This is a genomic window from Mycobacterium sp. AT1 (assembly GCF_002043095.1).
Classification (GTDB): Bacteria; Actinomycetota; Actinomycetes; order Mycobacteriales; family Mycobacteriaceae; genus Mycobacterium.
The window spans coordinates 1-46097 of the sequence record NZ_MVOC01000025.1 but is presented as its reverse complement, the minus strand read 5'-3'; the positions used below and the strand labels follow the sequence as shown (position 1 = coordinate 46097).

47 protein-coding genes are annotated in these 46097 nt (G+C 67.7%); 26 read left to right on the top strand and 21 right to left on the bottom strand.

Annotated elements, in window-relative coordinates:
* Together B1790_RS34675 and B1790_RS12280 are read left to right on the top strand one after the other, a co-directional pair.
* On the top strand, window positions 1-270 hold a 270-nt coding region (locus B1790_RS34675), incomplete at its 5' end, for an HNH endonuclease signature motif containing protein (RefSeq protein ID WP_198951987.1).
* A gap of 68 nt (window positions 271-338) precedes the next feature.
* Window positions 339-1106 carry an adenylate/guanylate cyclase domain-containing protein gene (locus B1790_RS12280; RefSeq protein ID WP_079923498.1) on the top strand — a complete coding sequence of 256 codons (768 nt, stop codon included), beginning with the start codon at window positions 339-341 and terminating at the stop codon, window positions 1104-1106.
* 5 nt (window positions 1107-1111) lie between these two features.
* Here the strand turns inward: B1790_RS12280 and B1790_RS35000 are convergent, their stop codons facing one another.
* Window positions 1112-1273, bottom strand: a complete 162-nt coding sequence (locus B1790_RS35000; RefSeq protein WP_198951986.1) for a hypothetical protein — start codon at window positions 1271-1273, stop codon at window positions 1112-1114.
* Between the two features lie 61 nt (window positions 1274-1334).
* Between B1790_RS35000 and B1790_RS12270 the strand changes: the two genes are divergently transcribed.
* Together B1790_RS12270 and B1790_RS12265 are read left to right on the top strand one after the other, a co-directional pair.
* Window positions 1335-2030 (top strand): guanylate cyclase, encoded by a 696-nt coding sequence (locus B1790_RS12270; protein WP_142271264.1) that lies wholly within the window; start codon window positions 1335-1337, stop codon window positions 2028-2030.
* Between the two features lie 29 nt (window positions 2031-2059).
* Entirely contained in the window at window positions 2060-2317 is a 258-nt protein-coding gene (locus B1790_RS12265; protein WP_079923490.1) for a hypothetical protein, read from the top strand.
* On the opposite strand, the gene B1790_RS12260 is transcribed toward B1790_RS12265, so the two are convergent.
* From B1790_RS12260 to B1790_RS12240, 5 genes are all read right to left on the bottom strand, one after another.
* Window positions 2310-3296 carry a xanthine dehydrogenase family protein subunit M gene (locus tag B1790_RS12260; protein ID WP_079923489.1) on the bottom strand — a complete coding sequence of 329 codons (987 nt, stop codon included), beginning with the start codon at window positions 3294-3296 and terminating at the stop codon, window positions 2310-2312. The genes B1790_RS12265 and B1790_RS12260 overlap by 8 nt on opposite strands.
* On the bottom strand, window positions 3293-3820 hold the full coding sequence (locus B1790_RS12255) for a (2Fe-2S)-binding protein (RefSeq protein ID WP_079923488.1): 528 nt from the start codon (window positions 3818-3820) through the stop codon (window positions 3293-3295). The genes B1790_RS12260 and B1790_RS12255 overlap by 4 nt, the downstream gene beginning before the upstream one ends.
* Window positions 3817-6039 (bottom strand): xanthine dehydrogenase family protein molybdopterin-binding subunit, encoded by a 2223-nt coding sequence (locus B1790_RS12250; protein WP_233165077.1) that lies wholly within the window; start codon window positions 6037-6039, stop codon window positions 3817-3819. The genes B1790_RS12255 and B1790_RS12250 overlap by 4 nt, the downstream gene beginning before the upstream one ends.
* 64 nt (window positions 6040-6103) lie before the next feature.
* Window positions 6104-7282 (bottom strand): FAD-dependent monooxygenase, encoded by a 1179-nt coding sequence (locus tag B1790_RS12245; RefSeq protein ID WP_079923496.1) that lies wholly within the window; start codon window positions 7280-7282, stop codon window positions 6104-6106.
* Window positions 7283-7357: 75 nt separating this feature from the next.
* Window positions 7358-9133: a GAF domain-containing protein gene (locus tag B1790_RS12240; RefSeq protein WP_079923495.1), complete on the bottom strand. Its 1776-nt coding sequence runs from the start codon at window positions 9131-9133 to the stop codon at window positions 7358-7360.
* 103 nt (window positions 9134-9236) lie between these two features.
* Here B1790_RS12240 and B1790_RS12235 point away from each other — a divergent pair, with 103 nt between their 5' ends.
* The 7 genes from B1790_RS12235 (at window position 9237) to B1790_RS12205 (ending at window position 15898) form a co-directional block, all read left to right on the top strand.
* Window positions 9237-10715 (top strand): aldehyde dehydrogenase, encoded by a 1479-nt coding sequence (locus tag B1790_RS12235; RefSeq protein WP_079923487.1) that lies wholly within the window; start codon window positions 9237-9239, stop codon window positions 10713-10715.
* A gap of 38 nt (window positions 10716-10753) precedes the next feature.
* Window positions 10754-12124 (top strand): MFS transporter, encoded by a 1371-nt coding sequence (locus B1790_RS12230; RefSeq protein ID WP_079923486.1) that lies wholly within the window; start codon window positions 10754-10756, stop codon window positions 12122-12124.
* Entirely contained in the window at window positions 12121-13311 is a 1191-nt protein-coding gene (locus B1790_RS12225) for an FAD-dependent monooxygenase (protein ID WP_079923485.1), read from the top strand. The genes B1790_RS12230 and B1790_RS12225 overlap by 4 nt, the downstream gene beginning before the upstream one ends.
* A gap of 27 nt (window positions 13312-13338) precedes the next feature.
* Window positions 13339-13785 carry a hypothetical protein gene (locus tag B1790_RS12220; protein WP_079923494.1) on the top strand — a complete coding sequence of 149 codons (447 nt, stop codon included), beginning with the start codon at window positions 13339-13341 and terminating at the stop codon, window positions 13783-13785.
* An 8-nt stretch (window positions 13786-13793) separates the two neighbouring features.
* Window positions 13794-14882, top strand: coding sequence for an NADH:flavin oxidoreductase/NADH oxidase (locus tag B1790_RS12215; RefSeq protein WP_079923484.1), 1089 nt, complete (start codon window positions 13794-13796; stop codon window positions 14880-14882).
* Window positions 14883-15001: 119 nt separating this feature from the next.
* Window positions 15002-15334: a hypothetical protein gene (locus B1790_RS12210; protein ID WP_079923483.1), complete on the top strand. Its 333-nt coding sequence runs from the start codon at window positions 15002-15004 to the stop codon at window positions 15332-15334.
* A 303-nt stretch (window positions 15335-15637) separates the two neighbouring features.
* Complete coding sequence (locus B1790_RS12205) at window positions 15638-15898, top strand: hypothetical protein (RefSeq protein WP_079923482.1); 261 nt, start codon at window positions 15638-15640, stop codon at window positions 15896-15898.
* A gap of 48 nt (window positions 15899-15946) precedes the next feature.
* Here the strand turns inward: B1790_RS12205 and B1790_RS12200 are convergent, their stop codons facing one another.
* The 3 genes from B1790_RS12200 to B1790_RS12190 are packed head-to-tail and all read right to left on the bottom strand — an operon-like array spanning window position 15947 to window position 17912.
* Window positions 15947-16489, bottom strand: coding sequence for an AAA family ATPase (locus B1790_RS12200; RefSeq protein ID WP_079923481.1), 543 nt, complete (start codon window positions 16487-16489; stop codon window positions 15947-15949).
* Entirely contained in the window at window positions 16486-17508 is a 1023-nt protein-coding gene (locus B1790_RS12195; RefSeq protein ID WP_079923480.1) for a cation diffusion facilitator family transporter, read from the bottom strand. Before B1790_RS12195 ends, B1790_RS12200 begins: the two co-directional genes overlap by 4 nt.
* The gene (locus tag B1790_RS12190; protein WP_079923479.1) at window positions 17508-17912 is read right to left on the bottom strand and encodes a metalloregulator ArsR/SmtB family transcription factor; all 405 of its coding nucleotides are present in this window, start codon (window positions 17910-17912) and stop codon (window positions 17508-17510) included. Before B1790_RS12190 ends, B1790_RS12195 begins: the two co-directional genes overlap by 1 nt.
* 257 nt (window positions 17913-18169) lie before the next feature.
* On the opposite strand from B1790_RS12190, the gene B1790_RS12185 reads away from it, so the two are divergent.
* Window positions 18170-18865: a class I SAM-dependent methyltransferase gene (locus tag B1790_RS12185; protein ID WP_158083811.1), complete on the top strand. Its 696-nt coding sequence runs from the start codon at window positions 18170-18172 to the stop codon at window positions 18863-18865.
* Between the two features lie 7 nt (window positions 18866-18872).
* Here the strand turns inward: B1790_RS12185 and B1790_RS12180 are convergent, their stop codons facing one another.
* The 3 genes from B1790_RS12180 to ychF form a co-directional block, all read right to left on the bottom strand.
* The gene (locus B1790_RS12180; RefSeq protein WP_079923477.1) at window positions 18873-19274 is read right to left on the bottom strand and encodes an ester cyclase; all 402 of its coding nucleotides are present in this window, start codon (window positions 19272-19274) and stop codon (window positions 18873-18875) included.
* 18 nt (window positions 19275-19292) lie between these two features.
* Window positions 19293-20252 (bottom strand): serine/threonine dehydratase, encoded by a 960-nt coding sequence (locus B1790_RS12175; RefSeq protein WP_233165076.1) that lies wholly within the window; start codon window positions 20250-20252, stop codon window positions 19293-19295.
* Between the two features lie 163 nt (window positions 20253-20415).
* Entirely contained in the window at window positions 20416-21489 is a 1074-nt protein-coding gene (ychF, locus tag B1790_RS12170; protein ID WP_079923475.1) for a redox-regulated ATPase YchF, read from the bottom strand.
* Between the two features lie 95 nt (window positions 21490-21584).
* Here ychF and B1790_RS12165 point away from each other — a divergent pair, with 95 nt between their 5' ends.
* Window positions 21585-22769: a DUF6542 domain-containing protein gene (locus B1790_RS12165; RefSeq protein ID WP_079923474.1), complete on the top strand. Its 1185-nt coding sequence runs from the start codon at window positions 21585-21587 to the stop codon at window positions 22767-22769.
* Window positions 22770-22773: 4 nt separating this feature from the next.
* Here B1790_RS12165 and B1790_RS12160 read toward each other — a convergent pair whose 3' ends face one another.
* A complete protein-coding gene (locus B1790_RS12160; protein WP_079923473.1) occupies window positions 22774-23778 on the bottom strand; it encodes a 4-hydroxy-3-methylbut-2-enyl diphosphate reductase in 1005 nt (334 codons plus the stop codon).
* A gap of 65 nt (window positions 23779-23843) precedes the next feature.
* Here B1790_RS12160 and B1790_RS12155 point away from each other — a divergent pair, with 65 nt between their 5' ends.
* The 10 genes from B1790_RS12155 to B1790_RS12110 all read left to right on the top strand — a co-directional run bounded on the left by B1790_RS12155 (window position 23844) and on the right by B1790_RS12110 (window position 33616).
* Window positions 23844-24413 (top strand): lipid droplet-associated protein, encoded by a 570-nt coding sequence (locus B1790_RS12155; RefSeq protein WP_079923472.1) that lies wholly within the window; start codon window positions 23844-23846, stop codon window positions 24411-24413.
* A gap of 36 nt (window positions 24414-24449) precedes the next feature.
* Window positions 24450-25688 (top strand): exodeoxyribonuclease VII large subunit, encoded by a 1239-nt coding sequence (gene xseA / locus B1790_RS12150; RefSeq protein WP_079923471.1) that lies wholly within the window; start codon window positions 24450-24452, stop codon window positions 25686-25688.
* On the top strand, window positions 25675-25887 hold the full coding sequence (locus tag B1790_RS12145) for an exodeoxyribonuclease VII small subunit (protein WP_056559267.1): 213 nt from the start codon (window positions 25675-25677) through the stop codon (window positions 25885-25887). The genes xseA and B1790_RS12145 overlap by 14 nt, the downstream gene beginning before the upstream one ends.
* Window positions 25888-25949: 62 nt before the next feature.
* On the top strand, window positions 25950-27032 hold the full coding sequence (locus B1790_RS12140; RefSeq protein ID WP_079923470.1) for an NAD-dependent epimerase/dehydratase family protein: 1083 nt from the start codon (window positions 25950-25952) through the stop codon (window positions 27030-27032).
* Window positions 27033-27116: 84 nt separating this feature from the next.
* Window positions 27117-28667 carry an arylsulfatase gene (locus B1790_RS12135; protein WP_079923469.1) on the top strand — a complete coding sequence of 517 codons (1551 nt, stop codon included), beginning with the start codon at window positions 27117-27119 and terminating at the stop codon, window positions 28665-28667.
* Entirely contained in the window at window positions 28668-29546 is an 879-nt protein-coding gene (locus B1790_RS12130; RefSeq protein ID WP_079923468.1) for an HAD family phosphatase, read from the top strand.
* A gap of 84 nt (window positions 29547-29630) precedes the next feature.
* On the top strand, window positions 29631-30548 hold the full coding sequence (locus tag B1790_RS12125) for a formylglycine-generating enzyme family protein (RefSeq protein ID WP_079923467.1): 918 nt from the start codon (window positions 29631-29633) through the stop codon (window positions 30546-30548).
* 35 nt (window positions 30549-30583) lie between these two features.
* Window positions 30584-31651: an NAD(P)-dependent oxidoreductase gene (locus tag B1790_RS12120; RefSeq protein ID WP_079923466.1), complete on the top strand. Its 1068-nt coding sequence runs from the start codon at window positions 30584-30586 to the stop codon at window positions 31649-31651.
* Window positions 31648-32397: an SDR family NAD(P)-dependent oxidoreductase gene (locus B1790_RS12115; protein ID WP_233165075.1), complete on the top strand. Its 750-nt coding sequence runs from the start codon at window positions 31648-31650 to the stop codon at window positions 32395-32397. Before B1790_RS12120 ends, B1790_RS12115 begins: the two co-directional genes overlap by 4 nt.
* 16 nt (window positions 32398-32413) lie before the next feature.
* Window positions 32414-33616: an AI-2E family transporter gene (locus tag B1790_RS12110; RefSeq protein WP_079923464.1), complete on the top strand. Its 1203-nt coding sequence runs from the start codon at window positions 32414-32416 to the stop codon at window positions 33614-33616.
* On the opposite strand, the gene B1790_RS12105 is transcribed toward B1790_RS12110, so the two are convergent.
* Both B1790_RS12105 and B1790_RS12100 read right to left on the bottom strand, forming a co-directional pair.
* Window positions 33594-34424, bottom strand: a complete 831-nt coding sequence (locus B1790_RS12105; protein ID WP_079923493.1) for a dienelactone hydrolase family protein — start codon at window positions 34422-34424, stop codon at window positions 33594-33596. The genes B1790_RS12110 and B1790_RS12105 overlap by 23 nt on opposite strands.
* Window positions 34425-34432: 8 nt before the next feature.
* Window positions 34433-35065 (bottom strand): DUF4245 domain-containing protein, encoded by a 633-nt coding sequence (locus B1790_RS12100; RefSeq protein WP_233165074.1) that lies wholly within the window; start codon window positions 35063-35065, stop codon window positions 34433-34435.
* A gap of 53 nt (window positions 35066-35118) precedes the next feature.
* Here B1790_RS12100 and glpX point away from each other — a divergent pair, with 53 nt between their 5' ends.
* Complete coding sequence (glpX, locus tag B1790_RS12095; protein ID WP_079923462.1) at window positions 35119-36180, top strand: class II fructose-bisphosphatase; 1062 nt, start codon at window positions 35119-35121, stop codon at window positions 36178-36180.
* Between the two features lie 37 nt (window positions 36181-36217).
* Window positions 36218-37624 carry a class II fumarate hydratase gene (locus tag B1790_RS12090; RefSeq protein WP_079923461.1) on the top strand — a complete coding sequence of 469 codons (1407 nt, stop codon included), beginning with the start codon at window positions 36218-36220 and terminating at the stop codon, window positions 37622-37624.
* Between the two features lie 54 nt (window positions 37625-37678).
* Here the strand turns inward: B1790_RS12090 and B1790_RS12085 are convergent, their stop codons facing one another.
* The 6 genes from B1790_RS12085 to B1790_RS12060 form a co-directional block, all read right to left on the bottom strand.
* Window positions 37679-38899, bottom strand: a complete 1221-nt coding sequence (locus B1790_RS12085; protein ID WP_079923460.1) for a cation:proton antiporter — start codon at window positions 38897-38899, stop codon at window positions 37679-37681.
* 9 nt (window positions 38900-38908) lie between these two features.
* A complete protein-coding gene (locus tag B1790_RS12080; RefSeq protein WP_079923492.1) occupies window positions 38909-39784 on the bottom strand; it encodes a polysaccharide deacetylase family protein in 876 nt (291 codons plus the stop codon).
* 88 nt (window positions 39785-39872) lie between these two features.
* On the bottom strand, window positions 39873-41186 hold the full coding sequence (locus B1790_RS12075) for a PhoH family protein (RefSeq protein WP_056559230.1): 1314 nt from the start codon (window positions 41184-41186) through the stop codon (window positions 39873-39875).
* Window positions 41187-41389: 203 nt separating this feature from the next.
* Entirely contained in the window at window positions 41390-42217 is an 828-nt protein-coding gene (locus B1790_RS12070) for an acyl-ACP desaturase (RefSeq protein ID WP_079923459.1), read from the bottom strand.
* Window positions 42218-42272: 55 nt separating this feature from the next.
* Entirely contained in the window at window positions 42273-43739 is a 1467-nt protein-coding gene (locus B1790_RS12065) for a glycine hydroxymethyltransferase (protein ID WP_079923458.1), read from the bottom strand.
* Window positions 43740-43841: 102 nt separating this feature from the next.
* Window positions 43842-45041, bottom strand: a complete 1200-nt coding sequence (locus B1790_RS12060; protein WP_079923457.1) for a DUF885 domain-containing protein — start codon at window positions 45039-45041, stop codon at window positions 43842-43844.
* Window positions 45042-45071: 30 nt separating this feature from the next.
* On the opposite strand from B1790_RS12060, the gene coaA reads away from it, so the two are divergent.
* The gene (coaA, locus tag B1790_RS12055; RefSeq protein WP_079923456.1) at window positions 45072-46010 is read left to right on the top strand and encodes a type I pantothenate kinase; all 939 of its coding nucleotides are present in this window, start codon (window positions 45072-45074) and stop codon (window positions 46008-46010) included.
* Window positions 46011-46097: the final 87 nt, after the last annotated feature.

Below are 46097 nucleotides of genomic sequence, written 5' to 3'. Positions count from 1 at the left end.
GACCGCGGGTGCACCAAACCGGGCTGCACCGTCCCCGGCTACGGGACCCAGGTGCACCACACCAACGGGTGGGCCAAGAACGGGCAGACCAACATCGACGAAGTGGTCTTCGCCTGCGGCGGGGACAACCGCCTCGCCGAACAAGGCTGGACCGTCACCGTCGGCCCCGAGGGTGTCCAGTGGATACCCCCACCACCACTCGACGTCGGGCAAGCCCGACTGAACTACCTCCACCACCCCGAACGACTCCTCGCCGAACCAGGCCCGTAACCGAAACGGCAGGCAGGCGTCGACGCCGACGCGGCACCGGCATTGATAATCAACCGGTGTCGCTACCGATGATCGCGATCTACCTGCTGCTCGCCGTGGCCGCCGCCGAAGCCTGCGCCATCGCCGTCCTGTGGCAGCGGGTGAAGAAGCGCGACGAGGAACTGGGTGAACTGCAGCGCCGGCTCGACACCCGGACCAACCTGGTGTCCGGCGGACGCGAAGCCGTCAAGACCGTCTGGCAAACCGCAAACATCTTCCGCAAGGAAGGATTCGGCACAGCCGTCCGATCCAACATCGAGGACCTCGCCGACTGGGCGGCCGTCGAACGCCCCGACCTGGCCCGGCTGGCCCCGAACGGACGGGTCGCCATCGTGTTCTCCGACATCGAAGGGTCGACAGCGCTCAACGAACGCATCGGCGACCGCGCCTGGGTCCGCCTCATCGACCGGCACGACAAGACGGTGAGCCGCCTGGTCAAACGTCACTCCGGCTACGTCGTCAAGAGCCAGGGCGACGGATTCATGATCGCCTTCGCGCGACCCGAGCAGGCGGTCTGGTGCAGCATGGACCTACAGCGCGACCTTGCCAAGCGGCCCAACGGAATCCGGGTGCGCATCGGCATTCACGCCGGCAAGTCGGTGCGCCGCGGCGACGACCTGTTCGGCCGCAACGTGGCGATGGCGGCCAGAGTCGCCGCGGCAGCCGACGGCGGCGAAATCCTGATCAGCGAGTCCGTGCGCGACGCCCTTGGCGACGACGTCACCGTCGACGGGGGCAGGGACGTCGAACTGAAGGGATTCAACGGCATTCACCGGCTGTATGCGGTTGCGAGCTAGAGCTGCTACTCCCTGGCGCCGGACTCTTCCAGTCGCTGGTGCAGCTTTGCCCGGATGTCGTCGGGCGTGTAGGCATTTCGCTTGCGCTGATCCCGCGCGACCAATGCGCCGCCCGCCATGACTCCGGCGACACCGGCCAGCCCGATCCACTTCCAGATGCCTCGCATCGCCATAGTCTGGACCATGGCCCCGGGTCGCTTCGCTCCTGCCCGCCGAACCTAAGCTGCCATGGTGAATGCGAACACGGTGACGCTCGAACGCGCATTGGCCGAAACGCGAACCGGCGACATTTGGCTGTTCCGCGGCGACTCCGGCCCCGATCGCGCAATCCAGACCATGACCAACGCCCCGGTCAACCACGTCGGCATGACGGTGGCGATCGACGACCTGCCGCCGCTGATCTGGCACGCCGAACTCGGCGACAAGCTGGAATGCCTCTGGAGCGGCGGCCACCACCGCGGCGTTCAGCTCAACGATCTGCGGCAGGCCGTCGAGCGGTGGATGCTCACCTACGGTCAGCGGTGCTGGCTGCGGCAGATGACGCCTTACGCCACCCGCCAGCAGGAAGACGACCTACTGCAGGTCATCGCCCGGATGGACGGCACCGCGTTCCCGACGACCGCCAAGCTCACGGCGCGGTGGTTCCGGGGCCGGGTGCCCACGTTGCACGACTGGACCAAGGGGATTCCGATTCTGGACGACCGGGTTCTGAAGCTCACCGGCCGCAAGCGCGAGGAACGCCGCAAGGTGGGGCTGGAGACCGCCTACTGCGCCGAGACCGTCGCCGTCACGTATCAGGAGATGGGGCTGCTGGCGACGGACAAGGACACCAACTGGTTCGATCCCGGCAAGTTCTGGAGCGGTGACACTCTCCCCCTTGCCCCGGGCTATGACCTGAGTGACGAGATCTCGGTCGTCCTCTGAGCCACAGCTGGGTACCGTAGCGTCGAGGCATGTACCGAATCGTCGCGGTGTTGGCCGCCATTGGTGTCGCGCTCGCGGGTTGCGCGGGGATCGGCGACGAATCCACGACGTGTCACGACTTCACCGGCATGACTCAGGACACCCGCAGTGCCACCATCGCGAATCTCCTCAAGGCTCGCAACGGCCGCAACGCCTCCACCTCCGACGTCATGACGCGCGTCGCGGCCACGCTCGAATTTTGCGGCAAGGATGCCAATCGCGACAAGACCGTCGGCGACCTCAGGTGACGCGCAGGGCCGTCGACAGTGCGCGCACCACCGAGTGCTTGCCAAGGTCGACCTTGAACCCGTTCTGGCCCAACGGCTCAGCCCCCGCCATGATCCGCTCCGCCGCGGTCCGGAAGACGGCGTCGGTCGGCGGCTGACCGATCAGCCCGGCTTCGGCCTCGACCACGCGCCACGGCATCGGGGCGACCCCGCCCAACGCCACGGCGGCGGCGCTGATGACGCCGTTCTCGACGCGCAGCCCGGCTGCGACGGACACCAACGCGAAGGCGTAGCTGTGCCGGTCGCGGACCTTGAGATACCAGGAGTTCTTCTCGAACGGCGACGGTGGCAGCTCGATGCCGACGATGAACTCTGCGGTGCGCAGGGTGTTGTCGCGCTGCGGCTCGTCACCGGGCAGACGGAAGAACTCCGCGATGGGCACGTCTCGCCGGCCGTCGGGTCCCTGCACGTGGACGGTCGCGTCGAGGATGGCCAGTGCGACGGCCATGTCGGACGGATGGATCGCGACGCAGGACTCGCTGGCTCCGAACAGTGCGTGTTCGCGGTTGAAGCCGTCCTTGGCCGCGCATCCCGAGCCGGGATTGCGCTTGTTGCACTGCGCAAAGGCGGTTTCCATGAAGTACGGGCACCGGGTGCGCTGCATCAGGTTGCCGCCGGCGGTCGCCATGTTGCGTAGTTGGGTCGTCGCACCCGACAGGATCGCTTGCGACAGAACGGGATACCGAGAGCGGATCGACGGGTGGTTGGCCAGCGCGCTGTTGGTGACGCCCGATCCGATCAGGACGCCGCCCGATTCGGTGGCGGTGACGTCGCGCAGCCCAAGCCGCCGGACGTCGACGAGCGCCGTCGGCGCTTCGACGCCCCCCTTCATCAGGTCAAGCAGGTTGGTCCCACCGGCGTAGTACTTCCCGCCCGTCGCGACGACGCGGTCGACGGCACCGTCGACGGTGGTGGCGTGCTCGAACTCGAAGGTCTTCACTTCTGCCCCTTCGCCACGCTCGCGATGGCCTCGACGATGTTGGCGTAGGCCCCGCAGCGGCAGATGTTGCCGGCCATGCGTTCGCGAATCTCGTCTTCGAACAACACCTTCGGACCGTGGCACACGGTGGCGCGGCCCGCCTCGAACGAAGCCGTGGACAGGTCGCCTCTGGCGTGTTCGTGAAGCATGGCGTGCGCCGACGAGATCTGGCCCGAGGTGCAGAAGCCGCATTGAAAGCCGTCGCAGTCGACGAGCGCCTGCTGCAGCGGATGCAATTGGTCGCCGTCGGCGATGCCTTCGACGGTGAGAACCTCACTGCCGTCGACCGACGCCGCGAGGGTCAGGCAGCTGACGACCCGCTCTCCGTCGACGGCGACGGTGCAGGCCCCGCAGAGGCCGTGGTCGCACCCCTTCTTGGTGCCGGTGAGGTGCAACGTCTCCCGGAGCAGGTCGAGCAGCGTCGACCGGACGTCGGCGGCCACGGTGCGCGACTCCCCGTTGACGCTGAGCGTGACGTCTCTCATGGGGTGCCTCCGGGGTCGGATTCGTCGTCGAACGGCTTCATCAGGTTCTCGAGAGTGATCGGCAGGTTGCGCAGCCGCTTGCCGGTGGCGTGGAAGATCGCATTCGAAATCGCCGCGGGCACACCGCAGGTGCCGATCTCGCCGATTCCCCGCACCCCGACCGGGTCGAGTCCGTAGTCGGGGACGTCGACGAAACCGATGTCGAACGCCGGCCGGTCGGCATGGGTAGGCAGGTAGTACTCGCCGATGAGCTGCGCGGTGTGCGCGTCGTAGGGCACCTGTTCGAGCAGTGCCATGCCGAGCCCAAAGGTGATGCCGCCCATCACCTGGTTGCGCGCCAGCTTCGGGTTGAGCACCCGCCCGCAGTCCATCATCGCGACCCAGCGGGTCACCGACACCCGGCCGATCTCCTCGTCGACCGTGACCTCGCAGAAGTGCGCGCCGAAGGACTGGGACGTCGGACCACCGTCGGCCGCGCCCTCGCTGGTCGTGGTGAAGTTCAGGGTCTCGAGTTGACCGGGGGTGAGGCGGTCCAGCTGACCGCCCATGCCGTCCAACCGCTTTCGCCACTCGGTGGCGGCCTGATGCACCGCCGAGCCGACGGTGGCCGTCGTCTGCGAGGCCCCGCTGTAGGGCGCGTCGGGGAACAGCGAGTCGCCAGAGTCGAAGCCGACTCCTCCGACGTCGAGGCCCGCGGCCTCGGCGGCGATCTGGGTCATCACGGTGCGGACGCCGGTGCCGACTTCGTGGGTGGCCGACGCGAACCGCACCGTGCCGGAGGCGTCGGTGGTGACGCGGCAGCTCGCCGGCATCCGTCGCCCGGGGTAGGTGGCGGTGGCCATCCCCCAGCCCACCCGGAGACCGTCACGGTGCAGCGACCGAGGGGCCATCGGGCGATCGCCCCAGCCGAAGCGCTCTGCGCCCTGCAGGTAGCACTCGCGCAAGTGCTTGCCCGACCACGCCTTGCCGCTGGCCTGGTCGTGGTCGGTGTCGTTGCGCAGACGGAGTTCCATCGGGTCGACGTTCGAGGCGTAGGCCAGCTCGTCCATCGCAACTTCGAGGGCGAACAGGCCCGGCGCCTCCCCCGGTCCTCGCATGAAACACGGTGTGGGGTAGTTGATCCGGGCGACGGTGTGGGAGACGACCAGCCGTGGCGAGTCGTAGAGGAACCGGGCCGAAAGGCCGACGGGTTCGCAAAAGTGCGCGACGGTGGAGGTCTCGGTGAGGGTGTGTTGCTCGGTGCTCAGGATGTGCGCCGCGTCGTCGGCGACCAGGGACAGGTGCTGCTCGGTTCGGGGGCGGTGGCCGGTGGAGGAGAACATCTGGTCGCGGGTCAGCACCAGCTTGACGGGACGCCCGACTTCTCGCGAGGCGACGGCGCACAGCGCGACGTGCATCCAGAGGAAGCTCTTCGATCCGAACGCGCCGCCGACGAGTGGGGACAGGATGCGGATCTTGGCCTCGGGGATGCCGAGATAGGCGGCCAGCGCCATCCGCTCCCCAGTGATCCAGCGAGTGGTGTCGTGGACGGTGAGGAAATCGTCGTCCCACTGGGCGATCGTCGCCGACAGCTCGATCGGGTAGTGGGCGTTCAGCGGTGTGGTGTAGGTGGCCGAAACCCTTGCGGCCCCTGCCGGTTCGTCGGCGGCGCCGCGGCTGTCCTGCAGCTTCTCCTCTTCGAGTTTGACGAAGTGGTCCGGCTGGTAGACGCCGTGGCGGACGGCCCCGTCACCCTCACCGTCCCGGTCCCCGGCGCGTGCCCCGTCGTCGAGCACCTCGCGCGCGCTGAGCTGGGGTGGGGCGGCCTCGTAGGCCAGTTCGAACGACGACGCCGCGGCCGTGGCGTTCTCCAGCGTGTCGGCGACGACCAGCGCCATGTGTTGCCCGACGTGTTGCACGGTCAGATCGGACAGCGGCGGCCGTCGCTCCAGGGGCAGGTCGTCGCTCATCTGCCGTGGCGGGGCGTGCAGCCCAGGACAATTCAGCGGCGTCAGAACGTGAAGCACCCCCGACGCCGCGAGGGCGCGTTCGGTGCTGGCGCGCAGCGAGTCGGCGGTGACGGTGCCGTGCGGGATCTCCGATTGCACCAGCATGGCGTACGTAACTTCCGGGACGACGACGTCCGCGGTGTAGGTCGCGTGCCCGGTCACCTTCTCGATGCCATCGACTCGGTTCATCGGGGCGCCGATGATCCCCATCGCGTCTGCGGTCGGCGTCATGTCATCACCCTCGCCTCTCAACACAGTTCACGTCGATGCTGCTGGTTGCCATCACCAATACCCGCTAGCGGGTATCGACGCATGCCAAATGATCGGGGCCGGCAGGGCCGAGCAGTGATTGGGCGGCCAATCGGATACCCGACCGCGCCACCGATTCGAGGTGTGTCAACCGGTGCGCCTCCCACGACCCGAGCCGCTGTTGGGGCAGGCTCGCGGGCGGCATCCAGCCGTGGATGGCACGCGCCAGAGTCGCGGCGTCGCCGAGAGCCTTCGACGTGCCGGAGGCGGTGTGCGGGCGCACGGTTCCCGCCGCGTCGCCGAGGAGCATCACGCGGTCGGCGACCATCCGCGACGGCGGCAGGTCGAACACCGGCTGCATGAAGACGTGCGACTGCCCGATCAGCTCGACGAACGGGCCGGGCAGCATCCGTTCGGCCAGTGTGGTCACCTCGGTCAGATTCTCCGCGGTGAGCTCCCCCGGTGGCAGGAAGTTGTCGTAGCGCCGGCCGGACGTGCCGGTGAGCAGCCGTCCGAGGCTGCTCTCGGCGGTGTTGACGTACCAGACCCAGTTGACGCGCCGCGAGCCACGCTCCAACTCGCCGTTCGCACCGGGAACCAGGTAGCAGAGCATCTGCATGCCGGGGGCGCCGAATGAGGTGAACCGCTCGGCGAGCAGGTCGACCAAGCCTGCGGGAAGGTCTGCCTCCGGCTCGAGTCCACGCCAGGCGACGTAGCCGGCGTAGGCGATGTCTCCTGGCAGTCGAAGCAGGCCGCGCGTGGTGGACCCGACACCGTCCGCCCCGATCAGAAGGTCGGTCGTCGTCCGGTGGCCGTCGACGAATGTCGCGGTGACACGGTCACTTTCGACGCTCAGATCGTGGAGTTCACTGCCAAGGCGGTAGCAGACGTCGCCGAGCGGCGCCCGCAGCGTGGCGTACAGGGTGTCCCAGGCCGTCATCCACTGCGGCGCCTCGTAGCGGCCGATCCGGCCGTCGCGGTGCAGTTGCTGACGTTCCTGCAGCTGCACGCTGACCGACGGCACCGAGACACCGAGGCGGGACAGCAGCGACTCGACCTCGGCCTGCATGACGATGCCTGCGCCGCGCGGTTGGGTTCGGTCGACCGACCGCTCGTAGACGGTGACGTCGGCGCCGACGGACCGGAGTTCGTGGGCGGTCGCGAGTCCGCCGACGGACCCGCCGACGATCGCCGCCGTGAACGAGTGGGCGGCGGCAGTGGTCATGATGCCAGCCTCGTCGGCAGGGTCACGCTCGACAATGTCGCCGTGCACACACCTTCGGCAGAGGTATGTGCCCGACTACACGCTCGCCACGTCCAGCACCGTCAGCGCGGCACTGAACTGCAAGGCGACCGCCGGGTCCGCGAGGGCGACGCCGCAGAGCTGTTCGATGCGGCGAAGCCGCTGGGTGACGGTGTTCGGGTGGATGTGCAGGGCACCGGCCGTCCGGCTTCGGTCGAGCTTGCAGGCGAAGTGGGTGCGCAGCGTGTGGACGAGGTCGGTGCGGTGGACGGCGTCGTAGTCGAGCAGCGGACCCAGCGTGCGCCCGGCGAAGGCCACCAATTGCGTGGAGTCCTCGAGTTGCAGCAGCAGGCCGAGCACGCCCAGCTCCTCCAGTCGCACAACGGTGTTGGTGCGCCCGGCGCGCATGGCGATGTCCAGTGCTCCCTTCGCCATGCGATACGCCTCGCCGTAGCCGTGCTCCCCCGGCGCAGAGACCGCCACCGTCGCGTCGGCTGACCGCGACACCGAACCCATTGCCCTGCGGATCAATTCGGCCGCGTCATCCCCGGGTTCACCGTCGGCGGGCCACAGCGTGACGACGTTGCCGCGATGCATCGCGGTGAGTGGCCGCGGCCGCCGCGAGTGGGCGAGTTCGGCGACGAGCGTCAGCGACCGTTGGTAGAGCCGGCTCTCGGCGGGCTCGTCGGCCGAGCCCAGTGAGCCAACCACGACGACGTGGGGTCGCGTCGGGTCGTGGCCCAACCGCTGGGCGCGCTGCAAGAGCTGCTCGGAAACGATTGGCCCGCTGCTGAACAACTCGGCCAGCAGCTCGCCGCGCAATCGGTGCTCCACCTCGGCGGCGGTCCGAATGCGCAGCAGCTCCAGCGAGATCACGATCGACGCGTGCTCGACGGCGCGCACGCCGACCGGGTCGAGCGCGGATTCCCCACGGGGGAACCAAATTCGGGCCACGGCGTCGTCACCCAGCCGGGCGACGGAGACGAAGTACGCCGAACCCTCGAGACCCTCGAGCAGCACCGGCGCCGACGCCACCGACCCGTCGACGACGGCCGCGGCACGCCAGTCGTCGTCAGGCAGCTCGGCGGCGTCACCGGCGGCGGCGAGGACGACGTTACGGGCGTCGTCGATGAGCACCGCGCGCCCGATCAGCTCGGCGATCACCGCGGCGATGCCACTGAGTCCGCCCGACCTCAACGTCACCGACAGCAGTCGCTCGTGAATCTGTTCCGAGCGTGTCAGCGCGTCGCGTTGTTCGCGCAGCGACTCGTTGAGTTGGCGCAGCTGGTCGAGCCTGCTGGCCGACGTCAGCGCGATCGCGGCGTGGTTGGCCAACAGGGTCAGCCGTTCGACCTCGCTGCCGGTGAACGTGTGAACAGGGGCGTAATACCCGTTGAGGGTGCCAAGGACTTGCTCCCCGGCGACGAGCGGCACACAGATGATCGCGCGGTACCCCTGCTCACGGGCGACGCCACCCCACGGCGTGAACTCGGCTTCGGCGTCGATGTCGCGGATGGCCACGGGCTGGCCGGTTTCGAAGGCTTGGCTCGACGGTGAGCCGCTGCCGAGCCGGACCGGACGATCGGTGTTGACGCGGCTCACGTATTCGTCGGACAGTCCACTCCACCCCATGATGACGAGGGCCTCGCCGGCCGCGTCAGGCGTCAGCACGCCGCAAAAGTCATATCCGAGAAGAGATCTCGCCGTGTCGGCGACGAGGTCGAGGACCTGACGAAGGTCGCCAGCCGACGTCGACGCCGAACTCAGCTCGCGCAGCGCGCTCAACCACGTGACCAGCTCGGCCGCCGGCTGCCGCTCCGCATCCACCGCCATGCGGACCAGCATCCCACGTGAGTGTTCTGAAGCACACAGCATTGGCCGAATGATGTCTTGCTCGACATTGAGGGCCACGTGGACTGTGACGACACTCATATCCATGACCACCACCGTCCCTGGCACGACCGCCACCCACGCCGACGTTCGCGACATCCTCAACCCCGCAACCGGCGCCGTCATCGAGACGGTCGCCGAACACGGCGCTGCCGGCGTCGACGCGGCCGTCGCCAAGGCGAAGGCGGCATTCGAGAGTGGGCAGTGGCCGGCGCTGGTTCGCAGCCAACGGGCCCGCCTGCTGCTGCGCATCGCCGACGCGATCGAGGCCAACGCCGACCGGCTCTACACGCTGGAGGCCGAGAACAACGGGCGGCCGATCACCGAGACCCGCGCGCAGTTGTCCCGGGTGCCGGAGTGGTTCCGCTACAACGCGGGACTGCTGGCCGCTCAGCGCCAGGCGGTCCTGCCCGGTGACGGCCCGTACCTGACCTATCAGGAGCGTCGCCCGCTCGGCGTCTGCGGCATCATCACCCCGTTCAACCATCCCCTGCTCATCCTTGCCCGCAGCGTGTCCGCCGCCTTGGCCAACGGCAACACCGTCGTGGTCAAGCCGTCGGAGCTGACGCCGCTGACCACCCTGGTGCTGGCCGACATCATGGCCGAGGCCGGCCTGCCCGACGGCGTGGTCAACGTGGTCACCGGTGCCAGGGCGGCCGGGGCCCGGCTCACCCAGCACCCCGACGTCGCAAAGATCACGCTGACCGGCGGCACCGAGGCGGGCCGCGCGGCGGCGATCGCCACGGCCTCCCGGTTCGCCAGAGTGACAGCCGAACTCGGCGGCAAGACCCCCGTCATCGTGTTCGACGACGTCGACCCCGTGGTCGCCGCCGAGGGCGCCGCGTTCTCCGCCTTCGTCGCCGCGGGTCAATCCTGTGTCGCCGGATCACGATTCCTGGTGCAGCGCAACGTGTACGACCAGTTCGTCGCCGCCCTTTCGGAACGCGCCCGCGCCATCCGCATCGGTGACCCCACCGATGCCGACACCCAGCTGGGCCCGCTGATCAGCGCGCGTCAACGCGACAAGGTTCAGGCTCTGATCCAGACCGGAGTCGACGAAGGCGCCCAGCTGGCCGCGGGCGGCGGAGTGCCCGAACTGCCAGAAGCGTTGCGGGAGGGCTTCTTCCTCGAGCCGACCGTGATCGCCGACGCCACCATGGCCAACACCGTCGCCATGGAGGAGATCTTCGGTCCGGTCGCCGTCGTCATCCCGTTCGACGACGAGGACGAGGCCGTGCGGATGGCCAACGACAACCGCTACGGCCTCGGCGCCGGAGTGTGGACCACCGACGTCGGTCGCGCCCACCGCGTCGCATCCAACATCGTGGCGGGCATGGTCTGGGTCAACGACCACCATCGCCTCGAGCCGTCCCTGCCATGGGGCGGAGTGAAGGAATCGGGTCTCGGCAAGGACGCCGGATCCGAGTCGTTCGACGACTTCTCCTGGATCAAGACCGTCGTCGTCCGCACCGCCGCCGATCACGTCGACTGGTACGGCGGTGGGGAAACCGGCCGGTTGAACTGATCCACCATCGAATCACTCGTCGCACGAAAGGAATTCACATGACGTCCAGTACCGCACCACCTCAGGGGTGGCGCAAGGAGATCACCCGCACCCAGTGGCTCGTCCTCGCGGGCACCACCCTCGGCTGGGGTCTCGACGGCTTCGCAGGCAGCCTCTACATCCTGGTCCTCGGGCCGGCGATGAGCGAGCTGCTCCCCAACAGCGGGCTGCAGGCCGGCCCCGCCACGATCGGCTACTACGGCGGCATGACCGTCGCCCTGTTCTTGATCGGGTGGGCGACGGGCGGCATCCTGTTCGGCGTCCTGGCCGACTACTTCGGTCGCACCAGGGTGCTGTCGCTTGGCATTCTCACCTACGCCGTCTTCAGCGCGTTGGCGGCCTTTGCAGACACCTGGTGGCAGCTCGGAATCCTGCGCTTCATCGCGGGATTGGGCTCCGGAGTGGAGGCACCCGTCGGCGCCGCCCTGATCGCCGAGACCTGGCGCAACCGCTACCGCGCCCGGGCAGGCGGAATCATGATGTCGGGCTACGCCGCCGGCTTCTTCGCGGCCGCCGCCGCCTACGCCCTCTGGGGTAGCCACGGCTGGCGACTGATGCTGGCGCTGGCCGGACTGCCCGCGCTGGTGGTGTGGTTCATCCGCCGCTACGTGCCGGAACCACCCGAGATCAACGCCCACCTGACCGCCCGCCGGGAACGAAAGAACAACGGCACCAGTACCGCTGCCGACCAGTTCGTCCTTCGCAGGCTGCTGGTACCGCCGTTCCGGCGGCCGATGCTGATCTGCACGGCCCTCGCGTCCGGAGCGCTCATCACCTTCTGGAGCGTGTCCACCTGGTACCCACAGATCATCCGCCAGCTCACCGCGGCCGAGAACTTGCCGACCGGGCTGGCCGATCACCGGGTGGCCACCGCCGCCATGCTGTTCAACGCCGGTGGCATCGTCGGCTACGCCTCATGGGGCTTCCTTGCCGATGCGATCGGCCGACGCAAGGCCTTCCTCGTCAGCTTTGGCGTCTCTGCCGTGACCGTGGCGTGGACCTTCCCGTTCGACCGTGCCTACACCGAATACCTCTTCGTCATGCCACTTCTCGGCTTCGGCTTGTTCGGCGCACTGTCCGGGACGTTCATCTACGCCCCCGAACTGTTCCCGCCGAGCGTCCGCGCCACCGCACTTGCCGTGTGCAACAGCGTGGGCCGTTACGTCACCGCTCTCGGCCCGCTCGCTGCCGGCGCCATCGCCACCTCGTGGTTCGGCGGCAACCTCGGCATCGCCACCGCGGTGGTGGCGGCCTTCGGCCTCATCGCCGTCGTCGGCCTGGCGTTCTGCAAGGAGACCCGCGGGGACGCCCTTCCGGTCGACGCCATTCCCGCACAACCCCTTCAGTCCACCGAGAAGAGCGCTTCATGACCGACTACTCCAACTCACACGCCATCGTCGTCGGTGGATCGATCGGCGGTCTCACCGCCGCACTGCTGCTGCGCGACCTCGGATTCACCGTCGACGTCTACGAGCGGACCCCCACCGCGCTCGACGGCCGGGGCAGCGGCATCGTCCTCCAACCGGACACCGTGCGCTGGTTCACCGAACGCAGCACGCAGAACCTCGCCGACCTCAGCACGTCGACCTCCGCGGTCCAATACCTCACCCCGGAGGGTGACGTGGAGTACCGCGAGGAGTGCACCTGGACCTACACCTCGTGGGGCACGTTCTACCGCGCGCTGCTCGCCGACTTCGGCACCGAGCGCTACCACTACGGCGAATATGCCTGCGGATTCAGCGAACACGACGACGGGGTCACCGTCCGCTTCGTCAGCGGTCGGCGGGAATCCGCCGACCTCGTGGTCTTCGCCGACGGCGTCACCTCGGTGGCGCGTGAACGGTTCGACCCCGAATCCGGGCTGCACTACTCGGGATACGTCGGGTGGCGGGGCACCGTCGCGCTGCGCGACCTCGACGCCGCGACGCGGGAAGTCCTGCAGGACGCCATCACCTATCAGGTGATCCCCAACTCGCACATCACGATGTACCCGATCCCCGGCGAGAACAGCCTCAGCATCGAAGACCGGCTGATGAACTACGTCTGGTACCGCAACGTGCCCGCCGGGCCCGACCTGACCGAGATGCTGATCGACAAGCGCGGTTTCGCCGGCTCAGTGTCCGTGCACCCGGGCCAGGTGCAGGACCGCTACGTCGACGAGATGAAGCAGACGGCCTCCGAGCGCATGGCACCGGCGATCGCGAGCGTCATCCGGGCCACCAAAACCCCTTACCTACAGGTCGTTTCCGACAGCCGGTCGGCCCGAATGGCGATGGGTCGGGTGGCGCTCATCGGTGACGCCGCCTGCGCGGCCCGTCCACACGCCGCGGCGGGAACGGCCAAGGCTGCGGCCGACGGGTGGGCGCTGGCCTCCGCACTCGCCGACGCCGGCGGTGACGTCGCGGCAGCACTGGTGAAGTGGGAGCCCGCCCAACTCCAGATGAGCGACGCCCTGTTGCGCCGTGTCGTGGCGATGGGCGAGCGTTCGCAGTTCAGCAACACCTGGACTCCTGGCGATCCCGACCTGCGCTTCGGGCTCTACGGCCCAGGCAAGTAACCAACCCGAAACATGAAGGACGACAACATGACCGACAGCAACTTCCTGTCCGACCTGCCCCTCGCCGGCGATCTCATCTCCACGAACTTCGACAGCTGGCCCGAATGGCTCAAGACCGAATTCACCGAGCACTCCCACGACGGCGAGGTCGGATCACGACTCCTCAGCGAGAACGACCGGGTGCGCGTGTGGGAGATCCGACTGGCCCCCGGCGAGCGCTGGCACGCCCACCGTCACGTGCTGGACTACTTCTGGACCGCGATCAACGCCGGTCGCAGCAGGCAACACACTTTCGACGGGACCGTGCGCGAGGTGTCCTACGATGCCGGCGAGACCCGCCACTTCCACTTCGGTCCCGAAGAATATCTGTTGCACGACATCGAGAACATCGGCGAGACCGAGCTGATCTTCAGCACCGTCGAGCACCTCGACAGTGCCAACGCGCCGCTTCCGCTGACCCTCGGCCGAAAGTAGGAGACGTCATGTCGCACTTGTTCACCCCCCTCGTGCTGCGCGAGGTGACCTTCGCCCACCGGGCCTGGATGTCGCCGATGATGCAGTTCGCCGCGGCAACGGACGGCGAGGACGTCGGGTCGCCGTCGGACTGGCACCTGCAGCACCTGGGTTCGCGGGCCGCCGCAGGAGCGGCGCTGGTCATGGTCGAGGCCACCTCGATACACCCACGGGGGCGTAGCAGCGTCTACGACACCGGGCTGTGGAACGACCGTCAGGCCATGGCATTTCGGCGGATCACCGACTTCGTCTCGGCGCAGGGTTCCGTGCCGGGCATCCAGCTGGTCCACGCCGGCCGCAAGGGTTCGACCGGGCGGCCCTGGCCCGACGAGAGCCGTGAGCCCGAGTCCTGGCAGACCGTGAGCGCCAGCACGTTGCCGTTCGGCCGGTTGGAAAGCCCGGCCGAGCTGAGCGTCGACGAGATCGGTTCACTCGTCCAGTCATTCGCCGAGTCGGCACGCCGAGCCGCCGATGCGGGCTTCAAGGTCTTGGAACTGCATGGGGCGCATGGGTATTTGATACACCAGTTCCTCTCCCCGCACTCCAACGCCCGCACCGATCAGTACGGCGGCTCGCTGGAGAACCGCCTGCGCTTCGCGCTCGAGGTCACCACGGCCGTGCGTCAGGCGTGGCCCGAGGAGCTACCACTGTTCTTCCGTGTCTCGGCCACCGACTGGCTCGGCGGTGACACCGACGACGAGCGCCCGGGGTGGACGGTCGACGAGACGCTCGAACTCGCGGCGCGGCTCAAGACCCTTGGCGTCGACCTGATGGACGTCTCCAGCGGTGGCTCCGCACCGGACGCGAAGATCGTCGTCGGACCCAGCTACCAGGTCCCATTCTCCGCCCGGGTGCGCAAGGAGATCGAAATCCCCACCGCCGCAGTGGGACTGATCACCGAGGCCGAGCAGGCCGACTCGATCATCGCCGACGGGGACGCCGACGCCGTGTTCCTGGCCCGGGTGCTCCTTCGGAACCCCAGCTGGATTCGGCAGGCCGCCGACGAACTCGGGGCCACGCTGTCGCACCCACCTCAGTACGCGCGCGCCTTCGGCTAGGCGCGGTCGTCGGCGGAGTCGACGGGCATCTGCGGTTGGGGTACCCAACCGGCTGCGGTCGACACCACCGATCTCGCACGTCACCGACACGTGGCGTGCGGGCTGCTAGCGTGCGACCGATGGGCAACACCGGCGCCGTTCAGATCGTCGTGATGGACGGCGCAACCGCCTCCACACTCTCGCAGATCCTGCCCCTGCTACTGCTCACGCTGATGGTCGAATTGCGGCGAAGCGCGTTGCACCAGAGGATCTCTCGGCTGCTGTTCGGCGTGTTCTTCTTGGTGTTCGGCGTCATCGAGACAGTGCTGGTGTTGTCGATCGACGGCACCCTCTACCCATTCCAGTGGGGCGATCTTCTCTCCGCCCTGGCCATCTTCACGCTGCTCACGATGATCTTCGTGATTTCATTCATCGACCCGGGCACCAATGGTGACGGCAATCGCAGGACGTAGAGCAGCCGTTCGATCCGTCGCCGTCGCGCGCGCAGCTTGAGGGTCACGCGGATTCCGACGACGAGCGCGGCGACGACCACGACGATCCACAGGATCGCGGCGACCAGGACGATCACCTCGACAGCGGTCATGCCGACGACCCTGCCCCATCGGGGTCCCGCCCAGGTCACGGCCAAGCCACACCTCGGGGCCAATCTTCCGGCTAGCTGCAAATGGGAATGGGTGTCAGCAGCGACGACACGGGCGGTTCCGCGCAAGCAGGATTGGAGACGTCAAACAGACCGACCCACACCAGGAGCCATCATGAAGACACCGTTCACCTACGTCATCCCGGGACTGGCCGCCATCGCAATCGGCAGCGTCGTCGCCCTCGCCCCCGCCGCCAACGCCGCGCCCCTGCCTGCACCGGCCATCAGCTCCGTGACGGTGACCGCGAGCGGTGAAGGCGCCGATCCGCTGGTGCCCTATGGCACCGACCCGCAGGAACCGTCCCGCCTGGGCTACGTGGACTCCACCCACGACGAGCTCAACACCACCAATGGACAGGTAGACCTGCCGTTCTGACACACGTGAGAGGCGGCGGCCCGGTCGGCACGACGACCCCGCCGCCGCCTACGTGCGCTGTGCTGCAGGTGCTCTCATTCCGAGCCGATCGCAGACCTCCGCAACCGTGAGGCCGCAGGTGTCGACTTCCACGTACTCACCACTCCACGGCGCGTAACTCGTGGCGCGGTCGCACACCATCGGCCACGTCGGCTCGAGAAGACGGGTGAACTCCCGCCACCGCCCTTCCAGACGTCGCCGGTGCTCGACCGGGTCCGAACACGTCAGCACCACGAACGTCACCGGTTCGGCCACCCGGCCCCACGTGCCGCGCGCCGCCTCGCTGTCGTTCACCGCGTCGACGACGACGGTTCTGCCCAAGGCCAGGTTCGCCCTGGCCATCGACGCGACCGCTTCATAGGCGGCGACACCCAGCTGCCAGCCGGGTTCCAGACCGCAGGCCAACAGCGCGTCTTCGACCGGGTCCACCGACAGATGCACGCCGCCCACCCGTCTCGCGATCTCGGTGGCCACTGCGGTCTTTCCGACGCCAGGCAGCCCGGATACGACGAGCAACGCTCCCACTGCCGGATGGTCCACGGTCAAGGTCACTGGCTCCTGGTGTCTTCGGGGTAGGCGTGGACGAGCGCGGAGGTCAGGCGCGGAACCGCGTGCGTGAGTGCGTGTTCGGCGTCGTGGGCGATGCGATGGGCATCGGACAGCCCGAGGGTCGGATCCACGTCGAGTTCGGCATCGACATGCAGCGTATGCCCCAGCCATCGCATCTTCACGCTGCGCACCCCGGTGACGCCGGGTTCCGCCGCCAGCGCGGCCTCGGCCGCGTCGACGTAGGTCGGGTCGACCCCGTCCATGAGGCGACGGAAGACGTCGCGCGCCGCGGTGCGCAGTACCGCCAGGATCGCCGCCGTGATGACGAGCCCGATGATCGGATCGGCCAGTGGAAAGCCAAGGGCGACCGCACCCGCGCCGAGGAGCACGGCCAGCGAAGTGAAGCCGTCGGTGCGGGCGTGCAGCCCGTCGGCCACCAGGGCCGCCGATCCGATCCGCCGACCGACCCGAATCCGGTACACCGCGACGACTTCGTTGCCGACGAAGCCGACCAGGCCGGCCATCGCGACCCACCCCACGTGCTCGACGGGGACGGGGTCGACGAGGCGGCGGATCGATTCGATCCCGGCGACGACGGCAGACACGGCGATCATGGCCACGACGAACAGCCCGGCCAGGTCCTCGGCGCGGCCGAAGCCGTACGTGTAGCGCCGGGTGGCGGCCTTCGTGCCCATTGCGAACGCGATCCACAGCGGGATCGCGGTCAGCGCGTCGGAGAAGTTGTGAATGGTGTCGGCAAGCAACGCGACTGACCCGGAGACGGCGACGACGACGATCTGCGCGACGGCCGTCGCCCCGAGGGTCAACAGGCTGATCTTGACTGCTCGAATCCCGGCGGCGCTGGACTCCAGCGCGTCGTCGATGCTGTCGGCGGCGTCGTGGCTGTGTGGTGCGAACACGTCGCGAACGGCGGAGCCAAACGACCCGCCCCAGCCGTCGCGATGGTCGTGATGGTCGTGGTCGTGATGGTGGTCGTGCGTGTTGATCGGCTGGTGGGCCATCACGCGTTCCCAGCCCGAGGCGATGCGGATTCGGGATGTAGCGCGCGTAATTCGGCGGCGCCCGCGTGGTGCCCGGGGACGCCCGGTCCAGAATGTTCGGCGTTGAACACCGCGTCGGTGACCAGCTGTGCGACGTGCTCGTTCTCCAAGCTGTAGTAGATCGTGGTTCCGTCGCGGCGTGGGCGAACCAGCCGCGCCATCCGCAGCTTGGCCAGGTGCTGCGACACAGACGGTGCTGGCTTGCCGACGTGCTCGGCGAGTTCGTTGACCGACATCTCGTGGTCCACCAGCGCCCAGAGCACCTGCACGCGGGTCGCGTCGGCGAGCATCCGGAACACCTCCACGACGACGCCCACCTGGTCGCCGGGCAGCCGACGACGACATCCACCGTTACTTGCATTCATACGCAGATAATGTACGCGCCAAAGCGCTCAAGCCGAACCTGTGGATTTTCGTACAGTTCACTGTCGATTTGCCACAATCTTACTTTGCCGCTGTTTTACGAATAAAATCGTGGTTCCGCTCGACCATTTCGGTTAGCGAAGGGCGAGACACGATGATGCAGCCGGGCCGCACGATCGCACGCGTGGCGCGAAGACGCGCAGGACAGCTCCGCCGAGCCTCAGATCACCTGCGGCCGACGCCGCCGATTGACCGCATCGTGGACGACGCAGACACCTATTGGGCTGGACGAGACGACCCAGCGTGGGAGAGCAACGCGCACTGGCGTTCCGGGTTGGGTGAAGAGCACTGGCGCACCGTCGGCGCGGAGCACTTGGCGATCTTTGGCATGTTCGCGAAGGCGCTCGACTTGCCCGCGAAACCAGGCGTCGTCGTCGAATGGGGCTGCGGCGGTGGCGCCAATGCGGTGGCCTTCGCCCCCGCGGCCGACGAGTTCGTGGCCGTCGACGTCTCCAGCGACAGCGTCGACGAATGCGTGCGCCAGGTCGCGCTGGTGTGCGACACCCCTGTCGTGCCGCTGCCGGTCGACATCAGGGAGCCCGAGCGAGCAGCCGGCGGGCGCGAGAACAGTTGCAACACCTTCATCTGCCTCTACGTGTTCGAACTGCTTCCGAGCGTCGAGGACGTCAAGCGCATCCTGCGCATCGCCGAACGCATGCTGGTTCCGGGTGGCGTCGCGTTCGTGCAGTCGAAGTACCACACCGCCGACTGGCGACCCCGGGCGTACAAACGGGACTACGCGCACAACCTCTCGGAGATGACGTCGTTCGGCATCGACGAGTTCTGGTCGCTGACAACCGACATCGGACTCACTCCTCGACTGGTGACGCTGGTGCCGGAGAACCACCTCGACAACCACTACGCCTACTACGCCCTCACCAAGGACGCCTGGTAGGCCGGCGTCAGGCCCGTTCGCGAAAGCCCTGCTGACGGATGGCATCCCGGTCGATGAGCGAGTGGACTTCGCTGATCCGCCCGCCGTGGAACCGGTAGAACACGTGCTCGGCGAACGACACCCGTTGTCCCGTCGGCTCGAACCCGAGGAACTCGTGCTCAGGAGTGCACTGGAAGAAGAGCCGGCAGGACACGACGCGATCGTCGGCCAGCAGAATTTCCGGAACGAATTCGACGTCGGGGATCGCGTGCGTGTCAGACTCCAACATCGCGCGATACCCGTTCAGTCCCAGAGCGCGCCCGTTGTGCACGACGTCGTCGGCGACGTAGTCACCAAGTGCCGACCACCGCCGATCATTGAGGCACGCAAGGTAATTGCGATAGGTCTCGAGCAGGTCGTCGTCGTTCATCAATTAGCCACCTTCCCTTCACGTTTCGGTTCTGACCTCCGTAGCCGAGACGTCGGCAGGATTGGTGTTGGCCCCGCACAAAACGACACACGTCGTCTTACCCTCCACGAAGCCGGCCAGCTCCGGGCTGCGCAACCCCGCCAGCGCTGTCGCCGCACCGTGCTCGACGACGATTCGGTTGTTCTCCCAAAGGCTTTGGCGTGCACGAACGATGTCGGCGTCGGACACACGAATGCTGTGAACGGTCTCGTGCTTGGCCGCGTGAAGGGCCAGTGAAGTGGCCCGGCGAGCCCCGAGTGAATCCGCCGCAACGGAGTCGACGGGAACGTCCACGAGGTGTCCCTTCTCCACGGCAGCGTTCAGCGCGCGGGATCCCTCCGGCTCGACGGCCACCGTAGCGATGCCATGGTGCTGGGCCACCGTGGCGACCCCGGCGAACAGGCCACCGCCGCCGACGGCCACGACGACGACGTCGACGCCGGGAAGCTGGTCGTGGATCTCTTCCATCAACGTCCCGGCGCCTGCCGCGATGAGCGCATGATCGTAGGCGTGCGAGACCAATGCACCGCTCCGCGACGCGAAGTCGTTGCACGCGGCCAGGGCGTCCGCGTAGTCGGCGCCCTCCAAGCGGACGTCAGCGCCATACGCACGCAGCCGGTCGACCTTCACCCGAGGCGCGCTCGCCGGGACGAAGACGGTTGCAGTCGTTCCGTGTTGCGCCGCGGCCCAGGCGCACGCGAGTCCTGCGTTGCCACCCGAGGCGATCGTGATTCCCGCCTCGGGGAGCGCCCCTGATTCGAGGTGCGCCCTGACGAAGTTCTGCGCGCCGCGGGCCTTGAACGTCCCCGTGTGCTGCAAGAACTCGAGCGCCAGATGCGTCGAGCCGTCGCGCGCAATCGCCACGCGCCGCACCGAACCGGCGATCCGTTGAGAAGCCGCTCGGACGTCGCCGATGGTCAGCGCATCCACACCCGTCACCTCACCCTCGTTGCCAGAAGTCGAACCTCGACTTCTAACAATTCTGCGCTACCGATAAAGGCCACGGCGCCTGGTGACTGTCCGCCGCCGACCTCAGCGAGTGTGGGCCCTGCGTACGAAAACCACGCCGATCGCGTGCATAACCCCCACGCTCGACGCGAGCTCAGACGTTGAACCGGAACTCCACCACGTCACCGTCGACCATCACGTAGTCCTTGCCTTCGATCCGCACCTTGCCCGCCGACTTCGCCGCGGCCATCGATCCCGCGGCGACCAGGTCCTCGAAGGACACGATCTCGGCCTTGATGAAGCCCTTCTCGAAGTCGGTGTGGATGACGCCCGCCGCCTTGGGCGCGGTGTCGCCCCGGTGGATCGTCCACGCCCGCGATTCCTTGGGCCCGGCGGTCAGGTACGTCTGCAACTTGAGCGTGTGAAAACCGGCGCGCGCCAACGCATCCAGGCCCTTCTCGGTCTGACCGATGGACTCCAGCAACTCGGCGGCCGACTCGTCGTCGAGCTCTTGCAGTTCGGCTTCGATCTTCGCGTCGAGGAACACCGCGTCGGCGGGCGCGACCAACGCTCGCAGCTCGGCCTTCTTCGCCTCATCGGTCAGCACCGACTCGTCGGCGTTGAACACGTACAGGAACGGCTTGGTGGTCATCAGGTTCAGCTCGCGCAGCGGCGCGGTGTCGACGCCGGAGGCGAACAGCGTGGTGCCACCGTCGAGCGTCGCCTGCGCGGCCACCGCAGCCTCGTGCACCGGCTTGCGGTCCTTGTTGTTGCGCGCTTCCTTCTCCAGCCGCGGCACCGCCTTCTCCAACGTCTGGAGGTCGGCCAGGATCAACTCGGTCTCGATGACCTCGATGTCGGACTTGGGGTCGACCCTGCCGTCGACGTGGACGACGTCGTCGTCGGCGAACACCCTGACCACCTGACAGATGGCGTCGCATTCACGGATGTTGGCCAGGAACTTGTTCCCAAGGCCGGCCCCTTCGGAGGCGCCCTTGACGATGCCGGCGATGTCCACGAACGTGACCGGCGCCGGCACGGTCTTCTCCGAGCCGAAGATCTCGGCGAGTTTGTCGAGCCGCGGATCCGGCAGCGCGACGACACCCTCGTTCGGTTCGATGGTGGCGAACGGATAGTTCGCGGCGAGCACGTCGTTGTTGGTCAACGCGTTGAACAGCGTCGACTTTCCGACGTTGGGAAGTCCGACGATTCCAAGATTGAGGCCCACGGGTTGAACAGTCTAGGCGTCGACCGGCCTCGGTCCGTGGGCGCGCCAGCGCGCGCTGTTCCTGCACTCGTCGCGATTGCCGGTACGGTCGACGTGTGTCAGGACTGCGCGGACGGTCGGCGGTGGCCGCCGACCACAGATCGGCGCTGCCCCATGTCCCCGGAATCCCCTGGTGGGGAGCCGCGATCGTGGCAGCCACCCTCACGGCGATCGGCGTTGCGTTCGACGCGGGCGCTGGCGACAAGGCCCTCGGTGGCGTCTTCGCCGCGTGTTACGTGCTCGGCTGCCTGGCCGCCGTGCTCGCGGTTCAACAGTCGGGCGTCTTCACCGCGGTCATCCAACCTCCGCTCATCCTGTTCGTCGCCGTGCCGTTCGCCTACTTCGTGTTCCACGGCAGCACCTTCACCGGCATCAAGGACACGCTGATCAACTGCGGATACCCGCTGATCGAGCGATTCCCACTGATGTTCTTCACCTCCGCGACGGTGCTCGTCATCGGCATGGTCCGCTGGTATCTGGGGGCAGCAGCACGCCGCCTCGTCGCCACGGACCCCGAGCCGACCTCCGATGCCCCCGACGTGGCGGCAGCCGCCACCGCGCTGGCCGGCAAGTCACGTCGCAGCACCCGCAGCACCCGTAGCGCGGAGGCCCGCGCGGCCCGCGCCGCCGCAGCGGACTCGGCCGCGCTCGACGTCGACCCGATGGGCGACGAGGCACCACGACCCTCCCGCCGCACCCCCAGGACGCCCGCCACGGGTTCCGAGAGGGCCACGGGAGCGGCCGCCGGCCGGCCCCCGAGACGCTCGCGGCACTCGCGTCCGCCCGAGACCGAGATCATCGAACCCGTGCAGGACCGGCCCCGCAGGCGAAGCACCGCGCCCGTCGACCCGCCCGCCGAGCCACGCCGCCGTCCCCGCGCGACCGAGTCCCGTACCCGCGAGCCCCGGGAACCCCGTGAGCGGCGCCCAATGCCCCCGCTGGACCGCAGGAGTAGCGCCCTCGACCGCGACCGGCCGGAGCGTCCGCAGCGGCGTGAGCGCCCTACGGACTACGAGCGTGGCGAGCGAAGTGAACGGCCCGAACGTCGTCGGCCGCGCCCCACGGACTACGAACCGTATGAAGCTTTCGAGCCCCCGGTGACCCGCACCAACGGCGGCAGCGGCACGCATCACCCGATCTCGCGGGTGCGTTATCGCGGGTCGGAGGAAGACGAGTCACGGACCGAACACCGCACGAATCCGCGTCGGCCCCGCCATTCGGCGCCCGAATCCTGGGAGTGAGCGGCTAGGCGTTGCGCTTGGCGCGGATCGCCTTCGGCAGCGTGAACACCAACGTCTCGTTGGCGGTCGTCACCGGCTGCACCGTGCCGTAGCCGTAGTCGGCCAACCGTTCGAGCACGCCGCGCACCAGCACCTCGGGCACCGAGGCACCGGAGGTCACGCCGACCGTCGTCACGCCGTCCAGCCAGGCCGGGTCAATGTCCTCGGCGTAATCCACCAGGTACGACGCGTCCGCGCCTGCTCCGAGCGCCACCTCGACCAGCCGCACCGAGTTCGACGAGTTGCGCGAACCGACGACGATCACCAGCTCGCACTCCGGCGCCATCACCTTGACCGCCACCTGGCGGTTCTGGGTGGCGTAGCAAATGTCGTCGCTGGGCGGGTCCTGCAGTTTCGGGAAGCGCTGACGCAGCCGCTGCACGGTCTCCATGGTCTCGTCCACGCTGAGCGTGGTCTGCGACAGCCAGATGACCTTGTTCTCGTCCCGCACGGTGACGTTGTCGACCGAATCGGGGCCGTCGACCAGCTGAACGTGGTCGGGGGCCTCGCCTGCGGTGCCGACGACCTCTTCGTGGCCTTCGTGACCGACCAGCAGAATGTCGTAGTCGTCGCGGGCGAACCGCTTGGCCTCGTTGTGCACCTTGGTGACCAGCGGGCAGGTGGCGTCGATGGTGGTCAGGTTCCGCTCGGCGGCCTCGACGTGCACCGTCGGTGCGACGCCGTGGGCGGAGAACACCACGATCGCACCCTCGGGGACCTCGTCGGTCCGTTCGACGAAGACCGCGCCGGCCTTGGCCAGGGTCTCCACCACGTAGCGGTTGTGGACGATCTCGTGGCGCACGTAGACCGGTGCGCCGTGCTTCTCCAAGGCCCGCTCGACCGTTTCGACCGCGCGGTCGACGCCTGCGCAGTATCCGCGCGGCTCGGCGAGCAGGACGCGCTTACCCTCAACCGGCGCGACGACGGAAAGGGTCGCGCCCGGCATACCCATGTTGATCGTCTCCGGCATGGGTCCAGGGTACTTACCGTCGGGCTACCAGCACCACCTGCGGACTCGCCCGTACTCTTGCACCCATGGCTACTGCACCATATGGAGTCCGTCTGCTGGTCGGCGCCGCGGTGACCGCGCTCGAGGAAACTCGCAGGCTGCCGCAGACCGTCATCACCTACCCGATGACCATCGTCAGCCAGTTCGCCCAATTGGTGATGAAGATGCAGCAGGACGTCGCGGACCTGGTGAACCGGGGCGACGAAACCCTGGAACAGCTCTTTCCGCCGAAGGACGAGCAGCCCGAGTGGGCCACCTTCGACGAGGACGACGACGATTCCGACGAGCCCGAGGATGACGCTCCCCGCAACGGCGAGCGCCTCACCGAGGGTAGGTTCGCGCTGTACAGCACCGGCGAGCCGGGATCGCGCGACGACGCCGAACCCGAACCTGCGACGAGCGTCGACGCCCCGGTGCCCGGCGTGGTCTCCGACCTGGACTACGAGTCGTTGACGTTGGCCCAGCTGCGAGCCCGGCTGCCGTCGGTGAAGGTCCCCGACCTCGAGGCGCTGCTGGCCTTCGAGGAGGCGACCAAGGCGCGCGCCCCGTTCCAGACGCTGATCGCCAACAGGATCACCCGCGCGTCCGCCAAGTAATCCCGTGATTACCCCCGTCGCTTCGCTCGCCCTGCCGTGACAGAACCCGCCCAGGGCAAGTCCGCCGACAACCCGTGGCCGGTCCGATCCGTCGCAATGATGGTCAAGGACTGGATCGACAAGCTCGGCACGGTGTGGGTCGAGGGTCAGATCGCCCAGCTGAACGTCCGGCCGAACTCCTCCACGGCCTACATCACGCTGCGGGATCCGGCCGCCGACATGTCGCTGCAGATCACCTGCCCCCGCGACCTGGTGTTCAACGCACCGGTGCAACTCGCCGAGGGCACCCAGGTGATCATGCACGGCAGACCCAACTTCTTCGTCGGCCGCGGGTCGTTTTCGTTGCGGGTCAACCAGATTCGCGCCGTCGGCATCGGCGAGCTACTGGCCCGCATCGATCGGCTTCGCCAGCTGCTCGCCGCCGAGGGCCTGTTCGACCCGCGGCTCAAGCGTCCAATTCCGTTCCTGCCCAACACCGTCGGGTTGATCACCGGACGCGCGTCCGCCGCGGAGAAGGACGTCATGTCCGTGGCCGAGGCGCGCTGGCCCGCCGTGCGCTTCGCGTTGCGCAACACCATCGTTCAGGGTCCGAGCGCGGTACCCCAGATCGTCGAGGCTCTCCGGGAACTCGACGCCAACGCCGAAGTCGACGTGATCGTGCTGGCCCGTGGTGGCGGCAGCGTCGAGGACCTGCTGCCCTTCTCCGACGAGACGTTGTGCCGCGAGATCGCCAAGTGCACCACGCCGGTGGTGACCGCCATCGGCCACGAGCCCGACAATCCGCTGTGCGATCTGGTCGCCGACGTCCGCGCCGCCACGCCCACCGACGCCGCCAAGCGGGTGGTCCCGGACGCCGCAGCCGAGCAGGCGCGCGTCGCCGACCTCCGTGAGCGCAGCGCCAGGGCCCTGCGCAGCTGGGTGCACCGCGAACAGCGCACGCTGGATCAGCTGCGCAGCCGTCCGGTGTTGGCCCAACCCCTGGCCGCACTGACCGCACGAGTCGAGGAAGTTCACCGCGCCAGGGCGACGGCCCGCCGCGACGTCATGCGTCTGATCGAGACCGAGTCCCGCAGCGTCGGCCACCTGTCGGCGCGGCTGGCCACCCTGGGGCCGGCGGCCACCCTGGCACGCGGCTACGCGGTGGTGCAGATCGCGTCGGACTCCATGGCGGTTCTACGGTCGACTACGGACGCGCCTGCGGGAACCCGACTTCGAATCCGCGTCGCCGACGGCGCGATAACAACGGTGAGCGAGGGACCAGATGAAGCCCATTAGTCAACTCGGATACGAGCAGTCCCGCGACGAACTCATCGAGGTGGTGCGCCAACTCGAAGAGGGTGGACTCGACCTCGACGCGTCGCTCAAGCTGTGGGAAAGGGGCGAGGAGCTGGCCAAACGTTGCGAGGAGCATCTGGCCGGCGCCCGGGAGAAGGTGGAGCGGGCACTGGCCGCCAGGGACGACGCCGACGCCTGACCGCACGACCCCCTGACACCGCGGGGGTCGAAACTGGAACACGTTTCAGTTACTCTCCCCCTATGGGTGACACGACTCTGACCACTGACCTCGGCCGAGTGCTGGTGACCGGCGGCTCCGGCTTCGTCGGCACCAACCTCGTCACCGAGCTGCTCGACCGCGGCCACGCCGTCCGCTCGTTCGACCGCGCGCCGTCGCCGTTGCCCGCGCGCGACCGGCTCGAGACCGTCGTCGGGGACATCACCGACGAAGACGACGTCGCCCGTGCCGTGGGGGGCGTCGACACCGTCATCCACACCGCCGCGATCATCGACCTGATGGGCGGCGGTTCCGCGCCGGCACGTGAGCGCAGTTTCGCCGTCAACGTCGGCGGCACCAAGAACCTCGTTCATGCCGCCCAGTCCGCAGGGGTGAAGCGCTTCGTCTACACCGCCTCCAACAGCGTCGTCATGGGCGGACAATCCATCACCGACGGTGACGAAAACCTGCCATACACAACGCGGTTCGCCGACCTGTACACCGAAACCAAGGTGGTCGCCGAGAAGTTCGTGCTCGCCGAGAACGGCACGGCCGGCATGCTCACGTGCAGCATCCGACCCAGTGGCATCTGGGGCCGAGGTGACCAGACGATGTTCCGCAAACTGTTCGAGAGCATCCTGGCCGGTCACGTCAAGGTGCTCGTCGGCGGCAAGAACGTCAAGCTCGACAATTCCTACGTACACAACCTGATTCACGGTTTCATCCTCGCCGGCGAGCACCTGGTGCCCGGCGGCTCGGCACCCGGGCAGGCGTACTTCGTCAACGACGGCGAACCCGTCAACATGTTCGACTTCTCCCGGCCGGTGATCGAGGCGTGCGGTCACAGCTGGCCCCGGTTGCGGGTGTCCGGCCGGCTGGTCCACAAGGTGATGTCGGTGTGGCAGTGGCTGCACTTCCGCTTCGGACTCCCCCGGCCGTTGCTGGAACCGCTTGCGGTGGAACGCGTCTACCTCGACAACTACTTCTCGACGGCGAAGGCCGAGCGCGACTTGGGCTACCGCCCGCTGTACACCACCGAGGCCGCCATGGCCGACTGCCTGCCGTACTACGTCGACCTCTACGCGCAGCTCAAGGGTGCGGGCTTACCCGTGCCCGCTCCCGCGTGACGTTTTGACTCAAACCGTGACAGGCGACGCCCCGCACGCCTAGCGTGAGTTCCCTACGGTTCGATTCGAGCGAGGGAGCTCATCATGCCCGGCGGAAAGCCCAACATCCTGGTCATCTGGGGTGACGACATCGGCATCTCGAACCTGAGCTGCTACAGCGACGGCATGATGGGCTACCGCACCCCCAACATCGACCGCATCGCGAACGAGGGCATGCGCTTCACCGACTCCTACGGCGAGCAAAGCTGCACCGCGGGCCGGGCGGCGTTCATCAGTGGGCAAAGCGTGTACCGCACCGGAATGAGCAAGGTCGGCGTTCCCGGCGTCGACATCGGTTGGGCGGCTGAGGATCCGACCATCGCCGAGCTGCTCAAGCCGCTCGGCTACGCCACCGGGCAGTTCGGCAAGAACCACTTCGGCGACCGGAACAAGTACCTGCCGACCGTGCACGGCTTCGACGAGTTCTACGGCAACCTCTACCACCTCAACGCCGAGGAGGAGCCCGAGCAGTACGACTATCCGCACAAGGACCAGTTCCCCCGACTCTACGAACTCGCCCTCCCGCGTGGGGTGCTGAAGTGCACGGCACTCGACGAAGTGTCAGCCGAACCCGACGACGAGAAGTTCGGACCGGTCGGCAGGCAGACCATCGAAGACACCGGGCCGCTGACCGCCAAGCGCATGGAGACCATCGACGACGACATCGCCGACCTCACGGTCGACTACATCCGGCGTCAGCACGAGGCCGACACCCCGTTCTTCGTCTGGTGCAACTTCACCCACATGCACCTCTACACCCACCTGAAGCCCGGCAGCAAGGGTCAGGCCGGCATGTGGCAGTCCGAGTACCACGACGCGATGATCGACCACGACCGCAACGTGGGCACGGTGCTCGACGCGCTCGACGAGCTCGGCATCGCCGACGACACGATCGTCATCTACTCCACCGACAACGGCCCGCACCGCAACAGCTGGCCCGACGCGGGCACCACGCCGTTCCGCAGCGAGAAGAACACCAACTGGGAGGGCGCCTACCGGGTGCCGGAGTTGATCCGCTGGCCGGGAAAGATCAAGGCGGGCAGCATCTCCAACGACATCGTCCAGCACCACGACTGGCTGCCGACCCTGCTGGCCGCGGCTGGCGATCCCGACATAAGCGAGAAACTGAAGAAGGGCCACAAAGCCGGGCGCGACGGTGACACCGAATACAAGGTCCACATCGACGGCTTCAACCTGCTGCCCTATCTGATGGGCGAAGTCGAGAACAGCCCGCGCCGCGGCTTCTTCTACTTCAACGACGACGCGCAGATGGTCGGCATGCGCTTCGAGAACTGGAAGATCGTATTCGCCGAACAACGCGCCCAGGGCACGCTGCGGACGTGGGCCGAGCCGTTCACCGAACTGCGGGTGCCCAAGCTGTTCAACCTGCGCACCGACCCGTTCGAGTACGCCGACATCACCTCGAACACCTACTACGAGTGGTTCCTTCGCCGCGACTTCTTCGTCTTCTACGCCACGGCGATGGCATCGATGTTCCTCGACACCTTCAAGGAGTTCCCACCGCGGCACGAGCCGGCCAGCTTCAGCATCGACCAAATCGTCAAGAAGCTCAACGACTTCCTGGCCGCCGACTAGATGCTGGAATCCTGGAGCGACGGGCCCACGAAGGTGGCGATCGTCGACTTCGTGGAGCGCGTGGTCACCGACGTCCCGCCCGAGGAGCGGGTCGCCGTCTTCGACAACGACGGCACGCTGTGGTGCGAGAAGCCGATGTACGTGCAGCTCGACTTCCTGCTGCGGCGCTTCAAGGAGCAGGCCGAGGCCGACGCGTCGCTGCGCGAGAAGCAGCCGTACCGGGCGGCCTACACCGGTGACCTCGGGTGGCTCGGCGACGCCGTCACCAAGCACTACGGGGGTGACGACGCCGACTTCAAACTCCTTCTGGCAGCCGTCCTCTCGGCGCATCACGCGATCACAGTCGACGAACACGCCAGCCGGGTCGACGCGTTCTTCGCCGAGGCCATGCACCCGACTCTGGGGCGGCCGTACACGTCCTGCGGGTACGCCCCGATGGTGGAACTGCTGCGGTACCTGGAGGCCAACGGGTTCACCAACTACATCGTCTCCGGCGGCGGTCGGGACTTCATGCGACCCATCACCTGGCAGATGTACGGCATCCCCCGCGAGCGGGTCGTCGGCAGCTCGGTCGGCCTGAGGTTCGAGAACGCCGATGTCTACACCACCGCCGAACCCGAATTCCTCGACGACGGCCCGATGAAGCCCGTGCGGCTGTGGAGCCGAATCGGCCGTCGACCCATCCTGGCGGCGGGAAACTCCAACGGCGACATCGAGATGCTGGAGTTCACCCGCGGCCTGAAGCTGCTCGTCAGGCACGACGACGCCGACCGGGAATTCGACTACGTCACCGGTGCGGAGAAGGCCCTGGACCTCGCCGAGGCCGGCGGATGGACGGTCGCCAGCATGAAGTCGGATTGGACGACGGTCTTTGACTGACCACCGCGTCGAGACTGCGCTCACGGCGATGGTTACTCGCACTTTCGCGCCGTCACCGCAGTCTCGACGACGCGGAGTCGTGCGATGACGGGTGGCGACGGCATGGCGTGGATCCCGCCGCAGACCGCGATGCTGGGCTCCGACGCGCACTACGCCGAGGAGGCACCCCTTCGCGAGGTGACCGTCGACGGCTTCTGGATGCAGACCCACCAGGTCACCAACGCCGACTACGCCGCCTTCGTGGACGCCACCGGCTACGTCACCGTGGCGGAGCGGCCACTTGACCCCGCCGACTACCCGGGCGCGCCACCGGAGAATCTGCAACCCGGGTCGATGGTCTTCCGCCGCACCCCGGGCCCGGTCGACCTGCGCCACCTGAGTCAGTGGTGGGCATGGACGCCGGGCGCCTGCTGGAACCATCCCCGCGGACCGCGGTCGACCACGCGCGGCCGCGAGGACCATCCCGTCGTGCACGTCGCGCTCGAGGACGCCACGGCGTACGCCGACTGGGCGGGGCTGAGCCTGCCGACCGAGGCGCAGTGGGAGGTCGCGGCGCGCGGCGGACTGCACGGCACCACCTACACCTGGGGTGACGAGCCGGAACGGCCTGGCCAACGCCTCGCCAACTACTGGCACGGCGAGTTTCCCCATCTCCCCGACACCGGATACGGCACCACCGCACCGGTCGGGAGCTTCGCCGCGAACGGCTACGGCCTCTTCGACATGGCTGGCAACGCCTGGGAGTGGACCACCGACTGGTGGTCGGACACCGGCGACGTCGAATCATGCTGCGCGGCAGACAGTTACGACCCAGCCCAGCCGCAGTTCGCGATCGGACGCAAGGTCGTCAAGGGCGGTTCGTTCCTGTGCGCGGACGGTTACTGCCTGCGGTACCGCCCCGCCGCACGGCGCCCACAAATGCTCGAGACCGGAATGAGCCACATCGGATTTCGGTGCATTTGGGAGGCCAACGCTGGTGAACCGCGACCGTCTAGGCAATGATGCCTGCAACACGTTCTAGTTGACTAGGGAGCTGCATGACGGACGCCGTACTGGTGACGGGCGCCTTCGGGCTGGTGGGATCCTCGACGGTGAAACGGCTCGCCGCAGACGGCCGCCGGGTGGTGGCCACCGACCTCGACATCCCGGCCAACCGCAAGGCTGCCGAGAAGCTCCCACCGGGCGTCGAGGTTCAGTACGCGGACCTGACCGACCCCGCCGCGGTGGACGCCCTGGTCGCGGGCGTCACGCCTGCTGCGATCATCCACCTCGCCGCGGTCATCCCGCCGTTCATCTACACGAGACGAGAACTCGCCAAGAAGGTGAACGTCGAAGCGACTGGCTCGCTGCTGGCCGCCGCCGAGAAGCAGCCCATCAGACCGCGGTTCGTCCTGGCGTCCAGCATTGCGGTCTACGGGGCGCGCAACCCGCACACCCACCCGGACGTGTTGACCGCGGACACCCCGCTCAACCCGGTCGACGTGTACGGCGCGCACAAGGTCGCGGCCGAAGCGCTGGTCCGCGCGTCCACGCTGGATTGGGTGATCCTGCGCCTCGGCGGGGTGTTGACCGTCGACCCCGCGGCGTACATGAAGATGGACAACCTGTACTTCGAGGGCGTGCTCCCCGTCGACGGCCGCATCCAGACAGTCGACGTGCGTGACGTGGCACGGGCCTTCGCCGCCGCGACCGCCGCCGACGCCGTCGGCGAAACACTGCTCATCGGCGGCGACGACACGCATCGCCTCGTCCAAGGTGACGTCGCCCCCGCGATGGCCGCGGCGATGGGCCTCGTCGGAGGCCTGCCGACCGGGTTGAAGGGCGACCCGGCCCGCGACGACGACTGGTTCAACACCGACTGGATGGACACCTCTCGTGCGCAGGAAGTGCTCAAGTACCAACATCATTCGTGGCCCGAGATGCTGATCGAGACGGCCAACAAGGCCGGCGTCAGCCGTCACCTGCTGCGTGTTGCCGCACCGCTGACCAAGGCCATCTTCACCCGCCGCGCGGCCTATCACGGCCGCACCGAGCCCTACGCCGACCCGTGGGGCGCGATCGCCGCGAAGTGGGCCGACCCGCGACCGGACGGGAGCAAACCGTGAAAGGCGCAGTCGTCGTAGGAGGAGCGTCGGGAATCGGCTGGGCGTCGGCTCGGGCACTCGCCGCCGACGGATACCGGGTCGTCATCGCCGACCTCAACGGCGACGCCGCAGCCGCCAGGGCCGCCGAGCTCGGTGATACGCACCTCGGACAGTTCGTCGACGTCGCCGACGAAGCCACCGTGGCAACGCTTTTCGATCAAGTCGGCGAATGCGACGCGGTCGTCAGCTGCGCTGGCTTCTCGACCTTCGGCCCCATCGTCGACCTGCCGGTCGAACAGTTCCGCTCGGTCGTCGACGTGTGCCTGACCGGTGCGTTCATCGTCGCCAAGTACGCGGGCAGCCACCTCGTCGACGGCGGATCGTTGGTGTCGATCTCCTCACTCAACGCCCGCCAGCCCGCCATCGGCATGAGCGCCTACTGCTCGGCCAAGGCCGGGCTGTCGATGCTGACCCAAGTCGCCGCACTCGAACTCGCACCGCGAGGCATTCGGGTCAACGCCGTCGCACCGGGGTTCGTGCTCACCCCGCTCACCGAGGGCGCCGCGCTGGTGCCCGGAGTCGTCGAGGAATACGTCGAGAACACGCCGCTGGGGCGGGCGGGAAGACCGGAGGACGTCGCCGAGGCCGTGCTGTATCTGACCAAGGCGGCGTGGCTCACCGGCGAGGTGCTTGACCTCAACGGCGGCGCCCACCTGAAGCGGTACCCGGACATCCTCGGCCACCTCACCAAACTGGCAGCGCCGTAGGCTCATTCCCGTGGCCATGACGACGGAGTTCACCCAAACGCAGAAGCGCGCTCTGGCCGTCGCGGTCGTCGTCGCCTTGGCCTTCGGCGCGTACTTCCTCCGCGGCTACTTCATGCTCGTCGTCGTGGCGGCCGTCGCGGCCTACCTTTTCAACCCGCTGTTCAACTGGTTCCTCACGCGCTTCAACCGCGGGCTGTCGGTGACGTTCACGTTGTTGGCCGCAATCTTCGCGGTGATCATCCCGTTGTCGTTGCTGATCCTGTTGGCCGTGGTGCAGATCAGCGCCATGGTCCGCAGTGTGTCGGATTGGGTGTCACGCACCGACTTGAACTCGCTCGGCGATCAGGCGCTGAAGTGGACCAACGACGCCGTCGACAAGATCCCGTTTCTCGGTGACGTCCAGGTGACACCGCAACTGCTGCAAGAGAAGATGAGCACCGTCGCCCAAAGCGTTGGCGAATACGCGCTGGGCGCGCTGCAGGGTGCCGCGGGCGGACTCGCCGGTGGGCTGACCGCGGCCGTGCTGTTCATCTACGTGTTCATCTCGCTGCTCTCCAACCGCGAACGCGTGCAGACGCTGATCCGCCAGCTCAACCCGCTCGGCGAGGAGGTCACCGACCTCTATCTGGAGAAGATGGGCGCCATGGTGCGCGGCGCGGTGTTCGGCCAGTTCGTCATCGCGCTGGCCCAGGGGTTGGCCGGTGCGGTGTCGATCTACCTGGCCGGCTTCCACGACGGCTTCTTCATCTTCGCGATCCTGCTGACCGCGCTGTCGGTGATCCCGCTCGGCGGTGGCATCGTGAGCATCCCGTTCGGCATCGGAATGATCTTGTTCGGCAACGTCTTCGGCGGCATCTTCGTCATCGCCTGGCACCTGATCGTCGTGACCAACATCGACAACGTCCTGCGACCGATCCTGATCCCGCGGGCCGCCCGCCTGGACTCGGCCCTGATGCTGCTGGCGGTCTTCGCCGGGATCACGATGTTCGGCTTCATGGGCATCATCATCGGACCGGTGTTGATGATCGTCATCGTCACCACGGTGAGCGTCTACCTCGCGGTGTTCAAGGGCGTGCCGATCGACGAACCCGAGGACCACGACGAGGACAAGGGTCCCGGCCCCGTCGCCCGCCTGATCGAGAAGGCGCGGCGACGAATCTGGAGCCGCCGCAAGCGGCAGCAAGCGCAGACCGCGACTACGCGGCCAGCCTCTGCTTGAGGAAGGCAACGACCCGCTTGCGGGCCTCGTAGGCGGGGTGACCGTCGACTTCGCGAACCTCGAGGGTCAGCACCGAGTGGGCCATCTTCCCGAACCCGTGCGCGTTGCCCTTCTTCGAATCGATCTCGATCACCTCGAAGGCGTCCCCCAGCCGGGCCTTCAGCGTCGCGAAGCGCGCACCGGGCGACAGCGGGTCCTCGCTGAACCGCAACGCAAGCGCGCACAGGCCGTCCTCGGCGACGCGGCGTTCGACGACCTTCAGCTCGGCTTCCGACAGGCCGGGATCGGCCTTCTGCTTGGCGGTCAGTCCAATCGGCAGCGACGGCTGGCTCAGCACCGGGGCCAGCACGCTGTCGTCCACCGCGGCAGCCAAGGCGAAGCCTCCGCTCCAGCACTCGCCGATGACGCCGACGCCCTTGCCAGGCGTCCGCTCGTTGAGGTCGCGGGCCAGCGCGCGCAGGTAGTGGGCGACGGGCCGGTCGGCGTTGGTGGCGAAGGCGGCGAACTCCTTGGCCACGCAACCGCGCAGCATCACCGGAACCGCACCTGGCCGGACGCCCTTCGCCCCGGGCGTGCCGTAGAGCGACGGACACGCCACGGTGAACCCGTTGTCCACCAAGTGGTTTCCGAGAGCCAGGACGCCTGGGTGGATGCCGGGCATCTCGGGAATCAGGACGACGCCGGGGCCCTCGCCCTTGCGGTAGACGTCGTAGGTGAATCCCTCGGCGGTGAAGGGCGCGACGGCCCATCCGGTGAGGTCTGCTTCCGGAGCCGCCCCGGCGGCGACATCCGACTTGCGTCCGGGCATGGGCACTCCTAGACGACGGGCAGCGGAGGCTGCGACTGCGTGGCCTTAGCCAGCGTACGGTACTCGTCGGTACCCGCCGGCCCCGTCACCGCGATCTGCGCCGGACCGGTCGGCCCCTTGAGCCGGGTCGTCCACACCGGCCGGGAGTCCTCGCCGCCCTCGTAGACGATCCACCGCACACCGTCGACGTCCTGGGTCCCCGTTGGCACCACGTCGGTGTCGACCCACCTGACGAGACTCTGCTCGTCGGCGTCGCTCTGAATCAGACTGATGAACATCCCCGTCGGCGCCAGGAACCCGGTCCGCGAGATGACCGCCCGCGCCGGCCGACCGTCCTCGGTGCGGCCGCCGTCGATGCTGGCGCGTGACCCGGAGTTCGCGCGCCACCCCTCCGGCAACTGCGGCTGACGGATCGGGATCTTCAGCGTCTCGGCGTCGGCCCTCATCGCCGCGGTCGTGTCATAGGGCAGCACAGGCCCTTGACCTGGCCCGTTCGGGGCGAAGGAGCACATTCCCAGGATCCCCGCCAGCACGATGCAGACCAGGACCAGAGGTGCCATCGACCAGAACATGTCGCGGCCGTCCTGCAACAGCCGCGACTTGGCCGGCTTCGGTTCCGGAGCCGCCTGGGGTGTGGTCACTCTGCCAGTATCCCAGCTCCCAACCTGTGAACGGTTAATGGGAGAATCTGCACATGACTGCGCCTGATGCTTCTTCCGCCAGCGGCTCGCCGCGATCCCGCCGCGAGGCCCCGGATCGCAACCTCGCCCTCGAGTTGGTACGGGTGACCGAGGCGGGTGCCATGGCGGCGGGCCGTTGGGTCGGCCGTGGCGACAAGGAGGGCGGCGACGGGGCCGCCGTCGACGCCATGCGCGAGCTGGTGAACTCGGTGTCGATGCGCGGCGTCGTCGTCATCGGAGAGGGCGAGAAGGACAACGCCCCGATGCTCTACAACGGCGAAGAAGTCGGCAACGGCGACGGGCCGGACTGCGACTTCGCCGTCGACCCCGTGGACGGCACCACGCTGATGGCCAAGGGCATGCCCAACGCCATCTCGGTGCTCGCGGTGGCAGAACGCGGCGCCATGTTCGACCCGTCGGCGGTGTTCTACATGAACAAGATCGCCGTCGGCCCGGACGCAGTCGACGTCCTCGACATCACCGCGCCGATCGGCGAGAACATCCGCCGCGTCGCCAAGGTGCGCAAGTCCTCCGTCGCCGACATCACGGTCTGCGTGCTCGACCGGCCCCGGCACAGCCAGCTGATCGCCGACGTCCGCGAGGCGGGCGCCCGCATCCGGCTGATCTCCGACGGTGACGTCGCCGGTGCCATCGCGGCTTGTCGGCCCGGTTCCGGCACCGACATGTTGGCAGGCATCGGCGGCACGCCAGAGGGCATCATCACCGCCGCGGCCATCCGCTGCATGGGCGGTGCCATCCAAGCCGTCCTCGCCCCGACCGACGACGCCGAACGCCAGAAGGCGATCGACGCGGGCCACGACCTCGACCGCGTGCTGCACACCGAAGACCTGGTGTCCGGGGAGAACGTGTTCTTCTCCGCCACTGGCGTCACCGACGGCGACCTGCTGCAGGGCGTCCGCTACTTCGGCGGCGGCTGCACCACGCAGTCGATCGTGATGCGCTCCAAGTCCGGCACGGTCCGCATGATCGAGGCGTACCACCGACTTTCGAAGCTCAACGAGTACTCGGCGGTCGACTTCACCGGCGACATGTCCGCCGCCCACCCCTTGCCGTAACACCCTTCCCCCCAACCGAGAGACGAACAGGGAGCCAATGCCCGACAACGAAGTCGAATACCGCATCGAGCACGACACCATGGGTGAAGTCCGGGTGCCGAAGAGCGCCCTGTGGCGGGCGCAGACCCAACGCGCGGTGGAGAACTTCCCAATCTCGTTCCGACCCTTGGAGCGCACCCAGATCCGGGCCCTCGGCCTGCTCAAGGGTGCCTGCGCCCAGGTGAACAAGGACCTCGGCCTGCTCGACGCCGACAAGGCCGACGCCATCATCGCCGCGGCCGCCGAGATCGCCGACGGCAAGCACGACGACCAGTTCCCCATCGACGTCTTCCAGACCGGGTCGGGCACCAGCTCGAACATGAACGCCAACGAGGTCATCGCCTCGATCGCGAAGGCCAACGGGGTCGAGGTACACCCCAACGACCACGTCAACATGTCACAGAGCTCCAACGACACCTTCCCCACCGCGACCCACATCGCCGCGACGGAAGCCGCTGTCCGACACCTGATTCCGGCTCTCGAGGTGCTGCACGAGTCGCTGGGCAACAAGGCCCGGCAGTGGCGCACCGTCGTCAAGTCCGGCCGCACGCACCTCATGGACGCCGTCCCGGTGACGCTGGGCCAGGAGTTCGGCGGCTACGCCCGTCAGATCGAGGCAGGCATCGAACGCGTCAAGGCCACGCTCCCCCGGCTCGGTGAGCTGGCCATCGGCGGCACCGCCGTCGGCACCGGCCTCAACGCACCCGACGGATTCGGCCCCAAGGTCGTCGACGTCCTCGTCGACCAGACCGGCATCGCCGAATTGCGCACGGCCGTCGACTCGTTCGAGGCGCAGGCAGCCCGCGACGGGCTCGTCGAGGCGTCCGGCGCACTGAAGACCATCGCCGTGTCGCTGACCAAGATCGCCAACGACGTCCGCTGGATGGGCTCCGGCCCGCTCACCGGTCTCGGCGAGCTTCAGCTCCCCGACCTGCAGCCGGGCAGCTCGATCATGCCGGGCAAGGTCAATCCCGTTCTGCCCGAAGCCGTTACGCAGGTCGCCGCCCAGGTGATCGGCAACGACGCCGCCGTCACGGTCGGCGGCCTGTCCGGTGCCTTCGAGCTCAACGTCTACATCCCGATGATGGCGCGCAACGTGCTTGAGTCGTTCACGCTGCTGTCCAACGTCTCGAGGCTCTTCGCCGAGCGGTGCATCGACGGCCTCGTCGCCAACGAGCAGCACCTGCGCGAGCTCGCCGAGTCGTCGCCGTCGATCGTCACGCCGCTGAATTCGGCGATCGGTTACGAGGAAGCCGCGAAGGTCGCCAAGGAAGCGCTCAAGGAGCGCAAGACGATTCGGCAAACGGTCGTCGACCGCGGCCTGATCGGCGACAAGCTGTCCGAAGAGGAACTCGACAAGCGTCTCGACGTGCTGAAGATGGCGAAGGTCAAAGACGGCGAGTAGTCCTCACACACGAGCAGACGTAAAGGGCCCTCAATCGCGAAGATTGAGGGCCCTTTACGTCTGCTCGGCGGCTAGTTGGCCCCGCACTGGTGCCGAGCCCAGCCACTTGATGCCTGGCCACGCCGACACGCTGTGCAGTAGCAGGCTGAGCGACACGGTCACCGCGACCACCTGGACGATCAGCGACTCCTGCTCGATGCTGCCGCGTTCCAACACGAGCAGCCCCAGCACCACCGTGCCGATGCCACGCGGGCCGAACCAGCCGATGAACACCCGCTCGCGCACCGGCACGTCACTGCGTAGCAGCGCCAGGCAGACCGCCGCCAAGCGCACGCCGAACAGCGCGACGATGGCGAATACGACGACGCGCCAACTGACGTCGCGCCACCCGACTATCACCGCATAGCCGCCGAACAACGCAAAGACGGTCAGCTCAAGCAGCTGGCCGGCAGCGTCGGACACATGCGTCTCGGGCCGCGACCCCGCCCGGCGCGCCGCGTGGGCGAACGCCAGGCCGCCGGCGAAGGCCGCGACGAAGCCGCTGCCGTGCAACATTTCACCAATTTGGAAGCACACCAGCGCCACGGCAAGCGTGGCGAGTTGCGCCCAGATGTCGCTCATCCAACCGCGCTGACGCGACCTGCCGATCACCCAACCGCCCGCGGCCCCAATGGCGAGACCGACGGCCACCGACACCAATTCGGTGCGCACCAGGAAGTAACTCCAGTGCACGCTGGATTCGTTGCGCTCCGATGCGAACGCCACGGCCGCGAGGAGCGCCGCGAGCGCGAAGCCGTCATAGAAGCCGCTCTCGGTGGACAGCGCATGGCGAATCCGCTCGGGGATGCGGTCGTCGTCAAGGAGGGCGTCGATCAATGCGACCTCGGTCGGCGCGACGATCGCGGCGAGACACACCGCCTCCCACGTCGGCATCACCGGGAACAGCAGCAGCGCCGTCCCCGCGCCGAGCGCGATGGCCAGCGGGATGCCGATCACCAGCAACCGGAAGGTCACCTGGCGGCGACCGACGACCGCCGACAGGTCAAGCTCGGCGGCCTGGTTGAACAGGATCACCGTCAACGCCAACTGCGCCAGCACCGTGAACGTCGAGGTGTTCGTCCCACCCTCGAGAAGATCGAATCCAAACGGCCCCAACACCATTCCGCACAGCACGAAGATCAGCGCCGGTGCCAGGTACCACTGCTTGACCAGACCGGAGACCACCGCGTAGCAGAGCACCAACAGCGTCAGGACGAACGCCGTGTTCGTCGTCATGACGTGCCGTCACGCCCCATTGGTGGGACCACCGGAGTTCTGGTCCGGAATGTCGGTGATCGGGAAGTTCGGCATCGGAGCGGGCGACGGGGTGTTCGGCAGCGTCGGGATCTCCGCCGGCGGGATGTCGGTCAAGTCGTTGGCGGGCGGGCCGTTGTCGCGGCTGCCATAGGTGCTGCCCGGTGCCCGCTCGCCGAGCATCTGCGTCACGGTCACCATGTGGTAGCCGTTGGCCTTCAGAACGGGGATGAACTGCTGAACCAGGTCGACGGTTGAGGAGTACGTGTCGTGGAACAGGACGACGGAGTTCGGCTTGATCTGGGTCATCAGCATGTAGCGGGTCGCGGCGGTGTTTCCGTCGTTGGCCCAGTCGAATGGGATGACGTCCCAGTTGATGTCGGCGAGGCCCTGCTTCTTGGCCTCCGCGAGCACCTGGTCGTTGATCAGACCGCCTGCGGTGCGCACCAGCTTGGGGCGCTGACCCGTCGCGGCCTCGATCGCGTCGCTGGCCTTGCTGAACTGCGCGGGGATGTCCTCGGGCGGAATGGTCGTCATGTTGGGGTGCTCCCACGTGTGACTGCCCAGTTCCATGCCCGCCTCGACGACGCGCCTGGCACCGTCGGGATTGGCCGCCACCTTGTTGCCGATCTCGAAGAACGTCGCCTTGGCGTCGTTGTCCTTGAGCACCTGAAGCAACCGGTCGGTGTACGGGCTTGGCCCGTCGTCGAACGTCAACGCGATGCACTTGAACTGCGAGCAGTCGACCTCGTCGGCCTTGGCCACGTGCCCGGTCAGGCTGCCGACCACGACGATGGCCACCCCGGCGCACACGCCGATGACGGTTCGCCAGTAGGACCAGGTCGGCTTCTCAGGGCGCTTTCGCACCAGCACACCTTACCGACCCCGCCTGACTCTGCGTCCACGGCGACGACGTGCGAGTACGGGTCGCCGTGGACGCAGAGTCGACGAGAGATCAGGGCAGGGCGCCGGGGCTGAACTCCTCAAGCATCTCGGTGACGAGCGCGGCGATCGGCGAACGCTCACTGCGCAGCAAGGTGATGTGGGCGAACAGCGGATGGCCCTTGAGCTTCTCGATGACCGCCGCCACGCCGTCGTGCCGCCCCACCCGCAGGTTGTCGCGCTGGGCGACGTCGTGGGTGAGCACCACCCGCGAGCCGGCGCCGAGCCGCGACAGCACGGTCAGCAGAACGTTGCGCTCCAGCGACTGGGCCTCGTCGACGATGACGAAGGAGTCGTGCAGCGAGCGGCCGCGAATGTGGGTCAGCGGAAGCACTTCGAGCATGCCACGGGCATTCACCTCGTCGAGCACCGCCGGACTGGCGAGCCCCTCGAGGGTGTCGAAGACGGCCTGCGCCCACGGACCCATCTTCTCGCTCTCGCTACCGGGCAGATAGCCGAGATCTTGGCCGCCAACGGCGTACAGCGGCCGGAAGACGACGACCTTGCGGTGCGTGCGGCGTTCCAGCACGGCCTCGAGGCCCGCGCACAACGCCAGCGCCGACTTTCCGGTGCCCGCCTTGCCGCCGAGAGAGACGATCCCGACCGACTCGTCGAGCAGCAAGTCAAGGGCGACGCGCTGTTCGGCTGACCTTCCCCGGAGGCCGAACACCTCCCTGTCGCCACGAACCAACTGCACCCTCTTCTCGGCGTTCACCCGGCCCAAGGCGTGCGAGTTGCCGCCGAGCAGCCGAACACCGGTGTGGCACGGCAGGTTTCGCGCCTCCTCGAGGTCGATCTCGCCGTCGGCGAACAGCGCGTTGACGTCGTCGGCGCTGACCTCTACCTCTGACATGCCCGTCCAGCCCGATGCCACGACGTCCTGGGCGTGGTACTCGTCGGCGGGCAGGCCGACCGCACCCGCCTTGACGCGCAACGGGATGTCCTTGCTGACGAGGGTGACCAGTTTGCCCTCGGCGGCGAGGTTGGCCGCGCAGGTCAGGATTCGCGCATCGTTGGTGCCCGTGCGGAAGCCGGCGGGCAGGACCGACGGATCACTGTGGTTGAGCTCGATCTGGAGCGTTCCGCCTTGGGTGCCAATGGGAATGGGCTGATCGAGTCGTCCGTGTTCGAGTCGAAGATCGTCGAACATCCGCAAGGCCTGGCGCGCGAACCAGCCCAGTTCGTGGTGGTGCCTCTTGTCCTCCAACTCGCTGATCACGACGAGGGGGACGACGACTGCGTGTTCGGCAAACCGACTGCATGCCCATGGGTCGGACAGCAGCACTGAGGTGTCGAGCACGTAAGTCCGAACGGCCGAATCAGTCACGTGGCGCTCCTAGGCCCGTGCGGCACCGCACGAACTCTCCCTCGGCGGAAACCGCGGTACCAGGACCGGGGCCGGTCCCTTCGTCGAAACGACGGGTACCGCCCGGATAGCAGAGCATGTCGGCCATCGAAGCCGACGCTACTCCCGTCCCAAGGATTGCGCCGGGCAGGCGCGCCGTGGCCGAAATGTGACCACTCGGTTAACTATTTGGCGACGAATTCCACGAGTTCGGGAGCGTCCGCGACACCCCATGCCTCGACGCGATCGGAGAGCACCTTGCGCAGTGCCGCGTCGTCGAAGATGCCGGCCTCGGCGACGACGCGGACCTTGTCTGCGTAGGCGTCGATGTCCGCACCGATGGGCTCGAACGCGGCGGCGCGGGTGGCGATCGCGGCGATCGTCTCGTCACGCTTGGTGGTGAGGCAGTGTGCGATGAGGTTCGCGAAGAACTCCTCGTGGCGCTCCTCGTCCTTGGCGATCCGGCCGACCATCGACGCCAGGATCGGCTCGGTGATCTGGGCCTGCAGGTTGCGGCAGAAGACGGCGTGCGCACGCTCGAGGAACGCCATGTTGACCAGCGTCTCGATCTGGCTGAGCTTGTCGGCGCGGTAGCCCTTCATGACGTGCTCGACGCGGACGTCCTCGTTGGCACTGGGGTCGATCTCGCGCGTGACGACGAGGTAGTTGCGCAGGGCCACCGCGTGCAGGTGCTCCTCGGCGGTCCACCGGCCGAGCCAACGACCCCACTTGTCGTCGAGGATGAAGTGCTCGACGAGCTCGCGGTGGTAGCCGGCCAGGTTGTCCTTGACGATGAGCAGGATCTCCAGCGCGTCGGTCACGGGCTTGGGCAGCGTCACCGACGACTCGTCCCAGTCCGTGCCGCCGAGGAAGGCGAAGTTCTCACCCTTGTCGAAGGGCACGAAGTCGTGCGCGTACCACATCTCCTCGGTGGCGACGTGGCGAGTCAGATTCTCCTCGACGACGGGTTCGAGCTCGAGGGTCAGTGCGTTGGCTACGGGCTTCTCTGCCATGAAACTAACTGTAACCCGTGGACACACATTCCCCGAAATCGGGCTGCGGCGTGTCCTATTGCAGCGTCAGCCCCGGGTACAGCGGGTTGGCGTTCAACAATTCAGCCGACGCACTGCGCACGCGAGCGGCCACCCCGTCGGCCAAGACGTACTTGGCCTTCGACGTCCCGTCGGGCTGGGTGTTCGTCAGCACCTCGACGACCAGCTCGGCGACGCGGTCGAAGTCACCCGGACCGAATCCGCGCGTCGTCAACGCAGGCGTGCCGAATCGGATGCCGCTGGTGTACCAGGCGCCGTTCGGATCGGCCGGAATCGAGTTGCGGTTGGTGACGACGCCGGCGTCGAGCAACGCCGACTCGGCCTGACGACCGGTCAGGCCGAACGACGTGACGTCGAGCAGCACGATGTGGTTGTCGGTGCCGCCGGTGACCAAGCGGGCGCCGCGGGTGAGGAAGCCGTCGGCCAGCGCCTTGGCGTTGTCGGCGATGCGCTGGGCGTAGATCTGGAACGACGGCTGACGGGCCTCGGCGAACGCGACGGCCTTGGCCGCCATCACGTGCGACAGCGGACCGCCGAGAACCATCGGGCAGCCCTTGTCGACGGCCGCCGAGTACTCCTCGGTCGCCAGCACCAGACCGCCGCGGGGGCCGCGCAGGGACTTGTGCGTCGTCGTGGTGGTGACGTGGGCGTGCGGCACCGGATCCTCGTCGCCGGTGAACACCTTGCCGGCCACCAGACCGGCGAAGTGCGCCATGTCGACCATGAAGGTGGCGCCGACCTCGTCGGCGATCTCACGCATCTTGGCGAAGTTCACCCGCCGCGGGTAGGCGGAGTAACCCGCCACCAGGACCAACGGCTTGAACTCGCGCGCGGCCGCGGCGACTTTCGCGTAGTCGAGCAGACCGGTCTCGGGGTCGGTGCCGTAGCTGCGCTGGTGAAACATCTTGCCGGAGATGTTGGGCCGGAAGCCGTGCGTCAGGTGGCCGCCGGTGTCCAGCGACATGCCCATCAAGCGCTGGTTGCCGAGCTTGGCGCGCAGCTTCTCCCAGTCCGCCTCGGACAGGTCGTTGACGTTCTTGGCGCCCAGCTCGGCCAGCTCCGGCGCTTCGATGCGGGTGGCGAGGATCGCCCAGAAGGCGACGAGGTTCGCGTCGATACCGGAGTGCGGCTGCGCGTAGGCATAGGGCGCGCCGAACAGCTCGCGGGCGTGCTCGGCGGCCAACGCCTCGACGGTGTCGACGTTCTGGCAGGCCGCGTAGAAGCGGTGCCCGACGGTGCCCTCGGCGTACTTGTCGGAGAACCAGGTGCCCATCGTCAGCAGGACGGCCGGCGACGCGTAGTTCTCGCTGGCGATCAGCTTCAGCGAATCACGCTGATCGGCAAGCTCCTGGCGCGTCGCCGCGGCGATGCGCGGTTCGACGGACTCGATGACCTTCAAGGCGGCCGTGTAGGCGGCGCTCGCGGTCTCGGCGTACTCCGCGCCCAACGCTGGGGTAGGCGTGGTCACTGGCTCAGCGGTCATGGGACCAGCTTAGTCGGGGCACCCTACGCCGAGTTCTGCGCCATGGTCGTCTTCATCCCGAAATCCCAGCCGTCGTGCAGAACTCGGCGCGTACCGGGAGTCTTAGGCGCGCAACGCCGACGGCACCAACGGCTCGTCGAGAAGCCTGCCGAACCGCTCGATCAGCGTGACGTCGGCTGGGCGGGCGTCGAGCCAGGCGCGCAACAGTCGATAGCCCTCGACGTAGGTGCTGGTGTAGGCCCGCCACAGCGGGGACGACAGGAACCGCAGCGACTGCCGGGCCCGAGCGTCGCTGGTCAGCTGCCATCGCTGCAGAAACGCGGCCACGTCGTCGACGTCGCGGTGCTCGTCGTGCAGCATCAGCGCGGCATCTTGACGGACGTCGGCCAGCGCGGCCGCGGCGTTGGACACTGCCACCGCCCTCTCGCCGTCGAACCGCAACCCGAGGTCGGCGTAGATCTCGGTCGCCCACTGACCCCAGTCGGGGCCGATCGCGGCGTACAGCGCGAGGTCGGCGAGGCCCTCGGCCATCAGACACTGCGGCGTGTTGACCAGGAAGATCGTCTGCTCGGTGTGGTTCTTCCCGGCGACGAGGCCGAACTCCTTGCGGCAGTGCTCGGTGTGGTGACCGGGATAGGACTCGTGCGCGACGAGGCGTGGCAGCCCCGACATCTGCTGCTTGAGGTCGGCGTTCACCGCGACCGTTGAGCGGTAGTCGCCCTCGTAGTAGTTGAACCCCGACCACGGCTTGTCGGTGACGATCTCGTAGTTGATCGTCTCGGCGTCGGGCAGTGGGAAGTCGGCGCGGACCTTGTCGCGCAGGGCGCTGGAGAACGCGTGGATGCACTCCTCGAGCCGCTCCGGCGGAATCTCCTCACCGCTGCGGTAGCTCTGCATCCGCTCGGCGAGATCGCCCGTGCCGCCCAGCGCTTCGTCGAGCTTGCGGTGCGCCTCGCGGTACTTGTCGGGGTCGCCCTTGACGATGTCCACGTCGAAGTAGTCGTGCACCTCCTGCACGAACCCGATGTCCTCGCCCGCGAACTTGCGGCCCGCACTGGCCAGCGCCCGCAGGTGCGCCGCGATGTAGTCCGCGCGCTGACCGTCGAGACCGTCGGCGCCGGGCAATTCGGCGATCAACCGCGTCGCCTGCCGCGCGAGCTCGGCGGGGTCCGGCGGCGGCTCCGCGGCGACGACGGCGCGCAGTGCGGGGTCCCCGGTGTAGGAGTCGACGTAGCCCTCCTCGATGCGGTCGAACCTCAGACCAAGGAGCAGATACTCGCGAATGACGGTGGTGGCGTCCATGGTCCCAACCGTAAATGCAACACTGGCTGCATGGCGCGGACGAGCGAGCCGAGTCCGTACGTCGAGTTCGACCGGAGTCAATGGCGTTCGCTACGGATGTCGACACCGTTGAAACTCACGGAGAGCGAAGTCCTCGGGCTTCGCGGTCTCGGCGAACAATTGGACCTGCTCGAAGTCGAAGAGGTCTACCTCCCGCTGGCCCGGTTGATCCACCTTCAGGTCGCCGCGCGTCAGCGGCTGTTCGCGACGACCGCGGAATTCCTCGGTGAACCGCAGCAGAATCCCGACCGTCCGGTGCCGTTCGTGATCGGCGTGGCGGGCAGCGTCGCCGTCGGGAAGTCGACCACCGCCCGCGTGCTGCAGGCCCTGCTGGCCCGCTGGGAGCACCACCCCCGCGTCGACCTGGTCACCACGGACGGCTTCCTATACCCGAACGCCGAGCTTCTGCGTAGGAACCTGATGCACCGCAAGGGCTTTCCCGAGAGCTACGACCGACGCGGCCTGATGCGCTTCGTCACGGCGGTGAAGTCGGGATCGGATCAGGTGTCCGCGCCGGTGTATTCGCACTTGCTCTACGACATCATCCCCGACGAGCAGATGACCATTCGGCATCCCGACATCCTCATTCTCGAGGGCCTCAACGTCCTTCAGACCGGTCCGGCGTTGATGGTGTCCGACCTCTTCGACTTCTCCGTCTACGTCGACGCCCGCATCGAGGACATCGAAGGCTGGTACGTGTCGCGGTTCCTGGCGATGCGAGCCGGCGCGTTCGCCGACCCGCAGTCGCACTTCCACCACTACTCGACACTGACCGACGAGCAGGCCGTCTTCGCCGCGCGCGACATCTGGCATTCGATCAACCGGCCCAACCTGATCGAGAACATCCTGCCCACTCGGCCGCGCGCGACGCTGGTGCTGCGCAAGGACGCCGACCACGCCATCAACCGGCTGCGCCTGCGCAAGCTCTGACGCGATTTCGGCGCGCTCACCCGCGCTCACCGCGGACGAACGCGCCGAAACCGCAGGGCGGGCTAGCTGTTCTTCATGGGCAGGTTG

What these genes read in the sequence shown, in the direction of transcription:
- B1790_RS12180 (WP_079923477.1), bottom strand. Translation starts at nt 19,274, where the DNA reads ATGAACGACGACGACCTGCTCGAGACCTATCGCAATTACCTTGCGTGC.
- B1790_RS12280 (WP_079923498.1), top strand. Translation starts at nt 339, where the DNA reads ATGATCGCGATCTACCTGCTGCTCGCCGTGGCCGCCGCCGAAGCCTGC.
- B1790_RS12230 (WP_079923486.1), top strand. Translation starts at nt 10,754, where the DNA reads ATGACGTCCAGTACCGCACCACCTCAGGGGTGGCGCAAGGAGATCACC.
- B1790_RS12225 (WP_079923485.1), top strand. Translation starts at nt 12,121, where the DNA reads ATGACCGACTACTCCAACTCACACGCCATCGTCGTCGGTGGATCGATC.
- B1790_RS12210 (WP_079923483.1), top strand. Translation starts at nt 15,002, where the DNA reads ATGGGCAACACCGGCGCCGTTCAGATCGTCGTGATGGACGGCGCAACC.
- B1790_RS12195 (WP_079923480.1), bottom strand. Translation starts at nt 17,508, where the DNA reads ATGGCCCACCAGCCGATCAACACGCACGACCACCATCACGACCACGAC.
- B1790_RS12130 (WP_079923468.1), top strand. Translation starts at nt 28,668, where the DNA reads ATGCTGGAATCCTGGAGCGACGGGCCCACGAAGGTGGCGATCGTCGAC.
- B1790_RS12145 (WP_056559267.1), top strand. Translation starts at nt 25,675, where the DNA reads ATGAAGCCCATTAGTCAACTCGGATACGAGCAGTCCCGCGACGAACTC.
- B1790_RS12125 (WP_079923467.1), top strand. Translation starts at nt 29,631, where the DNA reads ATGACGGGTGGCGACGGCATGGCGTGGATCCCGCCGCAGACCGCGATG.
- B1790_RS12265 (WP_079923490.1), top strand. Translation starts at nt 2,060, where the DNA reads ATGTACCGAATCGTCGCGGTGTTGGCCGCCATTGGTGTCGCGCTCGCG.
- glpX (WP_079923462.1), top strand. Translation starts at nt 35,119, where the DNA reads ATGACTGCGCCTGATGCTTCTTCCGCCAGCGGCTCGCCGCGATCCCGC.
- B1790_RS12090 (WP_079923461.1), top strand. Translation starts at nt 36,218, where the DNA reads ATGCCCGACAACGAAGTCGAATACCGCATCGAGCACGACACCATGGGT.
- B1790_RS12070 (WP_079923459.1), bottom strand. Translation starts at nt 42,217, where the DNA reads ATGGCAGAGAAGCCCGTAGCCAACGCACTGACCCTCGAGCTCGAACCC.
- B1790_RS12105 (WP_079923493.1), bottom strand. Translation starts at nt 34,424, where the DNA reads ATGCCCGGACGCAAGTCGGATGTCGCCGCCGGGGCGGCTCCGGAAGCA.
- B1790_RS12135 (WP_079923469.1), top strand. Translation starts at nt 27,117, where the DNA reads ATGCCCGGCGGAAAGCCCAACATCCTGGTCATCTGGGGTGACGACATC.
- B1790_RS12245 (WP_079923496.1), bottom strand. Translation starts at nt 7,282, where the DNA reads ATGACCACTGCCGCCGCCCACTCGTTCACGGCGGCGATCGTCGGCGGG.
- B1790_RS12065 (WP_079923458.1), bottom strand. Translation starts at nt 43,739, where the DNA reads ATGACCGCTGAGCCAGTGACCACGCCTACCCCAGCGTTGGGCGCGGAG.
- B1790_RS12120 (WP_079923466.1), top strand. Translation starts at nt 30,584, where the DNA reads ATGACGGACGCCGTACTGGTGACGGGCGCCTTCGGGCTGGTGGGATCC.
- B1790_RS12155 (WP_079923472.1), top strand. Translation starts at nt 23,844, where the DNA reads ATGGCTACTGCACCATATGGAGTCCGTCTGCTGGTCGGCGCCGCGGTG.
- B1790_RS12220 (WP_079923494.1), top strand. Translation starts at nt 13,339, where the DNA reads ATGACCGACAGCAACTTCCTGTCCGACCTGCCCCTCGCCGGCGATCTC.
- B1790_RS12270 (WP_142271264.1), top strand. Translation starts at nt 1,335, where the DNA reads ATGGTGAATGCGAACACGGTGACGCTCGAACGCGCATTGGCCGAAACG.
- B1790_RS12085 (WP_079923460.1), bottom strand. Translation starts at nt 38,899, where the DNA reads ATGACGACGAACACGGCGTTCGTCCTGACGCTGTTGGTGCTCTGCTAC.
- B1790_RS12110 (WP_079923464.1), top strand. Translation starts at nt 32,414, where the DNA reads ATGACGACGGAGTTCACCCAAACGCAGAAGCGCGCTCTGGCCGTCGCG.
- B1790_RS12205 (WP_079923482.1), top strand. Translation starts at nt 15,638, where the DNA reads ATGAAGACACCGTTCACCTACGTCATCCCGGGACTGGCCGCCATCGCA.
- coaA (WP_079923456.1), top strand. Translation starts at nt 45,072, where the DNA reads ATGGCGCGGACGAGCGAGCCGAGTCCGTACGTCGAGTTCGACCGGAGT.
- B1790_RS12235 (WP_079923487.1), top strand. Translation starts at nt 9,237, where the DNA reads ATGACCACCACCGTCCCTGGCACGACCGCCACCCACGCCGACGTTCGC.
- B1790_RS12250 (WP_233165077.1), bottom strand. Translation starts at nt 6,039, where the DNA reads ATGACGCCGACCGCAGACGCGATGGGGATCATCGGCGCCCCGATGAAC.
- B1790_RS12255 (WP_079923488.1), bottom strand. Translation starts at nt 3,820, where the DNA reads ATGAGAGACGTCACGCTCAGCGTCAACGGGGAGTCGCGCACCGTGGCC.
- B1790_RS12215 (WP_079923484.1), top strand. Translation starts at nt 13,794, where the DNA reads ATGTCGCACTTGTTCACCCCCCTCGTGCTGCGCGAGGTGACCTTCGCC.
- B1790_RS12060 (WP_079923457.1), bottom strand. Translation starts at nt 45,041, where the DNA reads ATGGACGCCACCACCGTCATTCGCGAGTATCTGCTCCTTGGTCTGAGG.
- B1790_RS12190 (WP_079923479.1), bottom strand. Translation starts at nt 17,912, where the DNA reads ATGAATGCAAGTAACGGTGGATGTCGTCGTCGGCTGCCCGGCGACCAG.
- B1790_RS12140 (WP_079923470.1), top strand. Translation starts at nt 25,950, where the DNA reads ATGGGTGACACGACTCTGACCACTGACCTCGGCCGAGTGCTGGTGACC.
- B1790_RS12160 (WP_079923473.1), bottom strand. Translation starts at nt 23,778, where the DNA reads ATGCCGGAGACGATCAACATGGGTATGCCGGGCGCGACCCTTTCCGTC.
- B1790_RS12240 (WP_079923495.1), bottom strand. Translation starts at nt 9,133, where the DNA reads ATGGCGGTGGATGCGGAGCGGCAGCCGGCGGCCGAGCTGGTCACGTGG.
- B1790_RS35000 (WP_198951986.1), bottom strand. Translation starts at nt 1,273, where the DNA reads ATGCGAGGCATCTGGAAGTGGATCGGGCTGGCCGGTGTCGCCGGAGTC.